Below are 57,521 nucleotides of genomic sequence, written 5' to 3' on the forward strand. Positions count from 1 at the left end.
CAATTTCATAGTCAGGTGGCATTAGCGAAGAGGTCACACCCGTTCCCATCCCGAACACGGCAGTTAAGCTCTTCAGCGCCGATGGTAGTTGGGGGTTTCCCCCTGTGAGAGCAGGACGCCGCCTGGCGAAATTCATAAAAATTATTTTATCGTCGCGGGGTGGAGCAGCTCGGTAGCTCGTCGGGCTCATAACCCGAAGGTCGCAGGTTCAAATCCTGCCCCCGCAATCATTGGTCCGGTAGTTCAGTTGGTTAGAATGCCTGCCTGTCACGCAGGAGGTCGCGGGTTCGAGTCCCGTCCGGACCGCCATTTTATATTAAGAAGAATTCTTTTTTTAATCAAGTATATTCGATATAATAAGAATAGGAAACCTTAGGAGATATAATCCTAAGGTTTTTTTTCGAGGAAAGAAGGTAAATACTTATGACATCTTCTTATAAATTTATCATTGATAATGTAGAAGAAATGAAAATGTTTGCGGCGCATATTGCTTCGTTGCTATTACCTGGTGATGTAGTTTTGCTTGAAGGAGATTTAGGTGCAGGGAAAACAACATTTACTCAAGGAGTTGCAGTTGCTTTAGGTGTTAAGAAAAATGTTAACAGTCCAACATTTACAATTATTAAAGAATATAAAGGGAAATATCCATTGTATCATATGGATGTGTATCGACTTGGCCCCGACTCAGAAGAAGATCTTGGTTTTGACGAATATTTTTATGGGGAAGGTATTTCAATCGTGGAATGGGCACATTTAATTGAAGGACAACTGCCAGATGAATATATAAAAATTAATATTTATCATACGGGACTTGATGGTCAGCGTGAAATAGTTTTAACTATAGAAGGTGATCGTTATGATCGAATAAGTGAGAAGGTGATGAAATTTGAAAATACTGGCAATTGATACTTCTACATATACATTGTCGATCGGTGTGTCCGATGGTGATGTTATACTTGCGGAGCAGATAACAAATGTGAAAAAAAATCATTCAATTAGGGTAATGCCGGCCATTGAAGCGCTTATGAGTGAGGTCGATATGAAGCCAGGTGATTTGAACAAAATTATAGTAGCAAATGGACCGGGTTCTTATACAGGTGTTCGAATCGGTGTCACGATTGCGAAAACATTGGCATGGACGTTAAATATTCCTCTAACTGCTGTATCGGGGCTTGCATCACTTGCAGCATCCGCTCCATTAATTGAAGGCCTTGTTTGTCCTATATTTGATGCTCGCAGGGGACAGGTATTTACAGGACTGTATCGATTATCGAACGGTTTAGTGGAATCGCTAAAAGAAGATCAGAATGTTCTTATTACAGACTGGTGCCAAGAGCTTCTTAGAATTGGAGAGCCTGTATTATTTGTTGGACAGGAAAGCATTATACATGAGCCAATTATAGCTAAATTGATGGGCAGTGCCGCCGCATTTGCAGGAAAATCGGTTCCATATACACGTCCTGCTGCTCTTCTTGCATTCGCATCAGGAATAGAGCAAGACCCGTCACAAGTTGTGCCGAACTATGCACGGCTAGCTGAGGCAGAGGCGAAGTGGCTTAAAGCGAATGAAAAGAAGGGGAAGTCTGATGAGTGAGCTTTTTGTGCGGAAAATGACCTTGGATGATGTTTCTGCAGTGTATGAAATAGAATTGGCTAGTTTTACAGTTCCATGGTCAAAAGAGGCATTAGAAAAAGAAATTACTTCAAATCATTTTGCTCTTTACCATGTAGCTGAAATAGAAGATAAAGTGATTGGCTACTGCGGTATGTGGATTGTGTATGACCAAGTACAGGTAACGAATATCGCCATTTTGCCTGAATATCGGGGCAATCATTACGGTGAAAAATTGCTTGGTTTTGTGATCAATGAAGCACGGCGTCATGGAGGTAAAATGCTTTCATTAGAAGTGAGAGTAAGCAATACACCGGCACGTTCGCTTTATGAAAAATTCGGGTTGCAGCCGGGTGGAATCCGGAAGCAGTATTATACCGATGATTTAGAGGATGCTTTAGTAATGTGGGTGAATTTGTAATGAAAAAAGATATATTTATATTCGGAATTGAGACGAGCTGTGATGAGACAGCCGCGGCAGTGATTAAAAATGGAACAGATATTATAGCAAATGTCGTTTCGTCACAAATTGAAAGCCATAAACGATTTGGTGGCGTCGTACCAGAAATTGCATCACGTCATCATGTGGAACAAATTATTGCAGTGTTTGAGGAAACATTAAAACAGGCAGACTTAACATTTAAAGATATGGATGCGATTGCAGTAACAAAAGGACCAGGTCTTGTCGGAGCCCTTTTAGTCGGGGTCAATGCAGCGAAAACGATTGCATTTGCACACGATTTACCGCTTATTGGCGTTCACCATATCGCAGGGCATATTTATGCAAACCGGTTAGTTCAGGAGATGTCTTTCCCTCTTATGTCATTAGTTGTTTCTGGGGGGCATACGGAACTTATCTATATGAAAGAACATGGTTCATTTGAAGTAATTGGCGAGACGCGTGATGATGCAGCTGGCGAGGCATATGATAAAGTAGCTCGTACATTGAGTTTACCTTATCCAGGCGGCCCGCATATTGACCGGTTGGCGGCTAAGGGCCAGGATACGTACTCATTGCCCCGTATTCGTTTAGAAGAAGGATCGTACGATTTTAGTTTTAGCGGATTGAAATCGGCGGTTATTAATACAGTGCATAATGCGGAACAGCGTGGCGAAGAGATTAATCCGGAAAATTTGGCTGCGAGTTTTCAAGCGAGTGTCGTAGAGGTGCTGACAGAAAAAACAGTGCGGGCAGCGAAAGAATATGATGTGAAGCAAGTATTATTAGCTGGTGGAGTAGCGGCTAATAAAGGGCTTCGAGAGTCTCTTGAGAATGCATTTCGTAAAATAGAGAACAGTGACTTACTAATTCCACCTCTAGCGCTCTGTACGGACAATGCAGCGATGATTGCAGCGGCAGGCACTATTTTGTTTGAACAAGGGAAAAGGGATGGAATGGATATGAATGGTCATCCAGGATTGGATATTGAAGAATTTTAACAAATAGACATTAGTCTATCTGTTTTATTGTGGATAATGGGGAAAAACACAGTCAATTTCTGTGGATAGTGTGGATAAGTTCTGTGGAAAGCTTTTTTACAAGCTCTTTAATAATATAAAATTGGGGATAAAAAAGCACGATGCTGTGGATAGCACCGTGCTTTTTTATTCTTCTTGTAATGTTTCCCATTCTTCCATTAGTAATTCAATGGCATGGTTTGCTTGTTCTAATTGTTGCTGTAACTCCATTGATTTTGAATGATCTTCGTATATTTCAGGCAGGCAGAGGAGTCCTTCTGCTTCTGTTATAATTCCTTCATGCTCAGCAATTTTCGATTCAATTTCTTCAATTCGGCGAAGACGCTGACGATCCCGTTTTCGTTGTTCTTTATCCGTTTTGTATGAATCAGCAGCAACAGGTTTTGTCATCGTTGAAATCGTGTTTGCTGTTTCGAGAGCAGCAAGTTCTTCCTGTTCATTTTTCTTTTCTACAAAATAGTCGTAATCCCCAAGGTAGACGGTGACACCTGCTTTTGTTTGGTCAAGTTCCACCACTTGAGTGGCAATCCGGTTGATAAAATAACGGTCATGTGAGACGAATAAAAGGGTGCCGGGATAATCAATCAATGCATTTTCAAGCACTTCCTTACTATCGAGATCTAGATGGTTTGTCGGTTCATCAAGTATAAGTAAATTTGCTTTTTGCATCGTCAGTTTAGCGAGTGCAAGGCGGGCTTTTTCGCCGCCGCTTAGTGCTGAAACTGGTTTTAATACGTCATCACCTGAAAAAAGAAAGGTGCCAAGAATTGTTCGTATCTCTTTTTCCTGAGTACCAGGATACTCGTCCCAAAGTTCAGCTAATACCGTTTTTGACCGGTTTAAATGAGACTGTTCTTGATCATAATAACCGATTTCAACATTCGCTCCTAGCCGGATCTCACCGGCTAGAAGAGGCAATTCACCCGTGATCGATTTCAGCAAAGTTGATTTGCCAGCACCGTTTGGACCGACGAGAGCGATGCTTTCACCTCTAGATATATCAAGTGATAATTCAGAAACAATTGTCTGTCCGTCATAGCCGATAGAGGCACCTTCAATTTTTAACACTTCATTTCCACTTTGCCGGTCGATATCAAATAACATACTTGGCGGCTTTTCATTACCGCCAGGCCTTGTCATCATGTCCATACGGTCAAGTTGTTTTTGTCTGCTTTGTGCCCGTTTTGTAGTAGAAGCACGGGCAATATTGCGCTGAATAAATGCTTCAAGCTTTGCGGCTTCTTCCTGCTGTTTTTCAAATTGTTTCATTTCGCGCTCGTATTGATCTGCTTTTTGAATTAAATATTTACTGTAGTTTCCAGCATATTTGCGAATTTTGTTTCGAGACATCTCGTATACTTGATTAACGGTTTTATCAAGGAAGTAGCGATCATGAGAGACGATTAAAATCGCACCGGTATATCCTTGCAAGTGATGTTCAAGCCAGGAAAGTGTATCAATATCAAGATGGTTCGTCGGTTCATCAAGAATTAAAACACTAGGCTTCGTTAAAAGCAACTTTGCAAGAGCGAGACGTGTCTTTTGCCCACCGCTTAATGTGGAAATAAGCGTATCGTAATCATACTGTTGGAAATTGAACCCATGCAGAACGGAGCGTAAATCCGCTTCATATTGATAACCGCCGGCTTCTTTAAATTCATTTTGAAGTTGGTCATAAGCGGTCATTACTTGCTCGTACAGCTTTGGATCATTATATACATCTGGATTGGCCATATCCGCTTCGAGACTGCGCAATTGCTGCTCCATTTCCCGAAGATTGTCGAAAACGCTATTCATTTCATCCCAGATGGAAAGGTTTGATTCAAGACCGGTGTCCTGAGCTAAATATCCAATGGTGACGTCTTTCGGCTTTATAATCGCACCAGACTCGTATGAAAGCTGTCCAGCAATTATTTTTAAGAGCGTCGATTTGCCAGCGCCATTTCGTCCGACAAGTGCAATCCGATCACCTGACTGCACTTCAAGCTTTATATTCGATAAAATAAGTTCAGCTCCATAATATTTCGAGAGCTGCTGTACTTGAAGAAGTATCATGTTTTTCACCTCACTTTCACTTTACTCGAGGAAGCGGGAGCGGGCAATGGAAAAGAAGCAGTTCTTGTGAAAAAGGTGACAAAGATTTATGATTGTACTATAAGAAAAAAATGAAATGTGGAAGCGGTATCACGTAAGGAGGATAAAAATGAACAGCGATTCGGTGAAAATTCCACAAGCAACAGCGAAGCGTCTGCCTTTGTATTACCGGTTTATTCAAAACTTGCATTCCTCAGGCAAACAACGTGTTTCATCAGCAGAATTGAGTGAAGCAGTGAAAGTAGATTCGGCTACGATCCGAAGAGATTTTTCTTATTTTGGTGCACTTGGCAAAAAAGGATATGGCTACAATGTGAGCTATTTGCTATCCTTTTTTCGGAAAACACTTGATCAGGATGAAGTGACAAATGTCGCGTTAATCGGTGTTGGAAATTTAGGAACGGCATTCTTAAACTATAATTTTTTGAAAAATAATAATACAAAGATTCAGGTTGCATTTGATGTCGAAGAGAACAAAGTTGGCACAACAATTGGAGAGGTGTCTATTTATCATATGGACGAGTTGGAAGAGACATTGGCCCAATTGAACGTGCCAGTAGCGATTTTAACGATCCCGCAGTCTGCAGCACAGTCTATTACCGATCGTTTAGTCCAAGCAAATATAAAAGGAATTTTGAATTTTACACCAGCACGGTTAAACGTTCCTTCCGATATTCGCGTCCATCATATTGATCTGGCAATTGAATTGCAATCGCTCGTATATTTTTTGAAAAATTATCCAGACCAATCTGTTGAAAAATGATCATGGTATTTAAGGGATAAATCAGTTATGATGAAGGAAAAGGGAGGTGTGTGCCAATGGTAGGTGTTGGCAGTATGGTCGTAATTGGCGCAGTAGCATTGCTTATTTTTGGACCGAAAAAACTTCCGGAACTCGGACGAGCAGCCGGTGATACACTGAGAGAATTTAAAAATTCAACAAAAGGATTAGCCGATGATGATGATCGGAAAGAGGACGAGAAAGAGAAAGAGTCCAAGTAATGTTAGGGTGAATGATAGATGAGTCGACAAGATATGACGGTATATGAACATCTGGAGGAGTTTAGAAAACGGCTTATGATTGTCATCGTTTTCTTTTTGATTGCTGCTATTGGCGGGCTTTTTCTCGCAAAGCCAATTATTCACTATTTGCAGCATGCAGATGAAGCGGCAGCGCTCACGATGAATGCATTTCGAGTAACTGATCCGCTAAAGATTTATTTTCAGATGGCATTTGTCATTGGAATTATTTTGACCTCGCCGGTCATTTTATATCAATTGTGGGCATTTATCAGTCCCGGTCTGCATGAAAAAGAGCGAAGAGCGACGCTTAGTTATATTCCCGCATCAGTTCTTTTATTTTTAGGAGGACTCGCTTTTTCATATTTCATTTTATTTCCCTATATTGTTCATTTTATGATGAAACTGTCGGGCGATTTGAATATTGAGCAGGTCATTGGCATTAATGAATACTTTCAATTTTTATTTCAGACAACGATCCCATTTGGGTTATTATTCCAGCTTCCGGTTGTGACGTTATTTTTGACAAGGCTAGGTATTATCACACCGCAATTATTAAGTCAGATTCGCCGCTATGCGTATTTCGTTTTACTCGTCATTGCGGCACTGATTACTCCGCCGGATATCATTTCACATATGCTGGTGAGTGTTCCATTATTTATTTTGTATGAAGTGAGTATTTTTGTTTCAAAAATTGGCTATAAAAAAGCACAGCAGGCAGCAGCCCATGCTGCACTTGAGCAAGAAGAATCCGCCCAATAAACGAGGCGGATTCTCTTAATTTCAGCTATTTTTTATTTTGAAATGTATGAACATTAACCGGAGGCCAGTGCCTATGTCGAATGTTGCCAGCAAAATGAGAATATAGTTAAAAAACCTGAAGCCATTTACATTTACGTCCTGTATGGCGAGAAAAACGAAAAATCCGCCAAGTATATTATAAAAAATCCCTGCAGCTAGTGGTGACTGTCTCATTATTATTCTACCTCCTTACGAAAACCACAAAATAAACTGTTGAGCTTGTTCTGCTTCCTTGATCATTTCTTCAATATCATCCGCAAATACATATTGCATCAGTACAACGATTGAGTTCATTGAGACATGCGCCACAATAGGTACAATTAATTTCTTTGTTTTTACGTAAAGAAATGCGAATGTAAAGCCCATTGCCGCATATAATAAAAAATGCTCTAATTCTCTGTGTGCAACAGAGAAGACAAATGCACTAATGAGTGCTGCGAAGAAAAAGGGAATACGTTCATACAATGAGCCGAATAAAATTTTTCGGAACACGATTTCTTCCAAAATCGGGCCAAATAGGGCGACAGAAAGAATGGTAAGCGGGACCCATTCGACGAGTTGAATGATGTCTTGCGTGTTTTCAGAACCTTGATCAATACCGAGTGCTGTTTCAATAATGATCGCTGCATATTGTGCAGAAAACGCAAGAAACACACCGGTGATTGACCAGAAAATTAATTTTCCAGCAGATGGTGAAAACTGGTTTTCAATTTTGTTTACATACGCGGATTTTCGTAAAATAAGCAGAGTGATAACTGTCGCAAGGGCAAAACTAATCACCGTCCAATAACCTATAGCAAGCAGCTGCATCTCATTTTGTTCTACGCCGGTCGAAACACCGATCTTAAAAAGAAGCGGAACACCGATATAACCGGAAAATTGCATTAAAATGTACGTAATTAAAATAAATCCATATTCTTTTTTCACATAAAAACTCCTTTATTCAATTCACTTACTATTCATTGTACTAGTAAAGAGAGGGGCCTTCAAATAAGCAGTCTTGCCCTATTTGAAAATTTTTTTGCTTTACACTTGCAAAAGAAAGCTAACTTCATTTATTATAATAATTGTGTTAGCACTCAAATGGGTAGAGTGCTAATAAAATATAATTACTTATTTTTGAGGAGGGTTTCACTTGTTAAAACCATTAGGTGACCGCGTAGTAATCGAACTAGTAGAATCTGAAGAAAAAACAGCCAGCGGAATTGTACTTCCTGATTCTGCAAAAGAAAAACCGCAGGAAGGCAAAGTTGTGGCAGTTGGAACAGGACGTGTTCTAGAAAGCGGCGAACGTGTAGCACTTGAAGTAGCTGAAGGCGATCGCATCATCTTCTCAAAATACGCAGGTACAGAAGTAAAATACGAAGGCACAGAATATTTATTGTTGCGTGAAAACGATATTTTAGCTGTAATCGGTTAATTATTACACAAAAAAATAGAAATATAAAATTTAGAGGAGGCGCTTTAAAATGGCTAAAGATATTAAATTTAGTGAAGATGCACGCCGCGCGATGCTTGCTGGTGTAGACAAGCTTGCAGATGCAGTTAAAGTAACACTTGGACCAAAAGGACGAAACGTCGTTCTTGAGAAAAAGTTCGGTTCACCGCTTATTACAAATGACGGCGTAACAATTGCCAAAGAAATCGAACTTGACGATGCATTCGAAAACATGGGTGCAAAATTGGTTGCAGAAGTAGCGAGCAAAACAAATGACGTTGCCGGTGACGGTACAACGACAGCAACTGTTCTTGCACAAGCAATGATCCGGGAAGGTTTGAAGAACGTTACAGCTGGCGCAAACCCTGTGGGCATTCGTAAAGGAATGGATAAAGCAGTTGCAACAGCACTTGAGTCTTTAAAAGTCATCTCAAAACCAATTGAAGGAAAAGAATCGATTGCTCAAGTTGCGGCGATTTCTTCTGGCGATGAAGAAGTGGGACAACTTATTGCAGAGGCAATGGAGCGCGTTGGAAATGATGGCGTTATTACAATCGAAGAATCAAAAGGCTTCACAACAGAGCTTGATGTTGTGGAAGGGATGCAGTTTGACCGTGGTTATGCTTCTCCTTACATGATTACCGATTCAGATAAAATGGAAGCAGTGCTTGAAAATCCGTATATTTTAATTACAGACAAAAAAATTGCAAGCATTCAAGAAATTCTTCCTGTTCTTGAGCAAGTTGTTCAGCAAAGCAAACCGCTTCTACTCATCTCTGAAGATGTAGAAGGCGAAGCGCTGGCAACACTTGTTGTCAATAAACTGCGTGGTACATTTAATGCAGTAGCAGTAAAAGCACCTGGATTCGGTGACCGCCGTAAAGCAATGCTTGAAGATATTGCAATTTTAACTGGCGCTGAAGTCATTACAGAAGAGCTTGGTCTTGACTTGAAATCAACGGATATTACACAGCTTGGCCGTGCATCGAAAGTTGTCGTATCGAAAGAAAACACAACAATCGTTGAAGGTGCGGGCGAGTCTCAAAACATTCAAGGCCGCGTAAGCCAAATCCGTGCGCAGCTTGAAGACACAACGTCTGAATTCGACCGTGAAAAATTGCAAGAGCGTCTGGCGAAACTTGCTGGTGGTGTTGCTGTTATTAAAGTGGGAGCGGCAACAGAAACAGAATTAAAAGAGCGCAAACTCCGCATTGAAGATGCGCTGAATGCAACGCGTGCAGCTGTTGAAGAAGGCATCGTATCCGGTGGTGGTACAGCGCTTGTGAATGTATACAATAAAGTAGCTGAAATAGAAGGCGAAGGCGATTTTGCAACAGGTGTGAAAATCGTTCTCCGTGCACTTGAAGAGCCGGTTCGTCAAATCGCGCACAACGCAGGTCTTGAAGGCTCTGTTATTGTGGAACGCCTAAAACGTGAAGAAAGCGGCATCGGTTTCAACGCGGCAACTGGCGAGTGGGTCAACATGATCGAAACAGGTATCGTGGACCCAACAAAAGTAACACGTTCAGCACTTCAAAATGCAACATCTGTAGCAGCCATGTTCTTAACAACTGAAGCTGTTGTAGCAGACAAGCCAGAACCAGCTGGTGCAGGCATGGGTATGCCTGACATGGGCGGCATGGGCGGCATGATGTAATATTAAAACATTGATATAACAATGTTTTAATAGCATCATACACTTTCATTTTGAAAAGCAGTTATGGCTGCTTTTCTCTCAAGATGAGAACTGGTCACGTAAATAAATTTTTTAAAAAGTATAGACTACTTCCTGAAAATAAGGAGGTAGTCTTTTTTGTTATTAAAATTTGCGTATCAAGACTTTTTGAATGACAGACGTTTCAAGAATACAACCAAGATAAATATCAAAAATTATGAAATGCTTTTAGGAAAATTTGTGGATTATTGCATTGAGAACCAAGTAGTAAACGTTGAAGACATTATGTATAGTCATGTTCGGCAATTAGAATCATTATGTGTCCCTATAAAAAAGTTATTTATCTTCAGAAGGCAGCATACAGTAACAATCTGTTTATCATTGTCTGATTTTTTGTTTTAACAAAGCTTAATGGGTTTTACATGTAAAAGCCTCCCCTTAGGAAACATGTTCTAAAGGGAGGCTAATCTATTATCCGTCCTATAAACTTCACTCTTTATTGCACTGCTTACCTTCGGACTATTGAGCAGATGCATATGGTTTTACTTCTTCTTTTTCTTATACTTTATCAATTTTCTCTACAAACATCTGAAACACTTTTTTCTTTTCTTCCAGGTCTTTTATTTCTTCTTTCAATTGGTTAAATCTTTGTTCAAATGGCTTATGATAAAGTTCACGGATATTGCGGATAATCTCATCATTGATTGTAGATTGTACAACCTGTTTAGTGATGCTGAATTTATAGGAATAAACCTGAAGCTCACGTTTTACTTCTTCATATTCTTTATCTATTTCATGTAATAAACCACAAATTTCTTCTTTCCATTCTTCTAAAGACTTCTTTACATGCGCCTCCATGGTTCATCTCCCTTTATTCAACTTCATTATGTATACTAATCAAAAAGCTTTTCTTATAAGTCTATCAATTTATCTTTGCATTTTCTTTTCTATACAGTTACATAACAACTTATTTTTATTAAAAGAAGATAACAGGACTGCGTCAAAAACAAAGGAGTAACAACACCATTTCATTATTGCTTATTTTAGGTAAATAATTTTTTATACAGAATACATTTTCAGAACCATGCCATAGCCGAATGCAGAAGCAACAATACCTATGAGAACAGAGGAAATGACATATGCTAAGGCCAATTTATCCTTTTTTTCTTTCCATAAAGGTGATGGTCTCGGTCCCAAATGTAGAAAAAGTAGTATACGCACCACAAAAACCTACACTAAACATCTCCCATAGCTATACTGGAAGTAAATGAAAGAAGTAGCCATTTTAAGAGAAGTGGTTATTGTTAATTGAATATAAATGGAATATCACTATAAAACCCAGTGCTGACGGGCATTGACCCAACGAAAGTAACACGTTCAGCACTTCAAAATGCAACATCTGTAGCAGCCATGTTCTTAACAACTGAAGCCGTTGTAGCAGACAAGCCAGAAGAAGGCGGCGGCATGATGTAATAAGCCCCCTAAAAGCCTTGATATATATAGGTTTTAAGCTTTTATAAAGGTGAATGCTCATACTTTTGCTCATAACGGGCAAAAAAGCTCATCTTTTTGCAAGAAAATAATTTTTAGAGAAGGTCTTTCATCAGTCTACTGAACTGTTGAGAGGCCTTTTCTTCCATATCAACGGTCATATGAGCATAAATGTTCATCGTTGTGTTTATATCTGTGTGTCCTAAACGCTGCTGGATCTCCTTTACTCCTACACCTGCCTCAATCAAAAGGGAAGTATGGGTGTGTCTAAATGAATGAGGAGTAATATTTTTTTCAATAGCAGCTTTTTTCAGTAAACGCTTTAGCCTGGTTTCAACTACTTTTCTTAATTGAGGATGTCCATCATTTCTTGCAAAGATGAGATGGAAGCAATTTTTAAGCAGCGTATTGAAGGCAACAAAGAACGCACAGATATGGAGAATTTAAGGGATTCATATCTAAAAATAATAGATCATATTAAGAACGTTTACGATAATAGGCAAAATTAAAAAAAGTTACCTTTTTTAAGGTAACTTTTTTAATTTGTTGACTCTGTTAAACGATAGTGTTGATTTTTTTATAAAAAAAGCCAGTTTTTATATCTTCAATCAAAATTGATTTCACCTTGTTTTTTTGCTTTTTTCTTAATAATACGAGCTACTTTATTTGAATTCCACCAATCTTCGGCTTTAGGTAAAAGAGAAACAACCTCATACGCTAACTTTTCGTAAATGTCAGCCGGTACTGGTTCTTCGTCATATCTAAATTCATATCCTTCGTTTCGCTTAAGCCATGTTTGTGGAACGTGGTGAGTAGTGTTTACCTTATTAGGAGGAATATGTGGTCCACCCTTAATGGTAAAGCCATTGGATGGCGAAGCACCTATTTCAACGGTAAACCCACCACCATATTTATCGAAAAAGAAAGAAATAAGGTCAATTCGGGTTTCTAATTTTCGTCGAAAATGCGGAAAAGAACCCTTAAATCCCTTTTCTCTTAGTAAGGGAATAAGGATCGCTTTTAGTGCTTTAATCATTTCATTACGTCCAGAAGCCACAAAAAACCTTCTTTCTCTGGTTTTGTTGATATCTCAAATCTTATTCTACTCGAAAATTCCTTCTAACAGGAATTCTGCTCCGTTAGTTTAATAAGAAAATCAACAGTGTCCTTTAACAGAGCCTAAATAAAAGAACGTAAAGATATGTACTAAATATGATTATTGGGTAGGAAACAGATAACCTATCCAGTAATTATAAAAATAATCATACTTTTGCTTATAGTAATTTTTTCTTCTGTTTTGAAATGTGAATATTTTACCACAATACAAAAGTTTCATATCTCTGTAAAATAATAGAGTAATGAAAAGGAAGTATTTCAATGGAGGTAAAACAACATGAGCATGATGAAACATTATAAAGAAAAAAAACTAGCAAATCGAATTCAAAGTAGAAGACCACAAATCATACCATCTATTATAGCTTTTTGCGGAGTCATGATACTAACTGCTTGTTCTAGTAATCCATCAGAGGAAACGATAGAAGTAAAAAGAGAAACCATTTTTGTTCAGCCCGAGAAGATATCATTTAATAAAGAAATGAATCAAATAGATTTGACTTTAACAACGAATCTTCCTCCTGAAACAGTAGTCGATGTTACGTTAAATGATTCTGAAGGAAATTCCAAGGGATCAGATTTTAATTTAGCTGTAAATACAGAAGGTCAAGTAAAAGCAGAAATTTCTTCATACGATAGTATGAACCCTGTTAATGGTGAGTATTTAGTTGACTTAACTGTGTTCGTCAATGGAGATGATCAGGATGAAATGGAAAACATCAATGAGAATTTTATTTTTGATTCTAAAGTAGGTGGATTCAGTGATGATTTGGAAGAACAATATGCAGATTCTAAAGAAGTGACGGTTACGCTTGAAGAGGAATACAATAGCTGGAATTATGAGTTAAAGGTATCTTCCACTAAACCGATTCTCTTGGAAAATGGTTATACGGCGGAACAAGCCGCACAATTAGAAAAGGAGCAATCTGAATCTGCTGCTGTAACTGAAGAAGATACGAGCACGGACTCCTCTTTAGGATCAACTGACACTTATGATAGTTTTCAATCTGAGCTTGAAAACGCAACTGGTGCTGATTGGGCAGAATATACATTTGACGAAAAATTTATCGCCGTTGAAACAATCCTTCAAGCAATGAAAGCAGGAGGAACCACTATTACAGCTGATACATACTGGTTTATCGATGCATTAAATGCTTACTATGGGGATGGGACAGATCCTGGTGCTACAGAGAAAATAGTGGATATGATCTCGTTATCTGGAGTAGCTGGCGGAGTTATTGAATAAATAGCGATGCCTTTGCTGATGATGGTTTCACCATTTTTAGCAGCACTAAGGTTGCTTAACTTAGAAAAGGGTAGGGAAAAATGAACCTACCCAAAGATCGTAAAAATGCTCATAATTTTGCTCATAGTCTATTTTTCTTCTGGTTCAAAATATTTTGAGCAAAAGATGGAATTCGTATAATATCAACGATTTTATAAATTTATTTTCTTTTATTATATGCTTTGATGAATGGGCGGCATGATGTAATATCATCTCCTAAAAAAGCGACAAACCTTGATTTATCAGGGTTTGTCGCTTTTTTATTTTCCTCTGAATTTGAAAAACTCATAAAAAACTCATACCAGTTAATATTTAAATGAGATTCTCAAGGGATTAGTCATGTTTCATTTTTTAAGTGATAATAAAGTTATTTAATATACAATAAAGCTCTTTAAAAAACAATAAAGTCCTTTAAAAGTACCAGTCATGTTATTCCATTAAAGGACCGGATTTTTGAGAAACTTGTTGTTCGAAATTATTTATCCTATAAAGGAGCATTAATGAAAAAAGGAACTTTCTCCATTGTGGATGTTCCTTTTTTGAACAAAGTATCAACAATAATTTTTGAATATAGAAGTTAAAGGATAGTCATAAATTAAAGAAGAAAAAAGAAATTAGCAGCCTGTCCTTTGTTTCTCGAATTTAATTATAAAACCCTTTTCCATACTGATCACGCACCTTTTTTAGAGTAATAGTATCAGTATGTCCAAGATTTAAAGCTTATTTGCAACTGTCTTGAAGTTTTTGCACCAGAACCCCTTTATTGGTATTCCAATCCATTGTGGATTAGTGTGGAGAAAGAATTCGAATATCCTGTTTACTATATTCCTCTACCACATTAGATGGCAGTGAGCTATCAGTAACGATCAGGTCAATATCCTTTAGTGGACAAATATTGATGTAAGACGATGTCTCAAACTTTGATGAATCAGCCACTACTACTTTGTATTTGGTCCGTGAAATCATGGTTTGAATAACGCCTACTTCATTCATTCTAAAATCTGTTAAACCGTGTTCAAGCGATAATGCATTCACCGTGATAAAAGCAATATCAATATTAAAATTAGAAAGGATTTCTTCACATTGTTTCCCATATAAAGTATATTCCTCTGGATTAAAAAAACCGCCGGTGAGGATGACATTGAAATTCTTATTTGCTCCAAGAATCGATAAAATACGAAGATCATTTGTAATAATGGTTAATCTCTTGAACTTGTCAACAAGTACTTTCGCAATTTCGATCGTCGTTGTCCCACCGTTTAGAGCAATGGCCTGCCCTTCTTCAATTAATTCAATAGCTAATGAGGCAACTTCTTGTTTTTTTTCTGAATTTTTAACTTCTCTTTCATTAAAAATCTTGTTGAGTACATTATCAGTATTTTGGATTAAAACAGCACCACCGTGAACTCTTTTTACAATTCCCTTTTTCTCTAGAACCTCTAAATCCCTTCGTACGGTATCAATCGAGACATCCAATAAAGTAGCAAGCTCAGAAGCCTTTACAGCTTTTTGCTGTTTTAAAAAGGATTCAATCATTTGATGTCTTTGCTCTTGTAACATCATATAGCTCTCCCCTATTCCTTTAATTAACTAGTATAAAAAGCATAGCATATATTTAAAAAAAGGCAAAATAAAGCAAAATAAAGTATTTTGTAAAGTAAAAGTTATATATTTTCTATGAAAATAGTGTAAATGTTATGTAATTAAAGTGTAAATCCTATTGTAAAACAGCAGAAAACGGATTAATCTTGCATTGTGAAGCAAAACAAAAAACGAACAAGAAAGGATATAACAAAATGGGGAACTACTACAATCCAGTCAAAATTAAAATAGACACGATAGATGTCATCGAGGATGTATTAAATACCATCAATCCTCAACTTACAAATATTGTCCTTTTACATCGAGGAGGTGATTTTTCAGAATCCGAGGCTGGACGTAGTCTTTATAAATGCCTTGAGGATTTTGAAGTCAAACCATTAGAAGTGAACATATCCAATCCCGATGTGGAAGACTTGTTTCATTACTATAAACAAATTGAAAACTTTGATTATCAATGCATAGTAGGAATTGGGGGTGGCAGTGTTCTTGATCTTTCGAAATCCTTAGCTGCCTTAAAGGATATGGAAATAGATTCTATCTCTACTTTACGCTCTGTGATTAAACAAAAGCTTTATATAGAAAATCAAAACTTCGTACCGTGGATTGGCATTCCTACAACCTCAGGTACGGGTTCCGAAGTTACTTGCTGGGCAACGATTTGGGATCGAGCTAACGGAGTGAAAATGTCAGTTGATTGTGAACACTTATATGCACATACAGCCATCATTGCCCCAACACTAACAGCATCATTACCGAAGGAATTAACGGCTTCAACTGCTTTAGATGCTTTATGTCATGCAACGGAGGCTTACTGGTCAAAAAGCTCCAATGAAATTTCAAGAATCTATTCATTAGAAGCGATCAAACAAATTGTCAACAACTTTGAAAAGGTATTAAATCAGCCGAATGACATTACATTAAGAAAAGAAATTGCTTTAGGAAGCTTGTATGCAGGTCTAGCCTTTAGCAATACAAGGACAACGGCATGCCACTCCATATCATATCCTCTGACATTGGAACTTGGAATGGTCCATGGGGTAGCGGCAAGCATCACGTTGGCTAAAGTGATGGAAATCAATTTTGACTCTATTATTGAAAACGATAAGTTGCTCCAAGCATTTGGTGTAAGCAGCTGCAGCGAAATTCAAGAGCTTATCCAGCATTTCCATCAGCTATCAGGTTTCTCAAGCAAGCTCAGAGATTACAAGGCCAATGAAGAAATAATCGAAACGATTGCCACAAATGCCTTTACGAAGGGCCGGATGGATAATAACCCAGTTGCTTTAACGAAGGAAGATGTCACACAAATTCTACTATCAATTTATTAATGAATAAGGGAGAGAAAAAAATGAAGACTAAATTATTGTTTGCAATGTTTTTAATATTCACTGTTTTGTTAACTGCATGTGCTGGAGGTAATGGAGATACTGCAAAAACTGGTAACGGCGGCAATGCAGAAGTTGATGATGTGATTAAAATGGTTTGGTATCCGAACGAGTCTGGTGAAGATATGAAATCATCTCGAGAAGAAATTGGCAGGCTTATTTCAGAGGCGACAGGTAAAGAAGTTGAGCATCAATTAACAACTGACTATGCCATTGCGATTGAAACGTTAGTGAACAACAATGCTGACCTTGCATTTATGGGATCACAAAGTTATGTCGAAGCAAATAATAGGAATGATGCTGTTCAAACAATAGCAGTAAAATCTGGCAAATCCGGTACTTTGGATGATGCCAAATACTATAGCTGGTTATCGGTTAATTTGGACGAACAAGACAAGTACAAAGAAAATGGAGAATTTTCACTTGATACGATAGCAGATAAAAGGTTCTCATTCGTATCAAACAGCTCAACATCAGGATTTAAGGTTCCATCCGCAAGTATTCTTGCTCATTTCAATCAACAAAAAAAGTATGCAGATTTAACGGCAGAGGATTTAATGGAAGGTGGACCATTATTCTCTCAAGTATTATTTGGTAACTCTCACCAAGGCTCCGCAGTAAATTTATTATCGGGTAAAGCTGATGTTGCGGCATTCTGTGATACTTGTGTGAAGGACTATGTGGAGATTGCTGAAGGTGATGAGAATACAGTCGGTGCTGTTTATCGCGTTAAAGATGATGCTGCAGAACCTTTTAATACAGTTACAGGTAAAGAATTTACATTAATGAGTGCTACACCAGTATTAAATGAACCATTCGTAGTGAACATGGATACAATCGGTCAAGAGGATTTTGATAAAATTCAACAACTATTAACTTCAGATGAATTTGCAAACAATGAAAAAATCTTTGCACCTAAAGATTCAGAACAGACAGCTTTATTCTCTAAAGAAGGTAAAGAAAGACTACTTGCTGTTGAAGATGAATGGTATGATCCAATCCGCGAACTTTCAAAATAATTCACTTTTCCATCATTAGGGGGAAATGAATATGAGTAAAAGTGTGCATATGTTACGTATATGTACACTTTTACTTACTAAATAAGCTATAAAGGAGTCAATTCACATGTCATTATTAAAGGTAGAGGGACTCGGAAAATCATATACATCAGACGTAAAAATATTAAAGAATATTAATTTTGAAATAGAATCTGGAGAATTTGTTTCGATCATTGGTCCGTCTGGTGCTGGTAAATCAACCATGTTACGTTGTATGAATCGAATGGTTGAATTTAATGAAGGAAAGATTATTTTTAATAATCACGAAGTAGGAAGTTTGAATAAAAAGGAATTACGCAAATTGCGAACAAGCATTGGGATGGTCTTTCAGCATTATAATCTCGTACCTCGTTTGACGGTGATTGAGAATGTGCTGCATGGCAGATTTGGTTATAAAACAACGATGCAAGGAATTTTAGGTAGATATACGGAAGAGGAGAAAGAACGTGCATTTTACTTACTAGAGAAATTAGGAATTCACGAACATGCTTATAAGCGCTGTGACCAGTTAAGCGGTGGCCAGCAGCAACGTGTAGGTATATGCAGGGCGCTTATTCAAGAACCGAAGCTAGTTCTATGTGATGAGCCGATTGCTTCGCTTGATCCGAGTTCCTCTAAGATTATCATGGACCATTTAAAGTCTATAAGTACGGAGATGGGCATTACCTGTTTAGTGAATTTACATCAAGTTGAAGTGGCGCAAAATTATTCAGATCGTATCATCGGTTTGAATAAAGGTGAAATTGTATTTTCTGGAACGAGCAGTGAACTTTCTGAAGAACAAATTAACAAAATTTATGGTACAGAAACGAAAGACTTAATAATGGCATAAGGAGCAATGACAGTGAATGAAAAAACGATGCGAAAAAGCAGGTGGCAGACAGTAATCTTTCTTCTCATCATTATCGTTCTCACCTATTTATCATCAGCTATCACACAATTTAATTTCATAGATGGGATGGCGACAATACCAAAAGCAGTAGGCTGGATTTTTTCAAACTTAATGATTACACAGGAGTCGCTTGGCAAATTGCCAAAGATACTAGAAAAATTAAACGAAACCATCTTTATGTCCATTGCTGCGACAACAATAGCGGCAGTTGTTTCCCTCTTTTTAGGATTATTTGGATCGAAAACGACCAAAATAAATAGCTTCTTAAGTGTATTTGCTCGTTTTATTGCATCCGTATCAAGAAATATTCCAGTTGTCGCATGGTCGTTGATTCTGCTCCTTTCTTTTGGACAAAATTCAGTGACAGGTTTTTTAGCTCTATTTGTTGGGACGGTAGGGTTTTTAACGAGAGCGTTTATCGAATCAATTGATGAAGCTAGCCAAAGTGCTGTTGAAGCATTAACAGCAACGGGTGCAACCTATTTCCAGATTGTCAATAAGGCGGTCATTCCACAATGTTTACCACAGATGATCAGCTGGATATTGTTCATGATTGAAACGAATATTAGAAATGCAACATTGGTTGGGATATTAACGGGTACAGGAATTGGATATACATTTGATATATATTATAAGACCTTGAATTATAATGCTGTAGCACTTGTGACATTATGTATTGTCATTGCCGTTATTATTGTGGATCTTATTTCAAATTATGTACGGAAGGTGATTCTATAATGGAAGCAACCTATATTAAAAGAAAGAAAGACGGCCGTATTCATATAAAATTGGGTAACAAAGGTGATCAAGTCGTAAGATGGACATTAATGATTCTGACAGTTTTAACAGTTGTTTCCTTTATATTCTTTAACTATGCAGGGCTGGAATTAGGCTCAGCGATTACGGAAACAGCTTATAACTTGAAAGTGATGTTTCTTGAGCCGGCATTGAGTCATTTTGATTTAGGAGAAGCCATCTATCAAGTTGGGATTACACTTGGTTTAGCGTTCTTAGCTACGATTATCGGTGCCATTATTGCTTTTTTCCTTTCTTTGATGGCTGCAACGAATTTAGCTCCTGTATGGGTATCAAGAATTGTTCGTGTATTTGTTGCGATTATTCGGGCTATTCCAACGGTATTATGGGTGTTAATCTTTGCGATTGCCGCTGGGTTGGGAAGTGAAGCGGCGGTTCTTGGTATGTTATTTCATTCTATTGCTTATTTAGTTAAAGCATTTTCAGAGGCATTTGAAGAAGTCGATAAAGGAATCTTTGAGGCGCTGCAATCCACTGGTGCGAACTGGTGGCATATCGTAAGAAGTGGTGTCTTGCCGTCTACTTTTACCTATTTATTATCATGGGTTTTCTTGCGGTTTGAAATCAACTTCGGTGTAGCCGTAGCAATGGGAGCGGCAGCTGGAGCAGGCGGAATTGGATTTGAGCTTTTTATGGCTTCTGGCTTCTACTTCGATATGCGGGAGGTTGGCTTTATTACCTACGCAATTCTCATTATTGCCTTTCTATTAGAGGTAATTTCAACTCGTTTGAAAAAACGTTACTTCCCAGCAACTTCTGACTAAATCATAGATGAAGGAGAATAAAGAGAACTATGGTTCACTACAAACTTTTAACACCAGGGCCTTTGACGACGACAAGCAGTGTGAAAGAGGAAATGCTGTTAGACCGTTGTACTTGGGATAATGACTATAAAACTATTACGCAAAAAATAAGAGCTAGCTTCTTGAATTGGCAGGAGCTGACCAGGAAGAATATACAGCTGTACTCATGCAAGGAAGTGGTACGTTTGCTGTTGAAGCTGTGATGAATTCTACTATTTCGAATCAAGATAAGGTTTTAATTATAACGAACGGTGCATATGGAGAAAGAGTTGTAAAAGTAGCCCAATACATTGGACTAGCATTTAGCCAATATAGTGTAGCTTACAATGAACGTCCAAATGAAGAAGAAATTAGGAATATTTTAATAGAGAATCCAGACATTACGCATATGGTCATGGTTCATTGTGAAACAACAACAGGCATATTAAATCCAATTGAGATGATTTCGAAACTATCAAAGGAATTTAGGAAAACGTTAATCATTGATGCCATGAGCAGTTTTGGTGGAATGGAGATTAATGTTCCTAAACTAGAGATTGATTATTTAATAAGCAGTGCCAATAAATGCATTCAAGGGGTTCCTGGGTTTGCTTTTGTTATTGCTAGATTAGAGAAGCTAATAGCTTGTGAAGGAAATTCTCGCAGTTTGTCACTAGATTTATATGATCAGTGGAAGGAAATGAACAAGGATGGGAAATGGCGCTACACTTCTCCGACACATGTAGTGGCTGCGTTTTCTAAAGCTCTTGATGAATTAGATGAAGAAGGAGGCATTCCAGCGAGATTTTCCCGTTATCAGAATAATAATCGAATTTTAAGAGAGAGAATGAAAAAAGTAGGGTTTCAAGCCTATTTATCAGAAGAAAAACAATCTGCTATTATTCTAGCCTTTCGTTTTCCGAATGACCACTTTAACTTTGAGCACTTTTATACATTTGTTAAGGAGAGAGGCTATGTACTTTATCCGGGGAAATTGACGAATGAAAGTACATTTCGAATCGGAAATATTGGGGAGATTTATGAAGAAGATATTGAAGAATTATTCCATATTATAGAAACTTACATGGGAGTGGAGAAAAAATGAACAAATTAGAAGGAGTTATTTTTGATTGGGCCGGTACAACGGTCGATTTTGGTTGCTTTGCACCAGTAAATGTGTTTATTGATATTTTTAAACATGCAGGGATTGAAGTGACAATGGCAGAGGCAAGAGAACCAATGGGAATGTTGAAAATTGACCATATCCGTGCGATGCTGTCCATGCCTAGAATCTCGACAAAATGGGAAGAAAAATACAAAAGGCCCTTTAATGAACAAGATGTAGAGAATCTATATGCTGAATTTGAACCTGCACTCATGTCTTCCTTAATCGAGTATACAGATCCCATTCCAGAGGTTGTGGAGACTGTGCAAACATTAAGAAGCCAAGGATTGAAAATTGGTTCAACAACAGGATATACACAAACCATGATGGATGTTGTGATTCCGAATGCCTTGAAAAAAGGCTATGGTCCAGATTTTTATATTACACCTGATGGAACCAATTCGTTTGGAAGACCGTATCCTTATATGATTTATCGCAATATGGAAGCATTAGAATTATCTGCATCATGGAAGGTAGTAAAAGTAGGAGATACGGCCTCAGATATAAAAGAGGCGGTTAATGCAGGTGTTTGGGCAGTAGGTGTCGTGATCGGCAGCTCTGAAATGGGACTAAGTTTAGATGAATTTCATGCTCTATCCGAAGAGGATCAAGAAAAAGTGATTTCTCAAACAGAAGAATCCTTTTTACAAAATGGGGCGGATTTTACCATCAAATCGATGAGCGAACTGCCACAATTAATCGAAAGAATCAATCACCTTATTTCAGAAGGAAAAAGACCTTATGCTAAATAAGCTAAGATAGTTAACGTCAAAGGTTATAGTCGTTAGGAAAATGATTACTCAGTATTGGGCAACCGAGAGCAAACCTTTATTACTGGTTTGGCTCTTTTTTTATTTCTCAATAGAATTTCTTTTACTATCATCCCTTTGAGAATGATACATTGCAATGGCTTGGTTCAATTTCTGTTGATTAACTTTAGGTCTTTCACCTTTACACCCATAAGCACGGGCTGTCTTTAGGACAGTTATCGTTCGTTCACGTTATTCCAGAAAAGGGCGCTTTTCTGGAATAAGGAAGCGTCTATTCTCTATTTAACGGGGATTTGCTTTTTGGAAAATCCCTTAATCCACCTTTTCGAGGGGATGGGCAAAAACACCCAATATATAGAAGAACGAAGGTAAAATCTATCAACAGTTCAGAACATTTTTTGTTAAAAATTGTGGCAAAGCACTTATACATTTAGTATAGCTTACCAAGTGGAAAGCTTAGAAAATGGACAGGTCACCTCTTCAAAAAAATACATCGTATGCACTTTACCTGTAGATAACGAAGAAGTAATACAAACAGCGATATCTATACTTGAAACAATAGAAGATAATTAAGATATACCTTTCACAAGTACGTTTATTTACATTTGGAGATTTTTTAATAATTTATTCAATTAAATGGTTTCTGTCTAAAATCCAACTCTAACTTAATGCGATATAATACTATTTCGAATCATTCAAAAGACCACTAATTGATGCTCTTCTTCTTTAACCATGTCCGATATAAAAAAGATGGGAAATTAACTTGATCTTGTTATAATACATATCAAGAAGAATAAATAATGAAGGTGGATAATATGGAGGAGACATATAGGTATGTTGTCAAAGCTGTTGGAAAAGGTGGGGAAACGTATTATACCCAATTTACAGATAAACAAGATTTAAAGAAGTGGATAAAAGTCCATCAAGATAAATTATTAATGAATGAGTTAAAAATAGTTGATAAGAATAGACCTCGAATCTTAAACTGATTGAACTTTAAAATATAATAATCCAAATAATGCCATTCTGATTAGAGTGGCGTTATTTGGATTATTATGAAGATTAAATCACTGAAATGAGTGAAGTTTTACATGATGAGTTAATACATCGGAAAAGATAAAACTATGTACATTATCATTTAAAGAATCTTTATTAAAGTTAGGGGATACACACCAATGGATACAGGATTCAAAAAAGATAAAAAAATTGGACATTTGAAGTGGATAAGATTCAATCCTGCACAAATATTGTCCATTGGATTTCTATGCCTTATCTTCATCGGAACTTTTTTGCTTATGTTACCCATTGCCACAAAAGACAGGCATCATCTTTCTTTTATCGATGCCTTATTTGAAGCAACATCTGCGGTATGTGTCACGGGATTAGTCGTAGTAGATACCGCAACTACATTTACTGTGTTCGGTCAAACGGTATTAATGGTTTTAATACAAGTTGGTGGATTGGGTTTTATGACTTTTGGAATACTCATTGCCATATTTCTCGGAAAGAACATTGGCTTAAAAGGAAGACTAATGATACAGGAGTCCTTAAATCAACTTTCGTTAGAAGGTATAGTGAGACTTGTCAAATTTGTTGTGGGATTCACCTTTTTGATGGAAGGAATCGGTGCAGTGATCTTATCCATTCGTTGGGCAAAGGAATTTGGATTTCCGCAATCAATATACTATGGCATCTTTCATTCTATTTCCGCCTTTAATAATGCGGGTTTTGATCTGATGGGTGAGTTTCGAAGTGTGACTGGTTATGTAGGAGATTTCACTATAGTGATGACGCTCAGTTCATTATTTATTATTGGGGGAATCGGATACATAGTCGTTATAGATATTATGAAAAAAAAATCGTTGAGAAAACTTTCCCTACATACAAAATTGGTGCTATGGACGACATTGATTTTGAATGTTTTGGGTACGCTTTTTATATTCATATTGGAATACAACAACCCCGGAACATTGGGAGGATTATCTTTAAAAGATAAAATGTTAGGAGCTTATTTTCACGGAGTAGTTCCCAGAACGGCAGGCTTTAACACGTTGAATATGCCTGAGCTAACATTGAGTTCCCAGTTTGTTACGATGCTGCTTATGTTTATCGGTGGGGGTTCGGGCGGTACAGCTGGTGGAATTAAAGTGACCACGTTTGCCCTTATCCTACTCGCTGTTTGGAGCGTAATAAGAGGGAAAGAAGAAGTCAACATAATGAGAAGACGTTTGCCAAAAGACTTAATATATAGAGCCTTTGCCATTGTCGTATACTCTATGGGCATTGTCCTTTTGATTTTGTTCATTTTGACCCTTACAGAAGACGCTCCTTTGAATGTGCTTTTATTTGAAGTTATCTCAGCTTTTGGAACTGTCGGCATGTCGTTGGGATTGACCCCAGAATTAAGTGAAGTAGGTAAAGTGGTCATTGCCATTCTTATGTTTATTGGCAGGGTAGGACCATTGACATTAGCCTTTGCATTGGCTAAAAAACATGAAAAACAGCCATTTAAATATGTGGAGGAAAAAATTACAATAGGATAAAGTTTTCCCTTCAGCTTATTAAGTAGCAGAATTATTAACTAGAGTATCTATAGATAACACTCCTTGTGGGTGTTTTTTTGAATGTAACTCTTTACATAAGTGTGTTACCTATTATCGTTTAACAGAGCCAAAGAAAAAAGCCCATCATCACTGGTGGACTTTAGGGATTGCTTTCTATTTTTACAATCCTTTGTTCTAGACGTTCAATCTCTTTGGGTAAGATCGCTAAAAGTTGATAATATAGTGCGGCATCCGAAGGAATAGAGGGATAAATGGTATTCATTGATTCAATGCCATTATCTTTAAGTATTGTGTAACGCTGACGGGTTTCGATTAATGAGTTTGTTAAATTTTCAAATAGAGTTGCCATTATTATTCCTCCAAGTAAACAACTGAGGATTCTATACCCTCTTTATTTATATACAAAACATTTTTAAGGTAAAAAAATTTATTCAACTAATGGGTGCTGATATTCCCAGTAGCCGCTGGTTTAGGGAGCCCAGCTGCAGGAGCCGGAGGAAGCGGGTACCACATGTTCATGGCTAGCAGCTTTTATTTAAATATGAGGGAAATTGGAACCATCACCTATTTTATCCTTGCTGTTGTCATTACTCATGAAAATGTTACGATAATAATAAAGAGGAAGCTGAAGGCGGTGCAGGGATCGAACTGTATAAACAAAAACTCCTGCTATCGAATCAATAGCGGGAGTTTTTATATGAATCTTCAGCAAGTGTGCCGGCAGCTTTTTCAAGAAACGAAAAAGCTGCTTACAACAAATAATACAGCTGCTATTACTCCTCCAATAGCCGAGACCTTCAATTTATAGCGGGCATAGTCAACAAGGTCCATATCCAAAATGGAGGCAGTCGTAATGGTCGTGTCACCAAGAGGGGAGGTGATTGCCCCGAATGCGCCGCTTGCAAAGACAGCGCCGACTGTTAAAGGAATGGATGCATCCGTTGAAACAGCCAGTGTAATTCCCAATGGCATAAACAGTCCCCAGGTTCCCCAAGAGCTTCCAATAAAATAACCGACGATAGAACCAAGCACAAAAATGGTAGCAGGAGTCAGGAAAGCAGGCAGAAAGCTTCCAAGTGAGTCGCCGATAAACACGGAAAAACCAAGATCCTCAGCAGCCAGTGTTAATGCCCAAATGAGAATGAGCAGGCTGATTGCTTCCATCATTTGATTGCCGCCATCGTAAAAATGATAGAGAATTTCATTCATCTTCACGCGTCTGATTATGTAAAAAATAAACGTTAATACGAGAGTAATAAAAACAGCCAGCAGCATCACAAATGTAGCATCCGCCATTGAAAAGGCTTCAAAAATGGTGTTAGCTCCTTGTGTCATACCGTCTTGCCATAACAGATAGAGTGAAAGTGCCAGCAGCAAAAATACCGGGAAAATCAAATGCCATGGCTGCGCTTTAACGAGAGATAATTCTTTCTTAATCCCCATCCGGTGAAACTCATGTTCTTTTTCTTCAAGGTCTGAATGGATTTCCTTATTGCTGCCGCCCGTCCTTTTATGCGGCCAAAATGTCTGCGCAATCCCAATAAGCAGCATAACGATCGCATAAAAGTTAAACAAAATACTTAATAAGAACACTTCATAAGGGGACATGCCAAGGTTAAGGCCACTGATTCCACCCTCAACCAAAGAAACCATAAATCCGACAAAAGCCGTCGCAACCGGCAGAAGTACGATGACAGACTCAGTAGAAATATCGAGTGTCATCCCTACTTTTTGCTTGGAGAGGTGCATTTTTTTAATTAAGGATTTAATAATCGGCCCAATCATCATAATCCGAAACATCGGCATCATGAACGTAAAAGGGATGGTAATCCAAATAAAGACCAGAAGGCTCCTTTCCGTTTTAATTCTTGTACCAGCCCACTCCGAAAAACCTTTAATTCCGCCTGCAATATTCATCATTCCAACGAGACCGCTAAATAAATATAAAAACCCAATGATTTTGATAGTTGTTTCATCTGAGAGGGTTGTAACAATGTAAGAAACAGATTGCTCAATACCAGCTAGCAATCCGCCTGACACGATTATGGAACCAATGAGAATGCCTGCCACAAGACCGGGCAGGATATTTTTAAGCCAGATAGACATCGCGATGACGATCATAAATGGAATAATAGAAAGCCATGTTTGATCCAAAATTTCCCTCCTCCATTGAACATGCCATTACTGAATTAGTATAGCCAGCGGAGTGAGCTCCATTCATAAAATCTCGTTAGGTCATGGTTAGCTAAGCAGGCACCTAAATTAAATTTCCCTCATGTATTCCCCGCGTTCTTAATAAAGTGATCATAGAAGCAAGCAGCCGGTAAAATAGCGTGAATCATTTTTAGCTTACTCTTTCATGCCCTGTATGGCATTTTCGGCAAATGGTATTCCTCTCCAAATAAAAAGCATTCATACATATTATCTATGGAGGAGGAGATGGATGATCTTTTTTCGAATGAAACAAGAAAAACCCCTGAAATATAGTAGAACAAGATCACCGTTTCATTAAGAAACGTGTGCGCTCTATGTTGGGGTTCAAGTCGTATATTATATATGGAGTGGCATTGAAGCGATGCATATGATAAAAAAAGGGCAGGTTCACCAAGGAGTGAAGTCTGCCCAAAGTGAAGTTGAATTCATACATAAGTTGTTCGAGATAGCATCATAACTCGCAAGTTAGCGGGTAATAGAGGTTCTATCTTTTTATCAAATTATTTTCGCACCAGAACCCTTTACTTTTACTATTTAACGCTTGTGTGGCTAGGCAGTGCTGCTTTGATAATTGCTTCAATAGACAAATTTTAAAATTACTCCCTATAGAAGAACTTGAAAAAATAATAGACGAAGCTGTAAATTTACTGTCATTTTCATTAATTTGTGCGTACGATGGAAAGAAAATGTCAGACTATCTCCGAACACTTTTGTTGGAAACTCATCCTTATATTCTAACAGAGAATGAATTCATCGTTTCCGAGCAATACCATCTATAGGAAAAGGAGGATGCATGACATGACGAGGCTTCTTTTTAAACTCGCAAAGTGAGAAAAGAAAGCCGACTTACGTACGCGAACATTGAAAAAATACATAGTAAAACGAACGTCTTGACCGGACAGCCGGAACAGGGCGTTTTTTTATGCAGAATTTCATTTATACATCTTTGTGCAATTGTCATAACTCAAAAGTAGTAATTAACATTATTGCGATTATATAATCTAAAACCAATCTCACCTTTATCTTATCTTTGTATTTCATTGGTAAAGTAGAAGGAGTCTTTCCGATCGTCAATAGGTTGTTTTCAACTGTTTTTTTTCTTTGTTCGAATGGCTAACACGATCCAAGACAACACGCCCATGAGGTAGACAGGTAAGACAAAAATCGTCATTACCTTTATACAAGTCGATCCAGTTAGCCCGCCAAGAGGGAAAAGTGGGTCTATGGCCATTATGCAATAACCAATCACAGAACTAACAGCTAACGTTAAAAAGATTTTATAATGCTTTTTCTTGTGGGCTAAATAGAGCAAAGGAACAAATATCAGCAAATAGAGTAGCGAAGATAAAAAAATATAAATATAAGTCAATGTACGACCTCTTTTTTGAGTTATTTTAGTTGAGTAGAAGTGATTCACTCGTGCTTCTTCTTTTTCTTTTTAGGTGTATGAGCAAGTATAGCGGTTAAGATGATCGCCATCGCAAAAGCAAAGAAGATGAAGAGTGTAGTGTTGATGAAGTGAGTATAAATCCAATCATACAAAAAAATCGCCTCATTTTTTCTATAGTATGCACTAGAAAATGGAGGCTATTAGTTCTAAATATATCCAAAAAATTAAGAAACGTTTGGACAACCCATCTAATTCATATAATTCTAATAGGAATACATCTGATTTGATGATATAATTTTCATCAGTATAAAAGGGAGGATAGAAATGGGAGAGGAGAATATATACGACACGTTGCCAGTTCATGAATTAGTTGGATTTTATTACCTAATCAAAAAAGAGATCAAAAGAGGCGTTTTGTCTCAGGCTATGTATCAGGAAATCAAATTGATCAAACAAGCAGCGAATCGAAAAGGCTTCTTTTTAGATTATTCATATAAAAAAGGATTACTGATAGTCAAAATTGAACAACAAATAAAATAAGCCCTTTTATGTTTTTTTAGGGCTAGAAAGATTTCTATTTTGGATTTCTTTTTGTAGGATAGAAATAAATTCTTTATCTAAACGAAGCTCAAGAGCATTGTGGTGTGCCTTCAGTAACGTTTTATCTGTGATGTGCATCAATTCGTATCTTCTCCTTGTAGACTAAGTTTTTACACTATTACCACAGTGTGATTACTGTAAAACATAGAAGATCATCCATCCGACTTCATCGGGTGTTTTTTTGCATATTCCATTCATCCAAAACAGCCGAACAATATGCACGTTTTCTGTACCAGTGAGGAAGGAAACAGGGCTGAAAAGGCTGATTTGTGGCGAATGTATAGGACTTGCATATCGTGAAATGGGGGCATTGTTCAAAACATTGATGCATCAAGGGTTGTACGGGGATACCTTTTTTATAACATATCCGCTCGGTTATTATCAGAAGCGAAGATGGCTCATACAACAGCCATCGCAGTTAATGGATCGTCAGAAATAAAATGAAAAGCAATAAAAAGTGGAAAAAATAATCTTTTAACTATCCATTGGACACATCTTTTCGTAACCAAAACATATATATCATTTTGTGTGTTTTCAAAGGAGGAGTGCAATATGGGTGATTATTCTGAAGGCGAAGAGTATTATTCTAAAAGTGGCAAGCATCAGTCTAAGGGCGATAAGCATGAGAAAGGGTGTGAATGTGGGTGCTTAGAAGGTCTGAAAGAACGTTTAAAGGATAGCAGAGGGGAATTTGTAGGGATTTACGAAAAAAACGGTCACGCTGTTTTTGGGAAATTAGCAAAAGTCGATGATAACGTGGTTAAAATAGTAGGAATACCTTATTTTATTCCCCAACCTTTAAAAATGTGGGCTTTGGGTAACTGTGATATGATTCAAGAAGCTGATGTTTATTTTATATCCCTATGTTCTATCACAGAATTTGCCATAGATCCTGAATTCCCAGATCCCGCCGATATATGTAATGGAGCGCCTTCGCCTGCGCCTTCAGCTGACGGTAATAACACTGCTTGGGTTACTGGGGCTAAAAAACCATCAGCAGATGACTAAACATAAATTAACTTTGTAAGGTAAGAAAGATAGCATCATATAAGAGGAACGGTTCTGTGTATTTGATGAAGAATAAGGGGCGGGCAACCGCTTCTTTTTTTGTGGAGGGAAACACATATTCTAGCTTATAAAAAGTCGAATTGTATGATTTATTCAGTTTTCTGCATGGAGTTGTTGTATGAAAATGCAGATTGAATGTTGTGGTGAGATTTAGGCTTGAATGACGATGCATCTATCCTCTTTTCATTACCAAAACATATTTTTGTAAAGCCAAAAGAGCCAAGTTTCCGAATAAACTTAGTTTCCCATCCATTTTTCACAATAGTCCTCATACCATTCTAGCGCCGTTTCTAATATGTCAGGGTATTTTTCTGATGCTTGCAAAAGAAAAAAAACATCTGCTAATTCACTAAATTGATTAAACTCTTCAATGGTAATCGGCTTATCAAAATAATAAACTTCTTTCCGTTCTCTGACTTCTTCCCTTTTGTCGTAATATTCTTTAATAACAATAAAAGAATCATCTTTTTTGCCAAGGTGATAATGAATCCACTCATTTATATTTTTAATGTATACTTTTTTAAATTTTTTTTGAATGTCCTCGTATGCAAAATGAATTCCCCGAGGATAACCTTTTTTCCCCTTATAACCAAGCTTCTCAATAGTTGCTTCCCAATCAATTAAAATCATTTCTTTGCTCATTTCAATTCCTCTCCTAATTTTCCATTATAGCATATTAAATCGATTCCTTTTTATTTTTCAATGGTTATAGGGTATTCACTATTCAATTTCATGTATAAGGAACGTGTAAGAAGGTGCAAATGGACTGCATACAGGAAGATTTACAAAGGGCGATCTTGGAGTTTGTTGTTCATTATGTCGGGGAACTATTATCTGTGTATATAAATTACAGGAGGATAAGGTGATGATTGCGTATAAAACGGCAGTGGGTTTCCGCTATGATGACGAAAAAACAAGGCGTTTTATTCAGATTTAATCCTTTCAGTATATAATTCGACATTATGTGATAATAAAGTGCCTACTTTATTATCTGAAAATTAGGATATACAATGTCTGTAGTACCAATCCAAGTAAGAAATAACAAATTATAGGAGTGTTAATCATGACTGAAGTATTGAGCCAAACACCAGGAATCCAAATCTTTAAAGCAGCAGATTTAGACAAAACGTTTCCAAAACTAGATGTAGGTACAATCCTTGGCCAACCAGGAGTAAACAGCAAAATCGTTGATGTACCAGTAACGGAAACATCAAATCCACTTACAATCGGCTTCTTTTCAATGCAGCCAGGAGAATCATTTGATTTCTTATATGATGTGGTAGAATACAAAGTTGTAACAAAAGGAAAATTTGTCATCCGTGACAAAGAAGGCAATCGTTACGAAGCAGAAGCAGGAGACGTCATCCTGTTCTCACCAGACTTCCCAGTTGTGTTTGATGGTGAAAGTGATGGAGAAGCGATCTATTCGAAACATGCGGCTGCTCTTCCAGCGTTTATGAAATAAAATTATAGAGAGAACATTTAGGCAGTTTGTGTCCGACTTTCATAGGGGCATGGACTGTCTATTTTTTATAGTGCAGTTGGGTTCCGCGTACTTAAAAGCTAGACTAAAACAAAAAAAAGAGGGGCTTACTCAGCTGAGTAAACCCCTTAAAAGAGTGGATTCATCCCGTCTATACAGGGTGATATAGTCCTGTACACAAGAGATGAATCTCATGACTGTTTATAGAATAACACATCTTTTCCATTCGGGTATCCGCTTATTTACTCAAATACTTGTTACTGATTATCTCGAAGGACAGGTATATATACATATGACAGGGCAACAAGGAGGACACGCTTCTCACAGCCAGTAAGCACCCTTCGCATGTCCGCAGTTGCCATGCTGTGATTCCTCTCCCTCCACTACTGTCCAGTTTCCACCTCCCTTTATAAAAGTATAGTGAAATGAATGAAATTGTAAAAGTAATCTTGAAAAATAAAGAATGAAATCACCAGATCATATCGTTTATCATTCATCCTCTTCTGTTTATCAACTAAAATAAGGAGAAAAAAAGGTTGTCAGCATGTTACGCTGACAACCTTAAAAAATCTATGTTTTTAAAAGCTTTGCGTTAATGGCAACAATAATTGTATAGAGTGGTATATAAACCGCGAGCAAATTTATTAAGGATTTCAAATAGATTTTGCAAGGAGTAACAGGTTGTTAACTTACCAAAACCTTAACAAAACTTGTAAGGTTTCTATGCTAATCTATTATTAGATGGTTTCCAACTTTAACTATTAAAATATACTTTTTTTGTTAGAGAGGGGGTTTTAAAAACATGAAGGGGGTATTTATTGCGTATGAAAATAGTTAGATTAGCAAGTAAACGCATTCTGATTGTTTTCTTATTGTTAGCGATCTTCATCAATGGAGGCAATGCAACAGCAGCAAATTGTAATGATTTAGAAGTTTCCAAGATTGATCAATTCATGAATCATGAAATCGAAAGACTGAACATTCCCGGTGCTTCGCTGGCAATTGTAAAGGATGACCAAGTTCAATACTTAAAAGGATATGGTATTTCGAAACCAGATGGAAAAGAAATGACATTGCAAACGCCAGTTGTTCTTGGATCAACCAGTAAATCATTTACAGCACTTGCTATCATGCAGTTAGTGGAACAAGGAAAAATTAGCTTAGAAGCTCCCATACAATCTTATATACCTTGGTTTCAAATTGCAGATAAAAAGGCATCTGAAAAAATTACCATTCAGCACTTACTGAATCAAACAAGCGGTCTTTCTACATATGATGGTCAAGTAGCTATATCACAAGGGGATCAAACATTAAAAGAACTTATACAAAGCTTGGCAAATACAGAATTGACATACCCTGTTGGGGATCAATATCAATATTCGAATTTAAATTATGGCATTTTAGGTTTAGTCGTCGAGGAAGTTACGAATCTATCGTATAAAGAGTATATAAATGAATATATATTCAAACCACTTGAAATGAACAATAGCTATGCTGATCCTAAAGATGATATAAATCATACAATTGCAGTTGGATATCAAACGGTATTTGGATTTAAAATGCCAACAAAGCAATTAAACCATGAAGGAAATGTTCCTTTTGGTTACCTTATTTCAAGTGCGGAAGATATGGCAAATTACATGATTGCACAATTGAATCAGGGAGAATTTAAAGGGGAAAGTATTTTATCAGCGAATGCAATGAACACAATGCATCATCCATCAGCACCCGTGGGGAATGATACCTACTATGCGATGGGATGGGAAGTGATGAATGAAGAAATCTACCATAATGGATGGACAGAAAACACATACTCAAAAGTTGTGTTAGATGGGGAGTATGGCATCAGCCTGCAGATCAATTCAATGGATTATTTCAATCTTAATGAATATGAGGCCATCATTAGTGGGATAAACAAGCTGGTTCATAATGAAGAACCTTCTATATCAGATAGCAATCCATTTATGAAATATATCATTTTTGATTTGATTTTGCTGGCAATCATTGCTTTAATTTTTTGGTCAGTCTACAGAATTTTCAAACCTAAAAACCGTAAAGTTACAATCATCCGTATGAATCTGAATAGGTTGACGATATTAGTCTTTCATTTTCTGCTACCATTGATTATTTTATTTGGATTCCCTAAATTATTTGGGCCTTTGTCTACGGTAACATTATTTGCTCCAGGAATAGGGCATATGTTATTTTTAATCCCTTTGCTCCTTTTAATAGTGGGAGTCGTTAAATTAGGTAAAGTAATAATACTAAGATTAAAGAACAATACTTTGGATACATAAGCTGAAAAACCGTGATTTATTTTATAAATCCCCTCTTCCATATTGGAATTTTTGAATTCTTCATTTGTTTAGTGTAAGGTCTTTCATCAGTTTACTGAAATGATGGGAGGCCTTTTCTTCCATATTGGCAGTCATATGAGCGTAAATGTTCATTTTTTGTTTCTATTTTTGAATTAATGGATCTATCCCAAGGGAGGCTGTATAAGACCATTTTCCATTATGTCGTTTCCGTATATATGCCATGTTACAATTCTCCTTTTTTTCTTTTTTAACCGATTATTGTATGTCATTTCACAATTAGATCTTTTTTGCCTGGGAAATACCAAACAAAACAGCTGATGCTGGTGAGTTATTTCAAAAAGATGCCCATAGTTTTCAAAAAGTCGCATTTTAGAAGAGTAAACAAGCAACGATAAATGAAATATTCAAACGTGAAAAGAGACTTGAATTGAGTATTTGGGCAACAACTATTCACTACCATACTGACAACATTCATAGTCATAGGGTAACAGTAACAGTACAACAAAGTCATTTTAGAGAACGAGGCAAGTGTGAGCAAAAATCAATCGATTCCACGAAATCAAGGATGATTCAATTGCTCATGGATCGCAGCCATGAGAACTAATTATCGAACAAATTTATCCATAATAAGGAAATAAGCGCATAGAATCAAAAAACAACGTGCTTTTCAACAGCTAAAGCGTGAGCAAGAGTACAAGATAACAAAAAGGACCATGTTTTTATGAGGATTATCATTTTTATGTTATTTTCTTAACTTGATGGCTATGAGGGTAGCCTTTTATTGTTGTTTTGAAATTAATCATTGTAGCGGAATTTTAATCAATTTTAATTATACTAAAATAACAAATATATTGGCGTTTCTATGTGTATTTAGAAGCGAAAGATCAATGAGCCCCTTCTGTTGATCGTTGTTAGAACGAATTGGTGCTAATCCGATAATGAAAAAAGTCTGTCTATATGCATCCTGTACTGCAAAAATTATTATTTTTTATATAATATTTATTTGAGAAAACAGCTATATGTAAATCTGAAACTTATAAATTTAATTTTCAATTTTTTTAGGGAAATTAGAAAAATGTTTGACTTTGTTATAACAATATCATAATATTATGTTATTAACTTAGAAGTTACCTCACTGATTTAACTAAAAAAGAAAACGATTACATTGAAAAAAGTAGAACTATGGGGAAAGCAACGCAGTTCAATCCTCACTTTTTTCAAGCAAGAATTTCTTTATTTTAGTAGAGGAGTGCTGCAGGGTATTGGTTGTACATACGGGGATTTAGCAACATGACCCAATTATGCCCAAACCATACCAACTAGTCTGTTTAGTAGTGTGGCCCAATTGCGCTATAACTATACCAACTGGTCTGTTTGGATGCTTTTCTTTTCAACTAAATCATCGCCTTTGACATCTTTAAGGTGAGGAACTATTAAATGATAGGAGGTTTTACAATGCCAGATAAATTGCAAGAAAAAAGTTCAGGTGTTGTTCGTACTGTTCTTGGACCGGTGCCGGCTCAAGAACTAGGTATTGTGCTTATTCATGAGTCACTTCTTTCCGTGATTCCTGGTGCAGAATATGCGCCTGAGATTAATATGGACAAGAGTGAAATTTTTGAGATATTAAAACGTCAACTAATGGAGTACCGTCGACTTGGAGGAAAAACAATTGTTGATCGTAGCGGTATGTTCCACGGTCGTGATGTATGGCTTTATCAGTCACTTTCGAAAGCAACGGGTATAGACATTGTAGCGTCAACAGGGTTAGGACCTGAACCGATGTTAGGAGGGTACTTTACTGCACCGCAAACAAATCCACCTACACCGTGGCCAGCAGAAAAATTTGCTGATTTGTTCTCCAAAGAGGTGACAGAAGGTATTGTTGTACCGCGTGTTGAACGTTCAACTTCGGCTGGATTCGTGACGTCAATTGCTAGTCAAAATGGAATTACTGAAATTGAAAAAAGCCTGTTCCGCGGTGTTGCACAAGCAGCTCATACAACAGGAGTAGCTGCATCTGTACAATACGGTGAAGATGCTGTAAATGACTTAGAAATTTTATTAGGTGAGGGTATTGCACCAGACCGTGTAATTATCGGTGGGCTAGACCGTGTAAATGCTGTTGAACGAAAAGAAGCATTCGCTATTGCTCGTCGAGGTGCTTATGTGGCACTTGATCATGTTGGATGGTCTACAAATGATGGCTATGTAAACGATGAGCAACGTGCTCAATTAGTATTAGAATTATTTGAAGAAGGTCTTGGAGAACGTGTACTAATTTCAACGAATGCAGTTGCAGTAGCAAAAGGTCATGAAGCGAAAGATCTTGGATTCGATTACTTACTAGCAACATTTGTACCATTATTACGTAAAGCTGGTGCAACGGATGAACAAATTCGCATTCTATTAGAAGAAAATCCACAACGTGTACTTACTATTGATGCTTCAGCAGCGCAAAAAATATCTGAATATTCGGTTACCAATTGGAGAAATTTGTTCCAGTCTGTTGATTTACTATAGACGTGACGGATGACCAATTTCGGCTTTTATTAAATTAATGTAGAAGCTTCAGTAGAGTAAAACAAAGGTGAGGAGTGAAAAAATGGGTAAGGTAAATACGGTATTAGGCACAATTGCTACAGAAGATTTAGGAATCGTAGCAATGCACGAGCATATTGGGTTTGGTCTACCAGGGTGTGACTTAGATACACAATGGTGGAAAAAACCAGATGAAGCATTTGACGTTACACTTCAAAGATTACGTCGATTCCGTGAACATGGCGGTAAAACATTCGTAGACTGTACTGGGATTGGAAACGGACGCGATGTCGAATACTTCCAAGTGCTTTCGCGTAGAACAGGCGTTCATATTGTAGCTGTTACAGGCTTTGTAGCTGCTGACTCGGCTCTCCCATATTTCCGTGACAAATCAGTTGAGTATCTTACGGATTTATTCATTCATGAAGTGACAGTTGGGATTGATGACACGGGTGCAAAAGCAGGTGCGATTAAAGTAGGTGTAAGTCGTGGCGGTAAACTAAACGAACTTGATAAACGTATTTATCGTGCAGCTGCACGTGCTGCGGTAAAAACAGGCGCTCCAATTATTACACACTTATCAACAGATCCAATGACTGCAATTGATATATTTGAATCAGAAGGGCTATCTTTAGACCGCGTGTTAATGGGACATGCCGATGTTGGGCAAGATGCGGACGAAGCACGTGATGAGATGATTGCAAAAAAAGGAGGTTACGTAGGATTCGATACACTTGGCTATGACACAGAAGTGGAAAATGCACCATATTGGTCACGTCCACGTCAAGAGCGTGTAGACCATTTCCTTCGTTTCATTAATAAAGGATTTTTAGATCGTGCCGTTATTTCAGCTGACGCCAATTGCTGTGCTCTAGGTTGGCCAGGATTAAAAGGACATTCTGTAAACTATGTATTTGAAGAGTTTTTACCGGATCTTCGAAAAGCAGGTGTCAGTGAAGAAGCATTTGAGCAGCTTTTAGTACACACTCCTGCGAAATTTCTAACAATGCAAGAACCTAGAGAGCACACTCCTGCGAAAATCCTAACAATGCAGGAATCTCGTTAATTCGAAAAAATGGAAGCGTTACTAAAAAGGGAGTAGAAGTGCTGTGTCGGCTTCTAATTCTAGAGGTCGATACTCTTCTGATCGTGCTCGCATTGTTGAGCATAAAGTGACGTGATGTGATTTCGGAAAATGGTGGAACAAGATTAGCGGGGAGGTTAACAAATATGAGTATTAAAGGAATGGCTTATATTGCTGGGGCATTTGAGCACCCAACGCGCAAGGCGGAAAACAAGTCTGTTGCAGCCCTACATGCTGAATGTGCGAAAGGTGCATTAGAAGATGCAGGACTTACATTCGCGGATGTAGATGGTTATTTTTGTGCCGGTGACACGCCAGGTGGAGCCTTATCTATGGCTGACTACCTTGGTCTTAACTTACGCCATCTAGATTCGACAGAAATGGGTGGCTCATCGTACATTGCGCACGTTTCACATGCCGCACAAGCGATAGCAGCAGGGAAATGTAATGTTGCATTGATTACGATGGCAGGTCGTCCACGCTCAGAGGGTAGAAGTGGTGTGAAACAGAAAATCGTTGGTGCCAATGTTCCAGATACACCATTTGAACTTCCTTATGGTCCAACTGCTGTCAATGAGTACGCGATGGCGACGATGCGTCATATGCATGAGTTTGGTACGACGAGTGAACAACTAGCATGGGTTAAAGTGGCAGCTTCACATCATGCCCAATACAATCCAAATGCGATGTTACGTGATTTAGTTACAGTAGAAGATGTTCTTGCATCTCCAATGATTGCGGACCCTCTACACCGACTGGATTGTTGTGTTGTAAGTGACGGTGGCGGTGCATTAGTTGTCGTGAAACCTGAAATTGCAAAAAGCCTAAAACGTCCACTTGTCCGAGTGATGGGTAGCGGCGAAGCGCCTAAAGGACTACTTGCTGGCAAAACAGACCTTACTTACACAGGCGCTATTTGGTCAGGACCTAAAGCTTTCGAGGAGGCTGGTGTAACGCCTCAAGATATTAAATATGCTTCTGTTTATGATAGCTTCACGATTACTGTATTGATGCAGCTTGAGGACTTAGGTTTTTGCAAGAAGGGCGAAGGCGGCAAGTTTGTTGCTGATGGGAACTTAATTTCAGGTATTGGCAAGCTTCCAATCAATACGGATGGCGGAGGGTTGAATAACAATCACCCAGCGAGCCGAGGCGGCATTGTGAAAGTGATAGAGGCTGTCCGTCAGCTGCGTGAAGAGGCACACCCGCAAGTGAAAGTGGAAAATTGCGATATTGCATTAGTTCACGGTACTGGTGGCGGTTTAGCAAGTCGTCACGGTAGTGCAACACTTATCTTAGAGAGGGTGTAGATTATGGTAACAATATACCAATCCAGAACAATGGCAATCCCTGAAGTTCATCCAGAACATAAGGAGTATTGGGATGCTGCTTCAGAAGGAAAGCTGCTGATTAAAAAGTGCGATTCCTGTGGAGAGTATCATTATTATCCACGTGTGTTATGTCCGTATTGTATGAGCGATAACACTAGTTGGATGGAAGCGAAAGGGACAGGCAGTATTTACACATATAGTGTGATGAGACGTGGCGTTCCTTATGTAATCGCTTTCATAGAGCTTGATGAAGGTCTAAGAATGATGACAAACATTGTTGATTGTGACTTAGATACGGTGCATATCAATCAAAAAGTAAAAGTGATATTTAAGCAAAGCGGCGATCAAGATAATGCAGGTCCCTTTGTTCCATGTTTCACACCGATTGAGGAACAGTAAGGACATTTTGAAATATGCATAGAAGCATTTAGAAGAGGAGCGAATTGAAATGATTATTACTAAGGACGCACGCATTAAAATGCGTGACGGTGTGCATATCGCTGCAGATATTTACCGTCCTGAAGGCACGGGAAAAGTACCAGCATTACTTGCCCTTAGCCCATACGGTAAAGAACTACAAGCGCAAGCGCTAACATTACCTCCACAAGCACGTCCAAGTCATCTTTGGAACGGAGCGATTGAAGCTGGGGATATTCATGAAGTAGTATCACGAGGTTATGCCCATATTATCGCAGACGTACGCGGTACAGGTGGATCTGAAGGGCAAATGTGCGGTAACTATAACTCTGGTGGTCATGGCGATGGTAAAGACATTTATGACCTCGTTGAATGGTTAGCAGAACAAGATTGGTGCGATGGCAACATCGGGATGATTGGTATTTCATACTTTGCATCTGTTCAAATCTTAGGTGCAGCGGAGCAGCCACCACACTTAAAAGCAATATTTGCAAACGGTGGTCACTTCGATCTTTATGAACTTTGTTATCATGGCGGGATTATGTGGTTAATGCCACGTGCTTCTCGTGAAGGACGCGGCGGCGATAGCGGTAACGCATTCAATAACGTAGCAAGTAAGAGCTCGAAAGTATTCACGCCAGAGGAACTTAAACAAATAACGCAAGACCGTTTAAACGATCCAGATATCGCACATTGGTCAGACTTTGTTCACCTTTTACATTATCAAGACCGTCATGAATTATGGACGGATTACTTATTAAACCCACTTGATGGCTCGTTCTGGCAAGAAAATTCTGCAATAGAAGTAGCACATAAAGTAACAATCCCGACTTACTTCCAAGCAAAATGGGGGCGCGGTTGGAACGTTGAAGGCACAATCGAATGCTTCCACAAAGTATCAGGCATTAAAAAGCTTGATCTCCAAGCGCTTCCGCCAATGTTAGAGCGTCCATTCCATGAATGCCATGACGAAATGTTCCGCTGGTATGATTACTGGTTAAAAGGCATTGACACAGGCATTATGGATGAACCGGCAGTTCAGTTCTCTGTAGAGGGTTCTTACAAATGGCGTGGCGAAGATCAATGGCCATTACCATATGAAGAAAAGAAAGAGTTCTACTTACGTCCTCGCCACAAAATTAGCGAGAAACCAGAGCCATTAACAGCTGAATATGCACATCCAGATGGCTTCTACCAAGCGCCATTAACAGTAACAACCAAATCAGAAGCGCTTAAATGGACAAGTGATAAATTCCTAGAGTCTGTAGAAATGACAGGTACAGGAGCATTATATATCCATGCAGAAATCGATACTGATGACACCAACTTCATTGCGAAGCTTTATGATGTAGATCCAAGCGGCAAACGTACGTTAATGACATCAGGTTATTTAAAAGCATCTCATCGCGAACTAAATGAAGAAAAATCAACATACGGTGAGCCATGGCATCCACATAACCGTGCAGTACCAGTAACGCCTGGTGAAATTAACGAGTATGCGATTCGCTTATATCCATTCTCATTTTTAATTAAACCAGGTCATCGTATTGAATTAGAACTTGCGTGTAATGAACCACTTGATGGAGAAGAAGCAAAATTATTACCACCAGATAGCTACCACTTACCAAGCGGCCGTGCAACAATGCACAAAATCTATCGTGACAGAGATCATCAATCCCGTTTAGTGTTACCAGTCATTCCTAAACAATTCGACGTTACAAACAAATAAAGTAACGGGGAAAACGCAAAAAAAATCGCGTGCTGGTCATAAACGAGATTAGAGGAGTGAACAACATGGCAAATTCAGTGCGTGTTATACCGATTGAATGTAAATTTGGTCCAACTTCTGCGTATGCCTACTATATTGATGCGCCAGAGCCTGCACTTATTGATACAGGCATTGCCTCATCAGCTTCACAAGAAATCGAGACGGTTCTTGCTGAGCATGGTCTGCGCATTGAAGATATACGCTGGATTTTTCTAACTCACGGACATGTTGACCATCTTGGTGGTGCCCGAGCGGTTTGGGAGAAAACAGAAGGGCGGGCAGAAGTTGTGATTCCTCAAAAGGAAGCCTATTTGCTACGTAACCGGAATGCACATATTACAGATTATAAAGGGCTTCAAGGTAAATTCCTGGATGCCCAGACGCAAGAAAAGCATACAGCTATCCTGCTAAATGATATCGGGGAAGATTTGGAGCCAACAGTTGAAGTTGTTAGTGGTGATAAAATCTCACTTGGTGGTGATGTATCAATCACTGTAGTAGAAACACCAGGACACTCGATTGGATCGGTGACATTTGTACTTGATGGTCTGGAATGGGCTTTTGCAGCAGATGCTGTGCAAATGTATGGCGGGGCAAAGAGTGGGATTCCTACGATTGAATACCCAGCGCTCTATCGCCAAAGTTTACAGCACCTTCTCGAGGAAGTACGTCCAAAGCGCTTGTACTTAGGGCATCATTTCCGAGATGCAAATGGGGCGATTATCAGTCCAGAAGTAGATGGAGATGCAGTTTCTGCAGTTCTCCAAGCAAGTCTTGAGATGGATGCGAAGTTAGCAGATGTTATCGAGCAACACCTATCAGGAGATACACAGTCTAACGAAAGTGATGGACTATATGGACCGTTTGGATCTATTGCAGCCGAGATTGGCTATACAGGTGATCCACGGAACTTGCCTTGCGCGTTCTTCGTTACGATGAACGGCTATCAAGAAGAACTTATTGGTGTACCTGACCACTCCCACGGCTGAAGCCAATGGGGTTCTTTCTCGCAAACATCCCACTTACAAGCTTCTATAAGAAGATGCAGAGGTCGAACTTTTAGCGAGCAACTCTTGAGAGAAAAACAGTCTTTCAATAGGGCAAGGTCGGTGCCAACTACGCCGTTCAATCGGCGATACTTTTATAGGTTCATATACCGCACTCCCTCCATGGAGAGTGTTGGTCGGTCGAACGTTGAAAATTTTACGTGACAGACGTTTTTCCTGTCACAACCACCTATTTTCAGTTTTCAAGGAACATCCTATACGGGGGAAGTATACCATTTTAAATACTTAATGTATAGAACGTATCTTCGGCATTTTATCTATACACCGCATTTGAGCGAAAATTCATCCCATATCTCAAGAGGGCGCTAATGCACCGTAATGGGCTTTCTTTTCGTAATATCTGTAATAACTGAGAGGAGGAAATATAAATGATCCAGAAAAAGTATGAAAATGCTGCACAAGCTATTGCTGACATGCAAGATGGGGCAACGCTGCTTGTTGGAGGATTTGGCGGCAGCGGCTTACCGTCACATCTAATCGCCGCTCTTGTAGGGCAGGGGGCGAAGGATCTTACAGTTGTGTCAAATAATATTGGCGCAGTTAGCGATGGTGTAGCATCACTTATTAGCAACAATCAAGTACGCAAAATTATATGTTCATTCCCGGTTGGCCCACACGCCGACGATCTTATTAAGCGTCTTGAGAATGGTACTATCGAGTTAGAAATCGTCCCTCAAGGCACATTAGCGGAGCGTATCCGTGCAGGTGGAGCGGGCATCCCGGCCTTTTACACAGCGACCGGAGTGCATACGGAACTTGGAGAAGGTAAGGAAACTCGAGTGTTCGATGATCGCTTATACATTTTAGAGCAGGCAATCAAAGGCGACTACGCTTTTGTTAAGGCAGATCGAGCGGACCGTTGGGGGAATCTTGTTTATCGAAAAACACAACGTAACTTTAACCCGGTGATGGCGACAGCTGCACGTACAACAATCGCTGAAGTAAGTGAAATCGTGGAGGTTGGAGAAATTGATCCAGAGGCAATCGTGACACCAAGTGTTTTCGTACATCGTTTAGTGAAAGTCGATTTGCAACCTGAGGGGAAGGTGTTAGTAAATGAGTAAAGATCAGGTACAAACAGTTGGATGGACAATGAATGAATTAGCTGCTCAAGTAGCTTTGGACCTAGAGGATGGCTGGTTCGTAAATCTTGGTATCGGTTTACCGACACTTGTAGCCGATTTCATTCCTGAAGATCGAGAAATCATTTTGCATAGTGAGAATGGTCTTCTTGGATTAGGACCGAAACCAAAGCCAGGCGAAGAGGATCCAGACCTTGTGAATGCCGGGAAAGAACCAATCACATTAAACCCAGGTGGCAGCTACTTCTCGCAAGCAGATTCATTTGCAATGATTCGTGGCGGTCACCTTGACGCAGCGGTACTTGGTGCATTCCAAGTTTCGATGAACGGTGATCTTGCTAGTTGGAAGCTCCCTAACGCTCCTCTTGGACGTGTTGGTGGAGCGATGGACCTGACTGTTGGCAGTAAGCGTGTCTTTCTATTTATGCAACATTGCTCAAATAAGGGAGATGTGAAAATCGTTGAGGAATGTACGTATCCATTAACTGCATCTCGCTGTGTAGATCGCATCTATACCAATCTTGCAATAATCGATGTAACAGATGATGGTCTTGTCGTTCGAGAACTTGCTCCTGGCGTTACGTTTGAATACGTACAGGAACGCACTGCAGCTCCTCTTAAGAGTGGCGTGCAATCAGAGATTCTTGGCGTGCGATAATGACTAATTATACCAAAAAAAGCACGATTGATCGTAGTTCCTCTCTTCCAATCTATAAACAGATTAAAGAAATCTTAATTGAGGAGTTACAAGCTGCTAAGAGTAAGACCGGTCGCCCATTTAGTACGGAGGGAGAGCTTGTTCGTCGGTTTCATGTGAGTCGAGCACCTGTACGTCAAGCACTTAAGGAGCTCGTTGATGAAGGGTATGTATACCGAGAGCGTGCGAAGGGTACATTTCCTGTTCAGGAACTTCCAGTGCGTCCTGCCGGGTTAGAGTTAGGAGGACTGGTTGGCTTCCTTCGTGAACAAGGTATGGATTGTAATTCGAAAATATTAGCTGTCGATCATGTCTTCCCTACGGAGAAGCTGTGCAGCATACTTGGTACTGAACCGGATGCCAAAGTATTGAGAATTTCTCGCTTGATTTTACTCAAGGAAAAACCACTTGCGTGGACGCAGACTTATTTGGCTGTATCGGATGATTTTCAACCGGGGGCACGGAAACTTGAAGAGGCCGATAGTGTCTTCGCGCTCCTTGAGAGAGAACAAGGTATCTTTATTTCTCGAGGCGATCACCAAATTTGGGCCGCAAGCGCAAGCAGTATGGAAGCGCAGATTTTAAATATCAGAATCGAAGATCCTATTCTTATAATGGAAACCAAATTATACACGCGTCAGGATTTCCTTATTGGCTGGAGACGCGTCATCCATCGAGCAGACGACTATAAGTTCTCCTTCACGGTGAATCGTTGAGAATGACAGTGCCCCGCTATGCTCTTGGTTCCGGCTTAAGCTTTGTGATTGTTTTAAATGTCGGGCTATTATTGGATGGTTAATCCTTGGAAGTCTTGCAGATTCTCGATTTTAAAATAACATGTTTATTCTATATTTACTAGTTGCCATTACTGATGCATGGACAATGGGGCTCAAAACAATTCATACGCCTTTGTATCACAATACAAGAGCTCAACTGCTGTTGGGTTTGCTTCAGGAATTAGAGAATTGGTGGGATTATAGGGACAACAATTGAAGGCATCCTAGTATCACTTAATCTATCTATGCAAATGAATTTTATTTCGTTTGCGATACCAGGTATTTTAGCGGCTATTGCATTTTCATTGGTTCCTTTAAAACTTGCTTATCACAAAAAATGATAAAAGAAACGGCTTAGGAGGGAAATATTTATGAAATCGAAATCTGAATTAAGAATTGCAATTATTGGTGGCGGAATTGCTGGTTCATCAACTGCGGTTGCATTAAAAGCGAAAGGAATTCGTGCCGATGTGTATGAGCAAGCACCTGTTTTAAGAGAGGTTGGTGCTGGTATCGGTATCCGTCCACCAAGCGTGCGTTGCTTCCAAAAATGGGGTTTATATAAAGAGTTAGAAAAAGTTACCGAACGAAGTGACTTTATGGAAATCATTGCTGGAGATGATAACGTATTCATTAAAGAAACATGGCCAGTATTAACGGGGGACAAATCAGAAGCATATGCTCGTTTAATTCACCGCGCAGATTTATTAGATACGTTAATAGCTCATATTCCAGCAGACCAACTTCACTTAAGCCATCGTGTAATAGAAGTAATTGACCACGGTGACTATGCTGAAGTGAAATTTGAAAATGGGAAAACAATCGAAGCTGATATCGTCGTTGCAGCTGATGGTATTCGTTCACCACTCCGTTGTCAAGTTTTAGGTCAATATGATCCAGTATATTCTGGTTATTTAGCACACCGTGTATTAATTCCTTTCGAAGATGCACTTGGTAGGGCTTCAGCAGAAAACATCGTGCGTATTTATGTAGATGGTAATAACTCAACATATTTATTACCATTAGAAGGTCGCAAACAAGTCTCTGTAGATGTTACAGTTCCTGGCGAGTTCGCATGGCGTCCAGAAGTAACAAAAGAAGAAATTATGGAGAGCATTAAAGGCTTCGGTCCTACAATCCAAAAAATTGTTGATAATATTAAATTAGAAGATATCGTAACGCGTCCATTATGCGATCTTGATCCAATTAGCAAATGGAGCACAAACACTGTAACGTTAATTGGTGACGCTGCTCACGCGATGCTTCATAACCAAGGCCAAGGTGCAAACATGGCGATCCAAGATGCTGATGTATTAGCAGAAGCAATTGCTGAAGCAGTTGCTGGAACTGTAACACCTGCGGAAGCACTGCAAAACTATGAAGAGCAGCGTAAACCAATTACGAAGCTTTACCAAGAATTATCTCGCCTATTCCCAACAGATCAAGCAGAGACTGCATTCCCTGAAAAAGTTCACTTTTAAGAAAGTGGGGCTGGTTATTTGCGGCAACATCTAATCAGCCTTCTTGCAAAATCTGCTTAAATTGGCAGGAAATATAAGCTTTTTAAACGAGAAAGGCCCCTTATATTTAAGTGGGTAATGCCTTTCTATTTGATTATACAATAAAACGAAATAAATAAAATAAGGAGTGTCTTACAGATGCCTGTACATCCCGAGATAAAAAAGATTTTGGAATTCATTCCACAATCCGACACGAAACAGAAAGTCATTCCAGAAGAACATAGAAAAGTATTCAATGCACCCGTTTTACCAGTTGAAAAACGTGTACAAGTTTATTCTGTTGAAGAAAAAATAATTCCGACTTCTGAAGCAGATATACCAGTAAGGATTTATACACCGAAGGAAGGCGATTCTTATCCACTTCTAATGTACTTCCATGGTGGTGCATTTTTCTCAGGAGATTTAGAAAGTCATGATGAAGTTATTCGTCCGATTAGCATGGAATCCGGCTATAAAGTCATTTCAGTCGATTTCCGTCTTGCTCCTGAACACCCATTTCCTGCTGCATTAGACGATTGTTATAATGTAACAAAATGGGCAACAGAACATAGGGACGAATTAAAATGGGATGGGCAGAACCTCGCTCTTGCAGGGGATAGCTCTGGTGGCAACTTAGTTGCTGCTGTTTCTTTAATGGCCCGTGATAAAAAGGAATTTACGATTACAAAGCAAGTATTATTCTATCCGTCCTTAGACCTTGACTTTAGCGAATTTCGTTATCCGTCATTGGTTGAAAATGGAAAGGGTTATTTCGTAGAAAGTGACCAATTAGCTGAACTTAACGGCTTCTATTTATTAGGCGGTGTAGATACGGATAATCCGCTTGTTTCACCAATTCGAGAAGAAAACTTAGAAAATCTTCCAGCAGCACTTGTCATCACAGCAGAATATGATCCATTTCGAGATGAAGGGGAACTATTTGCGGAGAATTTAAAAGAATGTGGTGTGCATGTTGAAACAAAACGATATGAAGGTGCTACTCATGGCTTCTTAGGTAAATTCACGCATCTTGATGAGTATAAAGACGTTTACAAACGTACAGCTGATTTTTTAAATTCTAAGTAAAGAATTTTCAAGTTCAGCGCTAACGTGACCTTGAACGGTCCATTTCGATATGTTAACAGGTTTTTTCAGAGGGAAGTGATCATCGCGAAAGAAACTATAGGTATTGCGTTTGATCACTTCCGTTTTATTATTTGATCCTTCTAAAAAACCATTCTAATCGTTGCATGCAAAGCGATTTACTAATAATAGTATGGTTTATTGCTTCTTCAAAGAAAGCACAAATGGAAGCGTATTCAAATTGTGATGGACCCCGTTGTCAAGACATTTTTGACCTGCAGTTTTTCCTTGTATTTGGGATGTTTTACAATTTGAACTTACCCGGCAGCATTGAATGTATGCCGGTAGAATTAATCTCACGTCAATGAGCGGCCGATGTGGTCGTGTGTGGATTATATTTGTAGATTCACGTCTCGATAGTTTATCGTTGGGGGTGTATAGGTGCTGTAGTAGATCTTCTTTGATTTCAGATGGCAGAAAAAGCGTTCTATCGGCGGTGGCCCCGCCACTTGGCATCTGTGTTGACCATGATTACGGTTGAGTAATCAAGGAAGTTAGTTTGCGAGCAGCGATCTTTTGACTTCAATCCTGTGATAAGCTTCTGGGTCCATTATTATTTGAGAAGGGTGTTTTATTTTATGGGAAATAAAAAGTTTTGGACTTATGAAAATAAGTTAGTAGTAATCTTCTTCTTCGCAATCGGATTCGTATTCTTTGACCGTTTAGCGATTAACTACCTATTCCCGATGATTTCTGTCGATTTAGGATTAAACTACACGCAATTAGGTTTACTTGGAGCAGCTCTTGCGTTAACTTGGTCAGTTTCTGGTCCATTAGGTGGATTCATCTCAGATAAAGTTAATAGTAAGAAAGCAATGTTAGCCATTTTGATATTCGCATTCTCAGTTATTTCATTATTACATGGTTTAGCACAATCATTCGCTATGTTATTCGTACTGCGTCTATTAATGGGTATTGTAGAAGGTCCACTGATTCCACAAACACAATCGATTTTAGCAATGGAATCTTCGGAGCGTCGTCGCGGATTTAACTTAGGTTTTACAATGAACACAAGTAACGCATTATTCGGCAGCATTTTAGCGCCTGTAGCAATCGTTGCATTAGCAACTAAATTTGACTGGCATATGGCGTTCTATTTAACGATTATTCCAGGGATTATTTTAAGCTTAGTCATCTTAAAAGCAGTTAAAAACCCAGATCCAGCGAAATACCATGCTATGCATGCTACAAAATCGACTGAAAAAATTAAAGTTAAAGATATTCTTAAGCTCCGTAATATTTGGTTATCCATTATTGTTTTCAGCTTAGTGATGACACTACTTATGGCATTCCAAATTTTCGGACCAACATATTTAGTACAGGCAAAAGGTTTATCAGATACGACAATGAGTTTCGTCATGGCTGCATTCGGTGTTGGTTATGCAATCTTCGGTTTCTTAATCCCAACGCTTTCAGAGCGTACTGGTCGTAAATCGGCTTCTTTAGTATCTGGCTTGTTGTTAATTCTCGTACCATTGACTATAGTATTCGTGGATTCAGTTCCATTAATGATGCTTCTTTTATTCATCGGATCGGCTGGTTCAGGTGTAATTGGTATGTCGATGTCAGTTATTCCAGTTGAGTCTGTTCCATTAAAATACTCAGGTCTTGCAGTAGGTTTAACTATCGGTATCGGTGAATTCTTCGGTGGATTCTTAAATCCAATGGTGAATGGAGCTTTAGCAGACATGTATGGTATTCAAATACCGTTATTCGTAGCTACTGGTGCGGGTGTGTTGGCATTTCTATTCTCATTATTCTTCAAAGAAACAGCACCATCTAAAGTTAACTCAAAGGAAGTACAACCAAAATCAACTCCAGCTTAGCCGATGAGCAAGAAGTCAAATCTAGTGTCTAATTCTAGTTTTGGTTTGTAAAGAACAACTTAGCCCGCCTCTTTTGGAAAGATGTGGGCTACGTTTGTTCTTATTCTAAATTGTATTTGTTAAGCTAAGATTGATTCTTGCGCAAAGTTAGTGAGATGTCACCACCATTCTTATTTACATATAGTATTCAAAAAGGATGTGTTCCAATGCTTGCAGATACATGATTTTCAACGTTGATTAATGTACCTGATGAACCTATTGTTGTTATGATGGAAAATAATAGAAAAAACGATATTTTAGAGGGGGAAATTTGTTGGTTAAAAAAAGCAATATGGAAGTATTTCCTGTTATCGTTCCAGCTTCCAATGAATTGAAAAGTTTTAACTTTTACTTAGTTAAACATGAGAATTCCTTAACATTAATTGACGCCGGATTGAACACGGAGGATTGCTGGAATTCCTTACAAAAGACCTTAAAGGATAACGATTACACACTTACTGATATAACAGGAATTTTACTAACACATCATCATGCAGACCATATTGGCTTAGTCAACCGAATTGTATCCACCCATTCCATTCCCGTATACGCCCATCCTAATGCCATACATATACTGAAGAGAGACACAGAGTATATAAAAATGAGGGCAGCGTTTTTCGGTAAACTATACCAAGAGATGGGATGCGGTGAAATGGGTGAGAAACAAGTAGCGAATGTCCATAATCCTATTATTCTAAAAGAGGATAAAAAAATCTGTTGCGAAATCCGAGAAATAACAGATGACCCGTTTTTGGGCTTTGATATCTTGGACGTTCCAGGGCACGCTCCAGACCAGGTCGCCTTTTATAATAAAGAGCGTAAGTGGCTATTTGCCGGGGATTTATTAATTGAACATATGCCAAGCAGTGCCTTCATTGAACCAGATTACGATGGGATTCGTACAAGCTCCTTGATACAACAAAAGCAGTCATTAGAGAAATGTTTGTCATTGAATGCAGAAGTCGTTTTTTCAGGTCACGGTATTATCATAGAAAATCCTGTTGATGTATTTAAAGAAAGAATAAAAGAGATAGAGCAAAAAGCCAACAAATACATAAACATTATTAAATCCGGAATTTCAACTGCTAGTGAAATTGCCCAATTACGATATAAAGAAAAGTATGAAAAGCAGTTTTTCAACATTATGTCTGAAATTATTGGTTATCTAGATTATCTTGAATTACAAGGGAAAATTAATAAGAAAATGGAGAAAGGGATATGGCATTATTATTGCAATTAAATCATTAAAGGGCCTTTGACTGATGTAGAAAACCCGTTTCCGATACTCCAAAACAGGTTTTCAAAAATTATGTTAAAATAATGGAATTAAGCTAGGTTTCGTAATAAGACAATAATAAAAAAGAGAAGGGGTTAATAAAATGATTAAAGTTGTATGTAAAGCCAAACTAAAACCAGGTGTAAAGGTTGAAGATTATTTAATAATGGCTAGAGAAGTTGTTTCAGAAACCAGAAAAGAAAAAGGCTGTATATCGTACACTCTTCATGAAGATATCAATGATTCATCCATTCTTACTACGCTCGAAGAATGGACGGATGAAGAGGCTATAAATCAACACAATAAAAGTGAACATATTTTGAAAATGGTTCCAGAACTTAGAAAACTTCGAGAGAGTACAGAAATTACCCTTTACAGAGAAGTAAAATAACTTACATAATCATTGAGAGGCTTTTCTTAAGTTATAGAGCTTAAGGAAAGCCTCTTTTTTGATGTTCTTTGTATATTTCTTCAAAATGGACCTTTGTTTCAATTAACAAGGACGTGTAAGTGTGCCTAAATGAATGCTTGCTAGATGCATCTTAATATAAACTTTTGTATTCTTTTTGAAGTTTTTTGGGAGAAATATTATATTCTTTTTTGAAGAGTCTGTAAAAACTCGAATAATCAGGAAAACCGCATTTTAAAGCGATTTTCTCTATGGAGATCTGATTTTGTTTAATCATAGTTACAGCAAAAGATAGACGCTTTAATGATACGTAACGGTAAAAGGGTAGGTTCATGTTCTTTTTAAAATAATGAGAAAAATAATATTTATTTAAATGAAAACAATTAGATACATTGTCTAAACTTAAATCCGGCTCTGTCAAATGTGATTCAATGTATTCTAGTATAGATACGAACCTTTGGTCTAGTTCATCCTTGTTACTAAGGTTGGGCATACTACTTGCGGGGTCGAAGATAACTTGAAGCGCTTGAAATAATAGGTAATGTACTGTAAAAGAAGAATTTTCTTCGCCATTTTTTATTCTATGAGTTATTTCATGAAGTAAAGAAATGATATCTTGGGAATTTTTTGAATGCAGATGTAATACATAAGAACCTTGTGTCTTTTGATAAACAATATTTTCTTTCATAGATGGTGAACTAGATAGAAAGTCGTCCATTAAATGCTCACTAACGCTAACAATTATGCGCTCATAGTTATCGATACTCTTAACAATAGCTTTATGAACAGCATAAGGAGGGATCACCACAACATCCCCTCTCCTTAAGGAATATGTCTTTCCTTCACAAAAGAATTCACACTCCCCATCTAAAAAAACAAGAACCTCTAAAACATCGTGCCTGTGCAATTGGAATAAAGACTCTAATTGGGAAAATTTCTCGGCTGATTCGTCGTATTTCTTGAGCCAATCAGGGGATTGATTTTTTTTGCTAAAGTAATGAATTTCAAAACCTTTATTGATTACTGGAATAAGAACAGGTTGCTTCACTTGGTGTCATCCTCTCCTATAGCAACATTTACAATAATTTAAACAATAAACGTCATTTAATTTTAACTTTTTGTTGTTATTATAACACTATAAAAGAAAGCAATAACAAATTCAATTCAGGGGCATAATTAAGAAAAGACCAAGTGTAGGAGGCGTTACAATGGAATTTAACCATAAACAACCCGATTTGGAAGTCAAAGTTAAGAACATCATTGAAGTTGATGGATTAAAATTTAAAGATTTGAATAACGATGGGAAGCTAGATCCTTATGAGGATTGGCGTTTGAGCCCGAAAGAACGTGCGGAGAACTTAGTTTCATTGATGAATATCGACGAAAAAATCGGTATGATGCTAATTAATACGCGGAAGATGGGACTTTCTCAGAAAGATAAGGAAAAGACAAGTCATGATGGTATATTAGACGAGTCGATTGTGGAAAAAGGGGAAAATATATTTGCTACATCAAAAGTATATGGAACAACACATACCATCGAGAAAAGAAATTTACGACACTTCATTTTAAGAGACAACTTTAGCCCAGCTGAAATAGCAGAGTGGATTAATAAAATGAATGAAATAGCTGAGGGAACCCGTTTAGGTATTCCTTGCTTGGTTACATCTAATTCAAGAAATGAAAATGCAGAATCTATCTTTGGTATGAATGATGCAGGGGGAATTTTCTCTACATGGCCTGGAACTTTAGGACTTGCAGCGGCAGCACAAGGAGATATTAAAAACGGTGGAGATGCATCACTTATTAGCGAGTTTGCTAAAATCGCTCGCGAAGAGTGGGATGCTACTGGTATCAGAAAAGGTTATATGTACATGGCAGATACTGTTACAGATCCGAGATGGCAACGAACGTATGGTACGTTTGGAGAAGATCCGGAATTTATTTCTGATGCTATTGGTCGCCTTATCGACGGATTCCAAGGTGAGGAATTAGGGAAAAACAGTATTGCAATGACAACGAAGCATTTTCCTGGTGGAGGAGCAAGAGAAAATGGATTTGATCCTCATTATAAAGAAGGAAAGTGGAATCTTTACCCAACTCCAGGAAGCTTAGAAAAATATCACTTACCACCATTTAGAGCAGCGGTAGAACATGGTACTTCATCTATTATGCCATATTATTCTATACCAAGTATCAAGAAGAGTGTGGTACAAGAGTTTGAGGGTGAAGACATTCCATTCGAAGAGGTAGGCTTCACATTCAATCACTATTTCATTAACCATATTCTAAGAGGAAAACTTGGTTTTAAAGGCTATATCAATAGTGATAGCGGCATTGTGAATAATATGAGCTGGGGCGTAGAAGAATTAAGTGAGGCTGAACGTTTTGCGAAAGCAGTTAATGCTGGGACAGATATCGTTGCTGACACAAATGATATAGAAAATCTTAAAATCGCTGTTAGCAAAGGATGGATTAGTGAAAAACGTATTAATGAAGCGAATGTACGACTCCTTACAGAAATGTTTACGTTAGGAATTTTCGATAATCGTACGTATAATTCACCAGAACAGGCTACATCTGTAGTTAGTAACAAGGCGAATTGGGAAGCAGCTTATGAAGCGCATAAAAAATCTGTAACCGTACTTAAAAATCAAAATGAGACGTTACCATTAACAGCTGAAAAGCTTAATAATAAAAAGATTTATGTGGAAGTATTACACAAGGAAGTAGAACGAGCAACAAAGTACACTGAGCAGGCAAGAAAAGAATGTCAAGAACTTGGCCAATTTACGTTGACCGATAACTATGAAGAAGCTGACGTAGCGATCATGTTCTTGCATCCAAAATCAGGCTCTTACTTCAACGCGACACCTGGACTATTAGAACTTGATATCTGTGAGGATAAAGTAGTATCAGCTTTAGATGGTTCATTGTATCAGGAAACGACTATAACTGGTATGGATCATCTAAAAGAAGTGACAAAAAACCTTCATAGCCGTGGTGGAAAAGTAGTTATGAGTGTTAATGTGACATTGCCATGGATACTTGGAAGTATTGAACCATTGGCAGATGTATTAATCGCTGGATATGATACCTTCTATAATGCACAGTTTGAGGTTATCGCAGGTAATAGTAAACCAGTAGGTGTTTTACCATTGACATTACCAGCGAGTGAGGAAGTCATTGCGGTTTATCAGAATGGTGATTGTGTGTCTAGAAATGATGTACCGGGCTATGATAAGGACAAATATATGCCTGAAGGACTATCATATGCATATAAGGATAGCGATGGTAATATCTATAAGCTTGGTCATGGACTAACTTATTAAAATGTATCATGACACTATTTTTACCACAATTCATTGTGGTAAACAACCCGACTTTTACTAAATGTAAAGGTCGGGTTGCTTTTTTATTTTCAATACTTGAAAATAATTGTTTGATTAGTCCTTTATTTTTTTAAGTTGCATACAAAAAATAATGTTTAAAAAAATAGTAGCTGGGAAAACAGAGAGTGAGTTCGATAACAATATTACTGAGGAGGAACGTTTAATGGCTAAGAACAACCAGAACAATCGCAACAGAAACAATGATGGCAACATGACTGTTGAAGAAGCGGGACGTAAAGGTGGACAAGCTACCTCAGCAAACCATGACAGAGAATTTTATGAAGAGATAGGACGCAAGGGCGGCGAGGCTACCGCGGAAAATCATGACAGAGAATTTTATGAAGAAATTGGCCGCAAAGGCGGCGAAGCCCGTGCTAACCAAAATGACAATGGGAAAATGAGCAGGGAAGAAGCAGGACGTAAAGGCGGCGAGGCCCGTGCTAGAAAGCGTAGTAACAATTAAATAAAAGAATAAAATGTACTAACACATATAAATAATTTGATTAAGTAAGAAAAGAAGGGCGCCCTATAAGTCGGATTTTCGACGCATTGGGCGTCCTTTTTTGCGTGAATGGAGGCAGCCTCTTCTTTCGTTGGTTATTAAAAAGTGGTTCATCTGCTTACACAAAAAAGCGTTTTCTGGTTATAAAGAGAACGCTTTTTGCTAATTTAAACAGGAATAGAGTTTAAAATCATTTATTGAAAAAAGAAAGATTTTATTATATGATCGTTTGTCAAGTTAAGTGCAACACTTCGTCGATGAACGCTTCGTGTGGCGTGCGCCAGTCCAGGCACTTGCGTGGCCGATTGTTGAGCAGATGAAGTGCCCAGTCCAACTCGTCGTCTTTCACCTTGTTAAAATCGGTGCCTTTTAGGGAAAACTCACGAAGCAGGTCGTTGGTGTTTTCATTACTCCCACGCTGCCAGGACGAATACGGATCGGTAAAATAAAAAGCAATCTCCAGCTCTTTTTCTATAGGAAACTGGGATGCAAGCCTTAAGCAACTTATTAGAATGATGAACGCGTTTTAAGTGTGAATGAGGACAAAAGTTCTTCAAACAAGTATATTACTGTTATAGGAATTTAATTTATCCTTCAAAAAGGAATTAATTGTTAAGAAGACCTTTGTTCATCTGACAGGAATGTCAGTTAAATAAAGAAAAGAACAGGAGAGAGCAACGATGAAATGTAAAGTAAATCAAAAAGCTGCGAATGCTTTGAAGAAAATGCTTGAAAGTCCAGAAGCAGAAGGAAAAATGATTCGTGTAGAGGTTACTGAGCTGCACGGTAATCACGCTCATTATGGCATTAGATTGGATACACAAAAAGAACATGATGTTGTAGTAAAGACAGATAAAGACATCGATATTCTTTTGGATAGTAGAGAAGAGTTCCTTGATGGTATCTTTGTTCAGTATTTTTTTGTCCCCCAGGAAGGGTTTGTAATTACCAATTCTTCAAAAGGTGCTCACCATCACCATTAACACAAAAAGATAGTAAAGACTGATTATGCTTCTTTCAAATAGAAAGATATCAAAAATAAGACCGCCAGCGTGCTTCGATGTTCAGTCAGAGCGCGCTGATTTAATTTTTTGAGTAAATTGGACAGATGTAATGACACATGTAATTCTTGTTCTGTTTTATACTGGTAAAGATACAGCTTTTCTATTTCGAGATGCGAAAAGCGGTGTATTTAGAAATAAATGCTCGTCTAACAAGTAAATATGTTTAAAGTTAAAGGCTCCCCATCAGTTTAATTGAACTGATGGGAGGCCTGTTCTTCATATAATCTGTCTGGTGACGCTTCTTCTTTGATTAATTGGGCCAGGCAGGTAACGGGAGCAATGTCTATCGGAATATTTACATCTTTTTTCTATACAAGAATGGATTTTTACGGAAAAATGAATGGTCTTTCTCCCGAGATATATGTAAAAGGATTGAATGATGTATTTATTCTGGCAACAATCTTGACTTGTTTAAGTATCCCGTTTTCGTTATTGCTTAATGGAAGACTAGGCTACAAAAAGAGAAGTGAATGGGCGAAGAGATAGTAAATGGGGTATAAAAGGAATCGCTTATGCAAGGTCCCATATTGAGAGGGGGCTAAGCCGATTACGCTGAAGGTCTCATGGTTTTAAATCAAAAATGTAATCATAACTAAAATGAATTCTATAGGAAATGAGGTTATCTATAATGAGTTTAACTGTTAAACCTGTTGAGAAACTTACAAGCGAGGTTAAAGAATATCGTAAAGCTGAGCATTCTGTTAGTCCCTTATTTTTAAATCGTTGGTCTCCCCGTGCATATTCTGACGAAAAGATTTCTGATGATGATTTGTATAGTGTTCTTGAAGCTGCACATTGGGCCCCTTCCGCTTTCAATGATCAGCCTTGGCGCTTTATTGTAGCCAAAACAGAACCACAACTGAAAATTTTTCATGAGTTCTTAAATCCTTTTAATCGGGCTTGGGCAGAAAAAGCTCCTGTTCTTGTTCTAGTAGCATCAAGTAACCGGAGAGAGAATGGAGATCCAAACGAGGCACATGCATTTGATTCCGGAGCCGCTTGGGGTTACTTAGCGATTCAGGCAACTTTACTGGGACTTAGCACACATGCAATTGGGGGATTTGATAAAGACAAAGCTCGAAACTTGCTGAATGTTCCAGATGATTTGGATCTCCATGCAGTCGTCACTATTGGCTATCGTGGCGAAAAAGAAGCATTTGATAAGAATTTACAGATTTTCCGAACGGGAAAGCCCATCGTCTTTAGACATGGGATGAGAGTGAGGTCGAACGAGGTGTGTTTTTTGGCACGTTAATCGTTCGGTTTTTTTGTTTTTTCGACGATTATCCCTTGTGTAGGGAACGTATATTCCGTTATGATGAACGTATTAAGTGAGGAAGGAGGATACCCATATGTTTGTCACACGTTCCTTTCGAATACCTTATGATCAAAACGTATATGACGAATTAAGGATGATGCAGCGGGAAGCCGCATCCGTATGGAATGACATCGTTCGAGAAGCCACTTCTTATTATTTCACGTGTAAAAAGTGG

At 38.2% G+C, this 57,521-nt stretch carries 52 protein-coding genes, 2 tRNA genes, 1 rRNA gene and 5 pseudogenes; 47 read left to right on the plus strand and 13 right to left on the minus strand.

Annotation, left to right across the window (positions count from 1 at the left end; translation table 11 throughout):
• Window positions 1–11 precede the first annotated feature (11 nt).
• The 7 genes from rrf (at window position 12) to tsaD (ending at window position 3,052) form a co-directional block, all read left to right on the plus strand.
• A 5S ribosomal RNA gene (gene rrf / locus ACZYRN_RS17340) occupies window positions 12–127 on the plus strand.
• Between the two features lie 26 nt (window positions 128–153).
• Window positions 154–227: transfer RNA gene (locus ACZYRN_RS17345), tRNA-Met, on the plus strand.
• 5 nt (window positions 228–232) lie between these two features.
• Window positions 233–309 (plus strand) — tRNA-Asp (locus tag ACZYRN_RS17350).
• 114 nt (window positions 310–423) lie between these two features.
• The gene (gene tsaE, locus ACZYRN_RS17355) at window positions 424–906 is read left to right on the plus strand and encodes a tRNA (adenosine(37)-N6)-threonylcarbamoyltransferase complex ATPase subunit type 1 TsaE (RefSeq protein WP_488912878.1); all 483 of its coding nucleotides are present in this window, start codon (window positions 424–426) and stop codon (window positions 904–906) included.
• Window positions 887–1,594, plus strand: a complete 708-nt coding sequence (gene tsaB / locus ACZYRN_RS17360; RefSeq protein ID WP_488912879.1) for a tRNA (adenosine(37)-N6)-threonylcarbamoyltransferase complex dimerization subunit type 1 TsaB — start codon at window positions 887–889, stop codon at window positions 1,592–1,594. The genes tsaE and tsaB overlap by 20 nt, the downstream gene beginning before the upstream one ends.
• The gene (rimI, locus tag ACZYRN_RS17365; RefSeq protein ID WP_488912880.1) at window positions 1,587–2,033 is read left to right on the plus strand and encodes a ribosomal protein S18-alanine N-acetyltransferase; all 447 of its coding nucleotides are present in this window, start codon (window positions 1,587–1,589) and stop codon (window positions 2,031–2,033) included. The genes tsaB and rimI overlap by 8 nt, the downstream gene beginning before the upstream one ends.
• Entirely contained in the window at window positions 2,033–3,052 is a 1,020-nt protein-coding gene (gene tsaD / locus ACZYRN_RS17370; protein ID WP_488912881.1) for a tRNA (adenosine(37)-N6)-threonylcarbamoyltransferase complex transferase subunit TsaD, read from the plus strand. Before rimI ends, tsaD begins: the two co-directional genes overlap by 1 nt.
• Window positions 3,053–3,217: 165 nt before the next feature.
• Here the strand turns inward: tsaD and ACZYRN_RS17375 are convergent, their stop codons facing one another.
• Complete coding sequence (locus tag ACZYRN_RS17375) at window positions 3,218–5,146, minus strand: ABC-F family ATP-binding cassette domain-containing protein (protein ID WP_488912882.1); 1,929 nt, start codon at window positions 5,144–5,146, stop codon at window positions 3,218–3,220.
• 148 nt (window positions 5,147–5,294) lie between these two features.
• Here ACZYRN_RS17375 and ACZYRN_RS17380 point away from each other — a divergent pair, with 148 nt between their 5' ends.
• From ACZYRN_RS17380 to tatC, 3 genes are read left to right on the plus strand one after another with little or no spacing between them, the layout of a single operon-like run.
• Window positions 5,295–5,948, plus strand: a complete 654-nt coding sequence (locus tag ACZYRN_RS17380; protein ID WP_488912883.1) for a redox-sensing transcriptional repressor Rex — start codon at window positions 5,295–5,297, stop codon at window positions 5,946–5,948.
• Between the two features lie 56 nt (window positions 5,949–6,004).
• Window positions 6,005–6,187: a twin-arginine translocase TatA/TatE family subunit gene (locus ACZYRN_RS17385; RefSeq protein WP_488912884.1), complete on the plus strand. Its 183-nt coding sequence runs from the start codon at window positions 6,005–6,007 to the stop codon at window positions 6,185–6,187.
• An 18-nt stretch (window positions 6,188–6,205) separates the two neighbouring features.
• Window positions 6,206–6,967, plus strand: coding sequence for a twin-arginine translocase subunit TatC (gene tatC, locus ACZYRN_RS17390; protein ID WP_488912885.1), 762 nt, complete (start codon window positions 6,206–6,208; stop codon window positions 6,965–6,967).
• Window positions 6,968–6,988: 21 nt separating this feature from the next.
• On the opposite strand, the gene ACZYRN_RS17395 is transcribed toward tatC, so the two are convergent.
• Together ACZYRN_RS17395 and ACZYRN_RS17400 are read right to left on the minus strand one after the other, a co-directional pair.
• The gene (locus ACZYRN_RS17395; RefSeq protein WP_488912886.1) at window positions 6,989–7,180 is read right to left on the minus strand and encodes a DUF4305 domain-containing protein; all 192 of its coding nucleotides are present in this window, start codon (window positions 7,178–7,180) and stop codon (window positions 6,989–6,991) included.
• A gap of 15 nt (window positions 7,181–7,195) precedes the next feature.
• A complete protein-coding gene (locus tag ACZYRN_RS17400; RefSeq protein ID WP_488912887.1) occupies window positions 7,196–7,933 on the minus strand; it encodes a CPBP family intramembrane glutamic endopeptidase in 738 nt (245 codons plus the stop codon).
• Window positions 7,934–8,141: 208 nt separating this feature from the next.
• Between ACZYRN_RS17400 and groES the strand changes: the two genes are divergently transcribed.
• On the plus strand, window positions 8,142–8,426 hold the full coding sequence (groES, locus tag ACZYRN_RS17405; RefSeq protein WP_488912888.1) for a co-chaperone GroES: 285 nt from the start codon (window positions 8,142–8,144) through the stop codon (window positions 8,424–8,426).
• A gap of 49 nt (window positions 8,427–8,475) precedes the next feature.
• Window positions 8,476–10,101 (plus strand): chaperonin GroEL, encoded by a 1,626-nt coding sequence (gene groL, locus ACZYRN_RS17410; protein ID WP_488912889.1) that lies wholly within the window; start codon window positions 8,476–8,478, stop codon window positions 10,099–10,101.
• 576 nt (window positions 10,102–10,677) lie between these two features.
• Here the strand turns inward: groL and ACZYRN_RS17415 are convergent.
• Window positions 10,678–10,977: a hypothetical protein gene (locus ACZYRN_RS17415; protein WP_488912890.1), complete on the minus strand. Its 300-nt coding sequence runs from the start codon at window positions 10,975–10,977 to the stop codon at window positions 10,678–10,680.
• 495 nt (window positions 10,978–11,472) lie between these two features.
• Between ACZYRN_RS17415 and ACZYRN_RS17420 the strand changes: the two are divergent.
• Window positions 11,473–11,592 (plus strand): annotated as a pseudogene (locus tag ACZYRN_RS17420) (hypothetical protein); the annotation flags it as partial.
• A gap of 113 nt (window positions 11,593–11,705) precedes the next feature.
• Here the strand turns inward: ACZYRN_RS17420 and ACZYRN_RS17425 are convergent.
• Both ACZYRN_RS17425 and ACZYRN_RS17430 read right to left on the minus strand, forming a co-directional pair.
• Window positions 11,706–11,990: pseudogene (locus tag ACZYRN_RS17425) on the minus strand (tyrosine-type recombinase/integrase); the annotation flags it as partial.
• A gap of 224 nt (window positions 11,991–12,214) precedes the next feature.
• The gene (locus ACZYRN_RS17430; RefSeq protein WP_488912891.1) at window positions 12,215–12,667 is read right to left on the minus strand and encodes a DUF4304 domain-containing protein; all 453 of its coding nucleotides are present in this window, start codon (window positions 12,665–12,667) and stop codon (window positions 12,215–12,217) included.
• Window positions 12,668–13,003: 336 nt separating this feature from the next.
• Here ACZYRN_RS17430 and ACZYRN_RS17435 point away from each other — a divergent pair, with 336 nt between their 5' ends.
• Window positions 13,004–13,969, plus strand: a complete 966-nt coding sequence (locus ACZYRN_RS17435; RefSeq protein WP_488912892.1) for a hypothetical protein — start codon at window positions 13,004–13,006, stop codon at window positions 13,967–13,969.
• Window positions 13,970–14,794: 825 nt separating this feature from the next.
• Here the strand turns inward: ACZYRN_RS17435 and ACZYRN_RS17440 are convergent.
• A complete protein-coding gene (locus ACZYRN_RS17440) occupies window positions 14,795–15,571 on the minus strand; it encodes a DeoR/GlpR family DNA-binding transcription regulator (RefSeq protein ID WP_488912893.1) in 777 nt (258 codons plus the stop codon).
• A gap of 233 nt (window positions 15,572–15,804) precedes the next feature.
• Here ACZYRN_RS17440 and ACZYRN_RS17445 point away from each other — a divergent pair, with 233 nt between their 5' ends.
• The 9 genes and pseudogenes from ACZYRN_RS17445 to ACZYRN_RS17485 all read left to right on the plus strand — a co-directional run bounded on the left by ACZYRN_RS17445 (window position 15,805) and on the right by ACZYRN_RS17485 (window position 25,021).
• Entirely contained in the window at window positions 15,805–16,938 is a 1,134-nt protein-coding gene (locus ACZYRN_RS17445; protein WP_488912894.1) for a phosphonoacetaldehyde reductase, read from the plus strand.
• 20 nt (window positions 16,939–16,958) lie between these two features.
• Window positions 16,959–18,014, plus strand: coding sequence for a PhnD/SsuA/transferrin family substrate-binding protein (locus ACZYRN_RS17450; RefSeq protein ID WP_488912895.1), 1,056 nt, complete (start codon window positions 16,959–16,961; stop codon window positions 18,012–18,014).
• 106 nt (window positions 18,015–18,120) lie between these two features.
• On the plus strand, window positions 18,121–18,885 hold the full coding sequence (gene phnC, locus ACZYRN_RS17455; RefSeq protein WP_488912896.1) for a phosphonate ABC transporter ATP-binding protein: 765 nt from the start codon (window positions 18,121–18,123) through the stop codon (window positions 18,883–18,885).
• A 12-nt stretch (window positions 18,886–18,897) separates the two neighbouring features.
• Window positions 18,898–19,683, plus strand: coding sequence for a phosphonate ABC transporter, permease protein PhnE (phnE, locus tag ACZYRN_RS17460; RefSeq protein WP_488912897.1), 786 nt, complete (start codon window positions 18,898–18,900; stop codon window positions 19,681–19,683).
• Entirely contained in the window at window positions 19,683–20,525 is an 843-nt protein-coding gene (locus ACZYRN_RS17465; protein ID WP_488912898.1) for an ABC transporter permease subunit, read from the plus strand. Before phnE ends, ACZYRN_RS17465 begins: the two co-directional genes overlap by 1 nt.
• 29 nt (window positions 20,526–20,554) lie before the next feature.
• Window positions 20,555–21,648 (plus strand): annotated as a pseudogene (gene phnW / locus ACZYRN_RS17470) (2-aminoethylphosphonate--pyruvate transaminase).
• Window positions 21,645–22,460, plus strand: coding sequence for a phosphonoacetaldehyde hydrolase (gene phnX, locus ACZYRN_RS17475; protein ID WP_488912899.1), 816 nt, complete (start codon window positions 21,645–21,647; stop codon window positions 22,458–22,460). Before phnW ends, phnX begins: the two are co-directional and overlap by 4 nt.
• An 833-nt stretch (window positions 22,461–23,293) precedes the next feature.
• Complete coding sequence (locus tag ACZYRN_RS17480; RefSeq protein ID WP_488912900.1) at window positions 23,294–23,467, plus strand: hypothetical protein; 174 nt, start codon at window positions 23,294–23,296, stop codon at window positions 23,465–23,467.
• A gap of 186 nt (window positions 23,468–23,653) precedes the next feature.
• On the plus strand, window positions 23,654–25,021 hold the full coding sequence (locus ACZYRN_RS17485; protein ID WP_488912901.1) for a TrkH family potassium uptake protein: 1,368 nt from the start codon (window positions 23,654–23,656) through the stop codon (window positions 25,019–25,021).
• 160 nt (window positions 25,022–25,181) lie between these two features.
• Here the strand turns inward: ACZYRN_RS17485 and ACZYRN_RS17490 are convergent, their stop codons facing one another.
• Window positions 25,182–25,391 (minus strand): hypothetical protein, encoded by a 210-nt coding sequence (locus ACZYRN_RS17490; protein ID WP_488912902.1) that lies wholly within the window; start codon window positions 25,389–25,391, stop codon window positions 25,182–25,184.
• 380 nt (window positions 25,392–25,771) lie between these two features.
• Window positions 25,772–27,196: a Na+/H+ antiporter NhaC family protein gene (locus ACZYRN_RS17495; protein WP_488912903.1), complete on the minus strand. Its 1,425-nt coding sequence runs from the start codon at window positions 27,194–27,196 to the stop codon at window positions 25,772–25,774.
• Window positions 27,197–27,522: 326 nt separating this feature from the next.
• Here ACZYRN_RS17495 and ACZYRN_RS17500 point away from each other — a divergent pair.
• Window positions 27,523–27,713 (plus strand): annotated as a pseudogene (locus tag ACZYRN_RS17500) (IS6 family transposase); the annotation flags it as partial.
• Window positions 27,714–28,970: 1,257 nt separating this feature from the next.
• Window positions 28,971–29,186 (plus strand): hypothetical protein, encoded by a 216-nt coding sequence (locus tag ACZYRN_RS17505; protein ID WP_488912904.1) that lies wholly within the window; start codon window positions 28,971–28,973, stop codon window positions 29,184–29,186.
• Between the two features lie 6 nt (window positions 29,187–29,192).
• On the opposite strand, the gene sda is transcribed toward ACZYRN_RS17505, so the two are convergent.
• Window positions 29,193–29,324, minus strand: a complete 132-nt coding sequence (gene sda, locus ACZYRN_RS17510; RefSeq protein WP_488912928.1) for a sporulation histidine kinase inhibitor Sda — start codon at window positions 29,322–29,324, stop codon at window positions 29,193–29,195.
• Window positions 29,325–29,798: 474 nt separating this feature from the next.
• Here sda and ACZYRN_RS17515 point away from each other — a divergent pair, with 474 nt between their 5' ends.
• Window positions 29,799–30,254 (plus strand): hypothetical protein, encoded by a 456-nt coding sequence (locus ACZYRN_RS17515; protein ID WP_488912905.1) that lies wholly within the window; start codon window positions 29,799–29,801, stop codon window positions 30,252–30,254.
• 297 nt (window positions 30,255–30,551) lie between these two features.
• Here the strand turns inward: ACZYRN_RS17515 and ACZYRN_RS17520 are convergent, their stop codons facing one another.
• Window positions 30,552–30,956, minus strand: coding sequence for a hypothetical protein (locus tag ACZYRN_RS17520; protein WP_488912906.1), 405 nt, complete (start codon window positions 30,954–30,956; stop codon window positions 30,552–30,554).
• A 421-nt stretch (window positions 30,957–31,377) separates the two neighbouring features.
• Here ACZYRN_RS17520 and ACZYRN_RS17525 point away from each other — a divergent pair, with 421 nt between their 5' ends.
• From ACZYRN_RS17525 to ACZYRN_RS17605, 17 genes are all read left to right on the plus strand, one after another.
• Window positions 31,378–31,779 carry a hypothetical protein gene (locus tag ACZYRN_RS17525; RefSeq protein ID WP_488912907.1) on the plus strand — a complete coding sequence of 134 codons (402 nt, stop codon included), beginning with the start codon at window positions 31,378–31,380 and terminating at the stop codon, window positions 31,777–31,779.
• A gap of 842 nt (window positions 31,780–32,621) precedes the next feature.
• On the plus strand, window positions 32,622–34,094 hold the full coding sequence (locus ACZYRN_RS17530; RefSeq protein WP_488912908.1) for a serine hydrolase domain-containing protein: 1,473 nt from the start codon (window positions 32,622–32,624) through the stop codon (window positions 34,092–34,094).
• Window positions 34,095–34,515: 421 nt separating this feature from the next.
• Window positions 34,516–34,719 (plus strand): relaxase MobL, encoded by a 204-nt coding sequence (gene mobL, locus ACZYRN_RS17535; protein ID WP_488912929.1) that lies wholly within the window; start codon window positions 34,516–34,518, stop codon window positions 34,717–34,719.
• An 851-nt stretch (window positions 34,720–35,570) separates the two neighbouring features.
• Complete coding sequence (locus ACZYRN_RS17540; protein WP_488912909.1) at window positions 35,571–36,638, plus strand: phosphotriesterase family protein; 1,068 nt, start codon at window positions 35,571–35,573, stop codon at window positions 36,636–36,638.
• A gap of 82 nt (window positions 36,639–36,720) precedes the next feature.
• Window positions 36,721–37,722 carry a phosphotriesterase family protein gene (locus tag ACZYRN_RS17545; protein WP_488912910.1) on the plus strand — a complete coding sequence of 334 codons (1,002 nt, stop codon included), beginning with the start codon at window positions 36,721–36,723 and terminating at the stop codon, window positions 37,720–37,722.
• A 164-nt stretch (window positions 37,723–37,886) separates the two neighbouring features.
• Window positions 37,887–39,050, plus strand: a complete 1,164-nt coding sequence (locus ACZYRN_RS17550; protein ID WP_488912911.1) for a thiolase domain-containing protein — start codon at window positions 37,887–37,889, stop codon at window positions 39,048–39,050.
• Between the two features lie 3 nt (window positions 39,051–39,053).
• Window positions 39,054–39,470, plus strand: coding sequence for a Zn-ribbon domain-containing OB-fold protein (locus ACZYRN_RS17555; RefSeq protein WP_488912912.1), 417 nt, complete (start codon window positions 39,054–39,056; stop codon window positions 39,468–39,470).
• 49 nt (window positions 39,471–39,519) lie between these two features.
• A complete protein-coding gene (locus tag ACZYRN_RS17560; RefSeq protein WP_488912913.1) occupies window positions 39,520–41,217 on the plus strand; it encodes a CocE/NonD family hydrolase in 1,698 nt (565 codons plus the stop codon).
• Between the two features lie 65 nt (window positions 41,218–41,282).
• On the plus strand, window positions 41,283–42,245 hold the full coding sequence (locus ACZYRN_RS17565; RefSeq protein ID WP_488912914.1) for an MBL fold metallo-hydrolase: 963 nt from the start codon (window positions 41,283–41,285) through the stop codon (window positions 42,243–42,245).
• Window positions 42,246–42,691: 446 nt separating this feature from the next.
• Window positions 42,692–43,387 carry a 3-oxoacid CoA-transferase subunit A gene (locus tag ACZYRN_RS17570; RefSeq protein WP_488912915.1) on the plus strand — a complete coding sequence of 232 codons (696 nt, stop codon included), beginning with the start codon at window positions 42,692–42,694 and terminating at the stop codon, window positions 43,385–43,387.
• Window positions 43,380–44,063, plus strand: a complete 684-nt coding sequence (locus ACZYRN_RS17575) for a 3-oxoacid CoA-transferase subunit B (protein WP_488912916.1) — start codon at window positions 43,380–43,382, stop codon at window positions 44,061–44,063. The genes ACZYRN_RS17570 and ACZYRN_RS17575 overlap by 8 nt, the downstream gene beginning before the upstream one ends.
• Window positions 44,063–44,818, plus strand: a complete 756-nt coding sequence (locus ACZYRN_RS17580; protein WP_488912917.1) for a GntR family transcriptional regulator — start codon at window positions 44,063–44,065, stop codon at window positions 44,816–44,818. The genes ACZYRN_RS17575 and ACZYRN_RS17580 overlap by 1 nt, the downstream gene beginning before the upstream one ends.
• A 431-nt stretch (window positions 44,819–45,249) precedes the next feature.
• Window positions 45,250–46,359 (plus strand): FAD-dependent oxidoreductase, encoded by a 1,110-nt coding sequence (locus tag ACZYRN_RS17585; RefSeq protein WP_488912918.1) that lies wholly within the window; start codon window positions 45,250–45,252, stop codon window positions 46,357–46,359.
• A 177-nt stretch (window positions 46,360–46,536) separates the two neighbouring features.
• Window positions 46,537–47,463: an alpha/beta hydrolase gene (locus ACZYRN_RS17590; protein ID WP_488912919.1), complete on the plus strand. Its 927-nt coding sequence runs from the start codon at window positions 46,537–46,539 to the stop codon at window positions 47,461–47,463.
• A 635-nt stretch (window positions 47,464–48,098) separates the two neighbouring features.
• Entirely contained in the window at window positions 48,099–49,346 is a 1,248-nt protein-coding gene (locus ACZYRN_RS17595; protein ID WP_488912920.1) for an MFS transporter, read from the plus strand.
• Between the two features lie 313 nt (window positions 49,347–49,659).
• Window positions 49,660–50,625 carry an MBL fold metallo-hydrolase gene (locus ACZYRN_RS17600; protein ID WP_488912921.1) on the plus strand — a complete coding sequence of 322 codons (966 nt, stop codon included), beginning with the start codon at window positions 49,660–49,662 and terminating at the stop codon, window positions 50,623–50,625.
• 139 nt (window positions 50,626–50,764) lie between these two features.
• A complete protein-coding gene (locus ACZYRN_RS17605) occupies window positions 50,765–51,052 on the plus strand; it encodes a putative quinol monooxygenase (protein ID WP_488912922.1) in 288 nt (95 codons plus the stop codon).
• A gap of 151 nt (window positions 51,053–51,203) precedes the next feature.
• Here ACZYRN_RS17605 and ACZYRN_RS17610 read toward each other — a convergent pair whose 3' ends face one another.
• Window positions 51,204–52,118 carry an AraC family transcriptional regulator gene (locus tag ACZYRN_RS17610; protein ID WP_488912923.1) on the minus strand — a complete coding sequence of 305 codons (915 nt, stop codon included), beginning with the start codon at window positions 52,116–52,118 and terminating at the stop codon, window positions 51,204–51,206.
• Window positions 52,119–52,278: 160 nt separating this feature from the next.
• On the opposite strand from ACZYRN_RS17610, the gene ACZYRN_RS17615 reads away from it, so the two are divergent.
• Together ACZYRN_RS17615 and ACZYRN_RS17620 are read left to right on the plus strand one after the other, a co-directional pair.
• Entirely contained in the window at window positions 52,279–54,402 is a 2,124-nt protein-coding gene (locus ACZYRN_RS17615) for a glycoside hydrolase family 3 protein (RefSeq protein ID WP_488912924.1), read from the plus strand.
• Between the two features lie 223 nt (window positions 54,403–54,625).
• Window positions 54,626–54,925 carry a KGG domain-containing protein gene (locus tag ACZYRN_RS17620; protein WP_488912925.1) on the plus strand — a complete coding sequence of 100 codons (300 nt, stop codon included), beginning with the start codon at window positions 54,626–54,628 and terminating at the stop codon, window positions 54,923–54,925.
• A gap of 271 nt (window positions 54,926–55,196) precedes the next feature.
• Here the strand turns inward: ACZYRN_RS17620 and ACZYRN_RS17625 are convergent.
• A pseudogene (locus ACZYRN_RS17625) lies at window positions 55,197–55,439 on the minus strand (IS30 family transposase); the annotation flags it as partial.
• Window positions 55,440–55,644: 205 nt separating this feature from the next.
• Here ACZYRN_RS17625 and ACZYRN_RS17630 point away from each other — a divergent pair.
• The gene (locus ACZYRN_RS17630) at window positions 55,645–55,947 is read left to right on the plus strand and encodes an iron-sulfur cluster assembly accessory protein (protein WP_488912926.1); all 303 of its coding nucleotides are present in this window, start codon (window positions 55,645–55,647) and stop codon (window positions 55,945–55,947) included.
• 709 nt (window positions 55,948–56,656) lie between these two features.
• Entirely contained in the window at window positions 56,657–57,283 is a 627-nt protein-coding gene (locus tag ACZYRN_RS17635) for a nitroreductase family protein (protein ID WP_488912927.1), read from the plus strand.
• Window positions 57,284–57,521: the final 238 nt, after the last annotated feature.

The organism is Domibacillus sp. F004 (assembly GCF_057814295.1).

Bases quoted from the DNA above. Each gene is read 5' to 3' on its own strand.
- ACZYRN_RS17540 (WP_488912909.1), top strand. From the start codon at position 35,571: ATGCCAGATAAATTGCAAGAAAAAAGTTCAGGTGTTGTTCGTACTGTT.
- ACZYRN_RS17555 (WP_488912912.1), top strand. From the start codon at position 39,054: ATGGTAACAATATACCAATCCAGAACAATGGCAATCCCTGAAGTTCAT.
- tsaE (WP_488912878.1), top strand. From the start codon at position 424: ATGACATCTTCTTATAAATTTATCATTGATAATGTAGAAGAAATGAAA.
- phnC (WP_488912896.1), top strand. From the start codon at position 18,121: ATGTCATTATTAAAGGTAGAGGGACTCGGAAAATCATATACATCAGAC.
- ACZYRN_RS17445 (WP_488912894.1), top strand. From the start codon at position 15,805: ATGGGGAACTACTACAATCCAGTCAAAATTAAAATAGACACGATAGAT.
- phnX (WP_488912899.1), top strand. From the start codon at position 21,645: ATGAACAAATTAGAAGGAGTTATTTTTGATTGGGCCGGTACAACGGTC.
- ACZYRN_RS17630 (WP_488912926.1), top strand. From the start codon at position 55,645: ATGAAATGTAAAGTAAATCAAAAAGCTGCGAATGCTTTGAAGAAAATG.
- ACZYRN_RS17530 (WP_488912908.1), top strand. From the start codon at position 32,622: ATGAAAATAGTTAGATTAGCAAGTAAACGCATTCTGATTGTTTTCTTA.
- ACZYRN_RS17505 (WP_488912904.1), top strand. From the start codon at position 28,971: ATGGGAGAGGAGAATATATACGACACGTTGCCAGTTCATGAATTAGTT.
- ACZYRN_RS17525 (WP_488912907.1), top strand. From the start codon at position 31,378: ATGACTGAAGTATTGAGCCAAACACCAGGAATCCAAATCTTTAAAGCA.
- ACZYRN_RS17490 (WP_488912902.1), bottom strand. From the start codon at position 25,391: ATGGCAACTCTATTTGAAAATTTAACAAACTCATTAATCGAAACCCGT.
- ACZYRN_RS17570 (WP_488912915.1), top strand. From the start codon at position 42,692: ATGATCCAGAAAAAGTATGAAAATGCTGCACAAGCTATTGCTGACATG.
- ACZYRN_RS17620 (WP_488912925.1), top strand. From the start codon at position 54,626: ATGGCTAAGAACAACCAGAACAATCGCAACAGAAACAATGATGGCAAC.
- ACZYRN_RS17485 (WP_488912901.1), top strand. From the start codon at position 23,654: ATGGATACAGGATTCAAAAAAGATAAAAAAATTGGACATTTGAAGTGG.
- ACZYRN_RS17480 (WP_488912900.1), top strand. From the start codon at position 23,294: ATGGAGGAGACATATAGGTATGTTGTCAAAGCTGTTGGAAAAGGTGGG.
- ACZYRN_RS17580 (WP_488912917.1), top strand. From the start codon at position 44,063: ATGACTAATTATACCAAAAAAAGCACGATTGATCGTAGTTCCTCTCTT.
- rimI (WP_488912880.1), top strand. From the start codon at position 1,587: ATGAGTGAGCTTTTTGTGCGGAAAATGACCTTGGATGATGTTTCTGCA.
- ACZYRN_RS17515 (WP_488912905.1), top strand. From the start codon at position 29,799: ATGGGTGATTATTCTGAAGGCGAAGAGTATTATTCTAAAAGTGGCAAG.
- tsaD (WP_488912881.1), top strand. From the start codon at position 2,033: ATGAAAAAAGATATATTTATATTCGGAATTGAGACGAGCTGTGATGAG.
- ACZYRN_RS17635 (WP_488912927.1), top strand. From the start codon at position 56,657: ATGAGTTTAACTGTTAAACCTGTTGAGAAACTTACAAGCGAGGTTAAA.
- ACZYRN_RS17550 (WP_488912911.1), top strand. From the start codon at position 37,887: ATGAGTATTAAAGGAATGGCTTATATTGCTGGGGCATTTGAGCACCCA.
- sda (WP_488912928.1), bottom strand. From the start codon at position 29,324: ATGCACATCACAGATAAAACGTTACTGAAGGCACACCACAATGCTCTT.
- ACZYRN_RS17375 (WP_488912882.1), bottom strand. From the start codon at position 5,146: ATGATACTTCTTCAAGTACAGCAGCTCTCGAAATATTATGGAGCTGAA.
- groL (WP_488912889.1), top strand. From the start codon at position 8,476: ATGGCTAAAGATATTAAATTTAGTGAAGATGCACGCCGCGCGATGCTT.
- ACZYRN_RS17450 (WP_488912895.1), top strand. From the start codon at position 16,959: ATGAAGACTAAATTATTGTTTGCAATGTTTTTAATATTCACTGTTTTG.
- ACZYRN_RS17545 (WP_488912910.1), top strand. From the start codon at position 36,721: ATGGGTAAGGTAAATACGGTATTAGGCACAATTGCTACAGAAGATTTA.
- ACZYRN_RS17440 (WP_488912893.1), bottom strand. From the start codon at position 15,571: ATGATGTTACAAGAGCAAAGACATCAAATGATTGAATCCTTTTTAAAA.
- ACZYRN_RS17520 (WP_488912906.1), bottom strand. From the start codon at position 30,956: ATGAGCAAAGAAATGATTTTAATTGATTGGGAAGCAACTATTGAGAAG.
- ACZYRN_RS17595 (WP_488912920.1), top strand. From the start codon at position 48,099: ATGGGAAATAAAAAGTTTTGGACTTATGAAAATAAGTTAGTAGTAATC.
- ACZYRN_RS17560 (WP_488912913.1), top strand. From the start codon at position 39,520: ATGATTATTACTAAGGACGCACGCATTAAAATGCGTGACGGTGTGCAT.
- ACZYRN_RS17590 (WP_488912919.1), top strand. From the start codon at position 46,537: ATGCCTGTACATCCCGAGATAAAAAAGATTTTGGAATTCATTCCACAA.
- tatC (WP_488912885.1), top strand. From the start codon at position 6,206: ATGAGTCGACAAGATATGACGGTATATGAACATCTGGAGGAGTTTAGA.
- ACZYRN_RS17435 (WP_488912892.1), top strand. From the start codon at position 13,004: ATGAGCATGATGAAACATTATAAAGAAAAAAAACTAGCAAATCGAATT.
- ACZYRN_RS17465 (WP_488912898.1), top strand. From the start codon at position 19,683: ATGGAAGCAACCTATATTAAAAGAAAGAAAGACGGCCGTATTCATATA.
- ACZYRN_RS17380 (WP_488912883.1), top strand. From the start codon at position 5,295: ATGAACAGCGATTCGGTGAAAATTCCACAAGCAACAGCGAAGCGTCTG.
- ACZYRN_RS17615 (WP_488912924.1), top strand. From the start codon at position 52,279: ATGGAATTTAACCATAAACAACCCGATTTGGAAGTCAAAGTTAAGAAC.
- ACZYRN_RS17565 (WP_488912914.1), top strand. From the start codon at position 41,283: ATGGCAAATTCAGTGCGTGTTATACCGATTGAATGTAAATTTGGTCCA.
- ACZYRN_RS17385 (WP_488912884.1), top strand. From the start codon at position 6,005: ATGGTAGGTGTTGGCAGTATGGTCGTAATTGGCGCAGTAGCATTGCTT.
- ACZYRN_RS17415 (WP_488912890.1), bottom strand. From the start codon at position 10,977: ATGGAGGCGCATGTAAAGAAGTCTTTAGAAGAATGGAAAGAAGAAATT.
- ACZYRN_RS17575 (WP_488912916.1), top strand. From the start codon at position 43,380: ATGAGTAAAGATCAGGTACAAACAGTTGGATGGACAATGAATGAATTA.
- ACZYRN_RS17605 (WP_488912922.1), top strand. From the start codon at position 50,765: ATGATTAAAGTTGTATGTAAAGCCAAACTAAAACCAGGTGTAAAGGTT.
- ACZYRN_RS17395 (WP_488912886.1), bottom strand. From the start codon at position 7,180: ATGAGACAGTCACCACTAGCTGCAGGGATTTTTTATAATATACTTGGC.
- ACZYRN_RS17585 (WP_488912918.1), top strand. From the start codon at position 45,250: ATGAAATCGAAATCTGAATTAAGAATTGCAATTATTGGTGGCGGAATT.